This window comes from Psychrobacter sp. P11G5 (assembly GCF_001593305.1).
In the GTDB taxonomy this organism is placed as follows: domain Bacteria; phylum Pseudomonadota; class Gammaproteobacteria; order Pseudomonadales; family Moraxellaceae; genus Psychrobacter.
The window spans coordinates 576714-634384 of record NZ_CP012533.1; the positions used below are offsets into that span (position 1 = coordinate 576714).

At 42.4% G+C, this 57671-nt stretch carries 46 protein-coding genes and 4 tRNA genes (2 of these 50 cut by a window edge); 28 read left to right on the forward strand and 22 right to left on the reverse strand.

Annotation, left to right across the window (positions count from 1 at the left end; translation table 11 throughout):
• Positions 1–133, reverse strand: partial view of a hypothetical protein gene (locus AK825_RS02415; protein ID WP_068034445.1) — the start only. 218 nt of this gene lie to the left of the window's left edge; only the first 133 of its 351 coding nucleotides appear in the window; it begins with the start codon at positions 131–133; its stop codon lies off the left edge, out of view.
• A 135-nt stretch (positions 134–268) separates the two neighbouring features.
• Here AK825_RS02415 and AK825_RS02420 point away from each other — a divergent pair, with 135 nt between their 5' ends.
• Positions 269–1570: a right-handed parallel beta-helix repeat-containing protein gene (locus AK825_RS02420; RefSeq protein ID WP_068034447.1), complete on the forward strand. Its 1302-nt coding sequence runs from the start codon at positions 269–271 to the stop codon at positions 1568–1570.
• Positions 1571–1652: 82 nt separating this feature from the next.
• Here the strand turns inward: AK825_RS02420 and AK825_RS02425 are convergent, their stop codons facing one another.
• The 4 genes from AK825_RS02425 to AK825_RS02440 all read right to left on the reverse strand — a co-directional run bounded on the left by AK825_RS02425 (position 1653) and on the right by AK825_RS02440 (position 6968).
• The gene (locus AK825_RS02425) at positions 1653–2441 is read right to left on the reverse strand and encodes an SDR family NAD(P)-dependent oxidoreductase (protein WP_068034449.1); all 789 of its coding nucleotides are present in this window, start codon (positions 2439–2441) and stop codon (positions 1653–1655) included.
• 190 nt (positions 2442–2631) lie between these two features.
• Complete coding sequence (locus AK825_RS02430) at positions 2632–3228, reverse strand: hypothetical protein (protein WP_227514104.1); 597 nt, start codon at positions 3226–3228, stop codon at positions 2632–2634.
• Positions 3229–3342: 114 nt separating this feature from the next.
• Positions 3343–6297 carry a DNA polymerase I gene (gene polA, locus AK825_RS02435; RefSeq protein WP_068034451.1) on the reverse strand — a complete coding sequence of 985 codons (2955 nt, stop codon included), beginning with the start codon at positions 6295–6297 and terminating at the stop codon, positions 3343–3345.
• A 257-nt stretch (positions 6298–6554) separates the two neighbouring features.
• Complete coding sequence (locus tag AK825_RS02440; protein WP_068034453.1) at positions 6555–6968, reverse strand: Ohr family peroxiredoxin; 414 nt, start codon at positions 6966–6968, stop codon at positions 6555–6557.
• 298 nt (positions 6969–7266) lie between these two features.
• On the opposite strand from AK825_RS02440, the gene AK825_RS02450 reads away from it, so the two are divergent.
• A complete protein-coding gene (locus tag AK825_RS02450; RefSeq protein ID WP_068034456.1) occupies positions 7267–8184 on the forward strand; it encodes a hypothetical protein in 918 nt (305 codons plus the stop codon).
• Positions 8185–8427: 243 nt separating this feature from the next.
• Here the strand turns inward: AK825_RS02450 and AK825_RS02455 are convergent, their stop codons facing one another.
• A complete protein-coding gene (locus AK825_RS02455; protein ID WP_068034458.1) occupies positions 8428–9777 on the reverse strand; it encodes a rhodanese-like domain-containing protein in 1350 nt (449 codons plus the stop codon).
• Between the two features lie 262 nt (positions 9778–10039).
• Between AK825_RS02455 and AK825_RS02460 the strand changes: the two genes are divergently transcribed.
• The 10 genes from AK825_RS02460 (at position 10040) to rimI (ending at position 19003) form a co-directional block, all read left to right on the forward strand.
• Positions 10040–11662 carry a peptide chain release factor 3 gene (locus AK825_RS02460; RefSeq protein ID WP_068034460.1) on the forward strand — a complete coding sequence of 541 codons (1623 nt, stop codon included), beginning with the start codon at positions 10040–10042 and terminating at the stop codon, positions 11660–11662.
• A 188-nt stretch (positions 11663–11850) separates the two neighbouring features.
• Positions 11851–12705 (forward strand): RsiV family protein, encoded by an 855-nt coding sequence (locus tag AK825_RS02465; RefSeq protein ID WP_068034462.1) that lies wholly within the window; start codon positions 11851–11853, stop codon positions 12703–12705.
• Positions 12706–12794: 89 nt separating this feature from the next.
• Complete coding sequence (locus AK825_RS02470; protein WP_068034464.1) at positions 12795–14060, forward strand: FHA domain-containing protein; 1266 nt, start codon at positions 12795–12797, stop codon at positions 14058–14060.
• Positions 14061–14370: 310 nt separating this feature from the next.
• Positions 14371–15867 (forward strand): anthranilate synthase component I, encoded by a 1497-nt coding sequence (trpE, locus tag AK825_RS02475; RefSeq protein ID WP_068034466.1) that lies wholly within the window; start codon positions 14371–14373, stop codon positions 15865–15867.
• Between the two features lie 239 nt (positions 15868–16106).
• Positions 16107–16182 (forward strand) — tRNA-Thr (locus tag AK825_RS02480).
• 66 nt (positions 16183–16248) lie between these two features.
• A tRNA-Tyr gene (locus AK825_RS02485) sits at positions 16249–16332 on the forward strand.
• 114 nt (positions 16333–16446) lie between these two features.
• Positions 16447–16520, forward strand: a tRNA-Gly gene (locus tag AK825_RS02490).
• 116 nt (positions 16521–16636) lie between these two features.
• Positions 16637–16711: transfer RNA gene (locus AK825_RS02495), tRNA-Thr, on the forward strand.
• Between the two features lie 430 nt (positions 16712–17141).
• Positions 17142–18332, forward strand: a complete 1191-nt coding sequence (tuf, locus tag AK825_RS02500; RefSeq protein WP_068034471.1) for an elongation factor Tu — start codon at positions 17142–17144, stop codon at positions 18330–18332.
• 173 nt (positions 18333–18505) lie between these two features.
• The gene (gene rimI, locus AK825_RS02505; protein ID WP_068034472.1) at positions 18506–19003 is read left to right on the forward strand and encodes a ribosomal protein S18-alanine N-acetyltransferase; all 498 of its coding nucleotides are present in this window, start codon (positions 18506–18508) and stop codon (positions 19001–19003) included.
• A 51-nt stretch (positions 19004–19054) separates the two neighbouring features.
• On the opposite strand, the gene AK825_RS02510 is transcribed toward rimI, so the two are convergent.
• The 3 genes from AK825_RS02510 to trxB all read right to left on the reverse strand — a co-directional run bounded on the left by AK825_RS02510 (position 19055) and on the right by trxB (position 21441).
• Complete coding sequence (locus AK825_RS02510; RefSeq protein ID WP_068034475.1) at positions 19055–19492, reverse strand: MerR family transcriptional regulator; 438 nt, start codon at positions 19490–19492, stop codon at positions 19055–19057.
• A gap of 107 nt (positions 19493–19599) precedes the next feature.
• Positions 19600–20406, reverse strand: a complete 807-nt coding sequence (gene aat / locus AK825_RS02515; RefSeq protein ID WP_068034476.1) for a leucyl/phenylalanyl-tRNA--protein transferase — start codon at positions 20404–20406, stop codon at positions 19600–19602.
• Complete coding sequence (trxB, locus tag AK825_RS02520) at positions 20407–21441, reverse strand: thioredoxin-disulfide reductase (RefSeq protein WP_068034478.1); 1035 nt, start codon at positions 21439–21441, stop codon at positions 20407–20409.
• 605 nt (positions 21442–22046) lie between these two features.
• Here trxB and AK825_RS02525 point away from each other — a divergent pair.
• Together AK825_RS02525 and AK825_RS02530 are read left to right on the forward strand one after the other, a co-directional pair.
• The gene (locus AK825_RS02525) at positions 22047–25310 is read left to right on the forward strand and encodes a DNA translocase FtsK (protein ID WP_068034480.1); all 3264 of its coding nucleotides are present in this window, start codon (positions 22047–22049) and stop codon (positions 25308–25310) included.
• A gap of 187 nt (positions 25311–25497) precedes the next feature.
• Positions 25498–26991 carry an amidase gene (locus tag AK825_RS02530; RefSeq protein WP_068034482.1) on the forward strand — a complete coding sequence of 498 codons (1494 nt, stop codon included), beginning with the start codon at positions 25498–25500 and terminating at the stop codon, positions 26989–26991.
• A 42-nt stretch (positions 26992–27033) separates the two neighbouring features.
• On the opposite strand, the gene AK825_RS02535 is transcribed toward AK825_RS02530, so the two are convergent.
• The 8 genes from AK825_RS02535 to dapC form a co-directional block, all read right to left on the reverse strand.
• The gene (locus tag AK825_RS02535) at positions 27034–27915 is read right to left on the reverse strand and encodes a class III extradiol ring-cleavage dioxygenase (RefSeq protein WP_082785614.1); all 882 of its coding nucleotides are present in this window, start codon (positions 27913–27915) and stop codon (positions 27034–27036) included.
• Between the two features lie 108 nt (positions 27916–28023).
• Positions 28024–28512 (reverse strand): 23S rRNA (pseudouridine(1915)-N(3))-methyltransferase RlmH, encoded by a 489-nt coding sequence (gene rlmH / locus AK825_RS02540; protein ID WP_068034484.1) that lies wholly within the window; start codon positions 28510–28512, stop codon positions 28024–28026.
• Between the two features lie 61 nt (positions 28513–28573).
• The gene (locus AK825_RS02545) at positions 28574–29104 is read right to left on the reverse strand and encodes a YetF domain-containing protein (protein ID WP_068034485.1); all 531 of its coding nucleotides are present in this window, start codon (positions 29102–29104) and stop codon (positions 28574–28576) included.
• A gap of 152 nt (positions 29105–29256) precedes the next feature.
• A complete protein-coding gene (locus AK825_RS02550) occupies positions 29257–29772 on the reverse strand; it encodes an ABZJ_00895 family protein (protein ID WP_068034487.1) in 516 nt (171 codons plus the stop codon).
• Positions 29773–29900: 128 nt separating this feature from the next.
• A complete protein-coding gene (locus AK825_RS02555; protein WP_082787148.1) occupies positions 29901–31985 on the reverse strand; it encodes a D-alanyl-D-alanine carboxypeptidase in 2085 nt (694 codons plus the stop codon).
• A gap of 59 nt (positions 31986–32044) precedes the next feature.
• Positions 32045–32650: a 3'-5' exonuclease gene (locus tag AK825_RS02560; protein ID WP_068034491.1), complete on the reverse strand. Its 606-nt coding sequence runs from the start codon at positions 32648–32650 to the stop codon at positions 32045–32047.
• A gap of 17 nt (positions 32651–32667) precedes the next feature.
• Positions 32668–34677, reverse strand: a complete 2010-nt coding sequence (locus tag AK825_RS02565) for a DUF294 nucleotidyltransferase-like domain-containing protein (protein WP_068034494.1) — start codon at positions 34675–34677, stop codon at positions 32668–32670.
• Positions 34678–34905: 228 nt separating this feature from the next.
• Positions 34906–36162: a succinyldiaminopimelate transaminase gene (gene dapC, locus AK825_RS02570; RefSeq protein WP_068034496.1), complete on the reverse strand. Its 1257-nt coding sequence runs from the start codon at positions 36160–36162 to the stop codon at positions 34906–34908.
• 246 nt (positions 36163–36408) lie between these two features.
• Between dapC and AK825_RS02575 the strand changes: the two genes are divergently transcribed.
• Positions 36409–37107 (forward strand): hypothetical protein, encoded by a 699-nt coding sequence (locus AK825_RS02575; RefSeq protein WP_068034498.1) that lies wholly within the window; start codon positions 36409–36411, stop codon positions 37105–37107.
• 100 nt (positions 37108–37207) lie between these two features.
• Here AK825_RS02575 and glnD read toward each other — a convergent pair whose 3' ends face one another.
• Together glnD and map are read right to left on the reverse strand one after the other, a co-directional pair.
• Positions 37208–39943, reverse strand: a complete 2736-nt coding sequence (gene glnD / locus AK825_RS02580) for a [protein-PII] uridylyltransferase (RefSeq protein ID WP_068034500.1) — start codon at positions 39941–39943, stop codon at positions 37208–37210.
• 186 nt (positions 39944–40129) lie between these two features.
• The gene (gene map, locus AK825_RS02585) at positions 40130–40924 is read right to left on the reverse strand and encodes a type I methionyl aminopeptidase (RefSeq protein WP_068034502.1); all 795 of its coding nucleotides are present in this window, start codon (positions 40922–40924) and stop codon (positions 40130–40132) included.
• A gap of 366 nt (positions 40925–41290) precedes the next feature.
• Here map and AK825_RS02590 point away from each other — a divergent pair, with 366 nt between their 5' ends.
• From AK825_RS02590 to AK825_RS02615, 8 genes are all read left to right on the forward strand, one after another.
• Positions 41291–42343, forward strand: coding sequence for a triacylglycerol lipase (locus AK825_RS02590; protein WP_068034504.1), 1053 nt, complete (start codon positions 41291–41293; stop codon positions 42341–42343).
• A gap of 36 nt (positions 42344–42379) precedes the next feature.
• Entirely contained in the window at positions 42380–43468 is a 1089-nt protein-coding gene (locus tag AK825_RS02595; RefSeq protein ID WP_068034506.1) for a lipase secretion chaperone, read from the forward strand.
• A 175-nt stretch (positions 43469–43643) separates the two neighbouring features.
• Complete coding sequence (locus AK825_RS14950; protein ID WP_264753636.1) at positions 43644–43766, forward strand: hypothetical protein; 123 nt, start codon at positions 43644–43646, stop codon at positions 43764–43766.
• 341 nt (positions 43767–44107) lie between these two features.
• Entirely contained in the window at positions 44108–44599 is a 492-nt protein-coding gene (locus AK825_RS02600; RefSeq protein WP_068034508.1) for an META domain-containing protein, read from the forward strand.
• Positions 44600–44881: 282 nt separating this feature from the next.
• Complete coding sequence (locus AK825_RS02605; RefSeq protein WP_068034510.1) at positions 44882–45916, forward strand: DPP IV N-terminal domain-containing protein; 1035 nt, start codon at positions 44882–44884, stop codon at positions 45914–45916.
• Between the two features lie 60 nt (positions 45917–45976).
• The gene (locus tag AK825_RS02610; RefSeq protein WP_082787268.1) at positions 45977–46147 is read left to right on the forward strand and encodes a DUF2256 domain-containing protein; all 171 of its coding nucleotides are present in this window, start codon (positions 45977–45979) and stop codon (positions 46145–46147) included.
• A 50-nt stretch (positions 46148–46197) separates the two neighbouring features.
• A complete protein-coding gene (locus tag AK825_RS14525; RefSeq protein WP_082787149.1) occupies positions 46198–46341 on the forward strand; it encodes a DUF2256 domain-containing protein in 144 nt (47 codons plus the stop codon).
• A 103-nt stretch (positions 46342–46444) separates the two neighbouring features.
• Positions 46445–47119: a class I SAM-dependent methyltransferase gene (locus AK825_RS02615; RefSeq protein WP_068034514.1), complete on the forward strand. Its 675-nt coding sequence runs from the start codon at positions 46445–46447 to the stop codon at positions 47117–47119.
• 567 nt (positions 47120–47686) lie between these two features.
• Here AK825_RS02615 and AK825_RS02620 read toward each other — a convergent pair.
• Entirely contained in the window at positions 47687–48571 is an 885-nt protein-coding gene (locus AK825_RS02620; protein WP_068034516.1) for a LysR family transcriptional regulator, read from the reverse strand.
• Between the two features lie 150 nt (positions 48572–48721).
• Here AK825_RS02620 and AK825_RS02625 point away from each other — a divergent pair, with 150 nt between their 5' ends.
• Positions 48722–49864: an alkene reductase gene (locus AK825_RS02625; protein WP_068034517.1), complete on the forward strand. Its 1143-nt coding sequence runs from the start codon at positions 48722–48724 to the stop codon at positions 49862–49864.
• Between the two features lie 576 nt (positions 49865–50440).
• Here the strand turns inward: AK825_RS02625 and AK825_RS02630 are convergent.
• Positions 50441–51232 carry a hypothetical protein gene (locus AK825_RS02630; protein ID WP_068034519.1) on the reverse strand — a complete coding sequence of 264 codons (792 nt, stop codon included), beginning with the start codon at positions 51230–51232 and terminating at the stop codon, positions 50441–50443.
• A gap of 375 nt (positions 51233–51607) precedes the next feature.
• Here AK825_RS02630 and AK825_RS02635 point away from each other — a divergent pair, with 375 nt between their 5' ends.
• From AK825_RS02635 to AK825_RS02655, 4 genes are all read left to right on the forward strand, one after another.
• Complete coding sequence (locus AK825_RS02635) at positions 51608–52102, forward strand: hypothetical protein (RefSeq protein ID WP_068034521.1); 495 nt, start codon at positions 51608–51610, stop codon at positions 52100–52102.
• Positions 52103–52206: 104 nt separating this feature from the next.
• A complete protein-coding gene (locus AK825_RS02640; RefSeq protein ID WP_068034523.1) occupies positions 52207–53148 on the forward strand; it encodes an HNH endonuclease in 942 nt (313 codons plus the stop codon).
• 21 nt (positions 53149–53169) lie between these two features.
• Positions 53170–54335 (forward strand): IS3 family transposase gene (locus AK825_RS02650; RefSeq protein WP_149038736.1). Its coding sequence is split into 2 segments (ribosomal slippage): positions 53170–53428 and positions 53428–54335, totalling 1167 coding nucleotides; the frame shifts between segments, so codons are not numbered across the junction.
• A gap of 48 nt (positions 54336–54383) precedes the next feature.
• A complete protein-coding gene (locus tag AK825_RS02655) occupies positions 54384–55100 on the forward strand; it encodes a hypothetical protein (RefSeq protein WP_068034525.1) in 717 nt (238 codons plus the stop codon).
• 47 nt (positions 55101–55147) lie between these two features.
• On the opposite strand, the gene metH is transcribed toward AK825_RS02655, so the two are convergent.
• On the reverse strand, positions 55148–57671 hold the 3' portion of the coding sequence (gene metH / locus AK825_RS02660; protein ID WP_203226506.1) for a methionine synthase. 1151 nt of this gene lie beyond the right edge of the window; the window shows 2524 of its 3675 coding nt (coding positions 1152–3675); the start codon falls outside the window, past its right edge; it ends in the stop codon at positions 55148–55150.

Here is a 57671-nt window from a genome sequence, read left to right on the forward strand (position 1 = left end):
CAATAGTGTGTAACATGGGATTGTCTAAATCGACCAGTTGATTGTCCTGATTATCTAAACTGTCATCATCATTACGGATGTTGCCGTCAATATGATCCATCTCTTCTGGTAGTGGGGTTTTTGAATTATTCATCATCAAATCCTTATTATTATTGGTAATGATTGTTTATCATGATCAGTTTGACGTGTTATAAAGAATACGACTAGTAGTAAGGTGTCACAGGATGTTCAAAAAATGTAAGACGATTAGTAAAACAGGAAACACGTGATGGTACTAAACAGTAGGTTGTTTGTTAAATTATCATTGATAGGTGCCATGGTAGGATTAATGTCAGGTTTGACGGCTTGTGAACGTTTGCCCTTTGCTAGTACCAATACCAGTTCTGATAAGGCTCATTCAAAACAGTCGCTAATGATTGACGCTAAGCTACCGACAGCCACGACCATTATTGATTGCGAACAATTAACACCTAAGCAGATAGTAAAAGTACAAGGACACAGCGCCCTTAGTCCAAGTTGTGATTTGACAGAACAGTCGATACGCTTTGAATTAAATGACTCACACAGCTCACTCGACTGTCAGGGAGCAAGGCTTAGTACGATGGCTGATAACCAATCAACGGCAAGTGCAATTACGATTAAACCTAAGAAGGATAGTGCTATCGAAGATATTGCCGTTGCTAATTGTCATGTAGATGGCTATGGTCATGCGCTACATATTCGTCAATATAGCCAACCAAATCAGCGCTACGTACGAGGCTTTATCGATCCTGCTGCCAATCGGGCACTCGCTCCAAGAAATATTCGCGTGGTTAACGTTACTAGTCGCAACAGTATTAACAGTGGTATGTTCGTCGGCGATCATGTACATGGCATTACTTTTGATAAAGTACGCATTCAAAACGCAGGAACCGTTGGGTTATATCTCGAATTTGGTAGTCGCGATAATGTGATTAAAAACTCTGTCTTTATCGGTAATGGCTTTCGCACTTTTAAGCCTAATCGAGAGGCGATAGCGGTGGATTCTTCAAGCAATAATCTTATTGAGAATAATCAATTCATACATAATGGCGCAGGTAGTATATTGCTGTATCGCAATTGTTTTGAGCATGCTGCCGATCCGACGCGGGGCAATCATTTTAAGCGTACCGAGTCCAGTCGTGACAATATTATTCGCCATAATATCTTTCAAGATGAACCAGTCGGTGTTTGGGTCGCATCAAGGCAGTCGCGCAATTTAAAAGGTTTTGCATGTGGTGCTTATTTGGTTAAGCAAACGCCCTTTGCCAGCTATCACTTAGACAGCGCTAAAGACAATCAGATTATTAATAATCGTTTTGAGCAAGTCGAGCAGGGCGTTATCGTCGAGGACGATGGCACACTGATAAGTGGCAATCAATTTGCTAATGACGTTAATGTGTCTATTAATATTGGTTCTGAAATTCGCGAAGAAAGTGCAGCAGGGGCGATAAAAGGTACGCTTATTAAAGACAATACCTTCACCGATAAAACCATCGAGCAAGCCATTAAAATTCGAGACGCAAGCAAAACGGCCACCGAAATTCGGTAGCCGTCAAAATTTTTTATAATCTATAATCTTTTTATATCTCGAAGTAATTATAAGGTTCGTTTAAGGCGATTAGTTTAAAAATCTACTTCGCACCAACTTTAGTATTTACCCAGCGAATCACAGGATCAGGGGTTACTTGTGCCAGTTTTTGAAAGACTTTCGCTGGCAAGCCAACGGCATAGTGCGTACCTCTTATCTTACGATTGGGGCAGGTAGTCAATTTGCACAACGTTTTCGCTACGTCATTGACCGTCAAATGAATACCTAAACGATCAATACTCGTGACCTCGATGTCTTTTGTCATATCGGACTTTACCCATAGCGGCATGACATCGATGACTTTGATACCGAGCTTTCGGTATTCGATATTAAGACCTTCAGTGAGACCACGGACAAAAAACTTACTAGCCGAATACGTAGCCACTTCAGGCTGACCATAGATAGCAGACGCTGAAGATACATTGACGATTTTACCATTTTTGCTATCAGCCAAATAAGGGGCAAGCTTATGACAGCCAATGAGCACGCCTTTACAGTTGACATCAATCAAAGCCAGTTGCTCATCCAAATCCGTCGTTGGCAATGCGCCGCTGACCAGCACGCCAGCATTATTAATCAACGCATCGATACTACCAAAGTTATCAATCATTTGAGTGATAGCATCTTCCCACATATCTGGCTGGGCGACATCAAGCTGACCAGTTACGATGCGCTTTTGTTTGATAGCCTTTTTGAAGGCTTTATCTTTGATAGCTTGTTCAAGCGTCGTAGTGTTGGTTGCAAATAGCCCAACGCTATGACCTTTTGCTGCTAGCTTTTTGGCAGTGGCTAGACCGATACCACGCGATGCACCAGTAATAAGTATATTCATAATGAGTGACTTAATAGTTATCAATAATGAGTAAATCGAGGTAACAACGTTAGGTGGTAGTATTCAGCTATACTTACTGCGCGAATATTAACAAATTAAAACTGCTATCGTCCCTCGTGCTTATATTTAGTATAGCAAATTAATAAGCGAAGTTAATCGCTAAGGTAGATACCATAATCAACTCTACTTGCTATCGTCTTGCGGTTTCTAAATCTAGGTTTTCTGTTGTCTGAGTTTCAAAATCAGCTAACTTAAATTTCCATAAATAAATCAACGCAATGCCATAAATAGCGGTCTCTGCTGATTCTTCAATTATCCCACCAAAGGCATAAGGGAATACAATCGCGTTCTCCCCCATGTACTGTATTATCGCCAATACGGCGACGATGACATATATTGATACGTCAACATCTTTTAATACTGCCCAGAGATAACGCCATGAATAGGTGAGCAATCCAACAATAAGGATATAAACGATTGTCAGTACGCTATCTTCCCACCAATCATAAGAATGACTGAGAAGAGAAAAATCGCTTGGAATGAATAATTCTGGTAAGTAGTTCAACTCGCGACGAATCACTGCAAAAAACACGAGCACTGATGCTAGCCAAAAATAACGACTTTGTTTGCTATGACTCTGCATTACATACTGTGCGCAACGTACTAAACACACTATTATAAGGATAATACCGGGGACTTCGATGATGCCATCTGTAGCCAAAATAAAGGGCTCCTGATTTTTTAAGAAATAAAAAAGTGAACCCAAAGGCTCACTTTTAAACTGCAAATTATCTCATTAGGACTGGATAATTTAATATGCGTTTATTATAACGCTAATTTGAATAGTATAATATTATTAATAATAACTAATTAGTCAAATCCCATTATTAATATTGCCAATCTAATGCGCCTCATCCCAATTCACACCACTATCAGTCTCAACCAATAACGGCACAGCAAAGTCTACCTTCCAACCTTTTTCAACAGCGGTGGTCGTCAAGACATCTTGCATCGCATCAGTAATGAGTTGGCTAATTTCATCCACTTTATCAGTATCTACTTCAAATACTAATTCATCATGGACTTGTAGCAGCATTTTCGCCTGCTCTTTAGGTAGTACTTTATCGACGGCAATCATGGCCAGTTTGATTAGGTCAGCAGCTGATCCTTGTAGTGGCGCGTTAATTGCCGCACGTTCAGCCCCTTGTTTGACCATACGATTGCTATGGGTGATATCAGGTGTATAGAGCTTGCGGCCTAATATAGTCTCGACATAGCCTCTATCATGGGCGCTGGCACGAGTGTTGATCATATAATCTTTGACGCCTGGGTAACGCTCGAAGTACATATCGATGTAATCTTGCGCCTCATTGCGGCTCATCTGTAGTTGCTTGGCAAGTCCAAAGGCACTCATGCCATAGAGCAGACCAAAGTTAATGGCTTTAGCATTACGACGCTCGGTCGGGGTGACATCAGCGACATCTTTTCCTAACACTTCAGCAGCAGTAGCCGCGTGAATATCTAGCCCTTCGTTAAAGGCGTGAGTCAGGTTTTTATCGCCTGAAAAATGCGCCATAAGACGCAATTCAATCTGTGAGTAATCCGCTGCTAAAATAACGCGACCTTGTGGCGCAATAAAGGCTTGGCGAATCAGGCGACCAGTGGCGGTACGAATTGGAATATTCTGTAAGTTAGGATCAGTAGATGATAAACGTCCGGTACTGGTCAGCGCTTGGTGATAGCTGGTATGCACGCGATCAGTCTCAGCATCTGCGACATTATCAAGCGCATCGGTATAAGTGCTTTTAAGCTTAGATAGACCGCGATATTCAAGTACAATTTCCACTAGTGGGTGATCGATTTTTGACAATACCGCTTCACCAGTAGAGTATTGCCCTGACTTGGTTTTTTTACCACCAATGACGCCAAGCTTATCAAACAGCATCTCACCAAGCTGCTTTGGTGAGCCTAAATTGAACTCTTCTCCAGCCACTTCATAAGCGCGTTTTTCTAGAGCGATAATTTCTTCATCAAAACGTTTTGATAGCTCATTTAAGAATGAACGCTTAATCAAAATACCATGCGCTTCCATCTGGCAGAGTATTTCAGCAGTTGGAATTTCTAACTCGTGCAGTAGTTTGGCGTTGTTTTCATCTTCATTAAGTTTTTTGCTAAAGACATCAAATAGCTGATAAGTAATATCGGCATCTTCACAAGCATAGTCACTAGCAATATCGATAGCTACTTGATCAAAGGTGACTTGTTTAGCACCTTTACCAGCGACATCTTCATAGCTGATAGTCTGTGTTTGTAGATAGTGGCGCGCCAGATCATCCATACCATGACGGGTGATGGCGGCGTTAATTACATAGCTGGCAAGCATGGTGTCCATTTTCCAGTTATTAGGGCTGGCATGAATAGCGCCTACTAAGTCGATATCATAATGACTGAGAATATGGGCGTCATATTTTAGATGTTGACCGATTTTACCTATTTTGGAATTTTCCAAAATAGGTTTAAGTTTTGCTAATACTGTGTCGCGATCAAGTTGCTTTGCAGTCAGCTCATCACCTTCTAAGCTATGCGTGAGCGGAACATAATAGGCTTCGTGCGCTTTTACCGCAAAAGACAAGCTAACCAATTCCGCCTGACGCCAATAGACACTGGTGGTTTCGGTATCGATAACGAAATGCGGCGCAGACTCTAATAATTTAACTAAGCTGTTAAAAGCGGGCTCGTCTAAAATCGTATGCCATGCTCTATCATGGCTTTTACTGTCGGTGACATTATCAATGGTGTTTGATTGAAGAGATTTAGCGATTTGCGCTTGTGACTCAGCATCCGCCTGACTATTGGCGACACTTTGCGAGCCGTTGGCTGGATGATTGGGATGATCAAGTGAGGCCAGCTCATTTCTAAACTCAAGCTCATTGTACAATGCCCTTAGCTCATCAATGTGAGCACAAGGATCAGTATTGATTTTTAAATCTTGCCAGTCTTGGCCAATTTCTAAATCGGTAACGATAGTTGCCAGCTGCGCATTCATCGGAATATCATCGGCATATTCGACCAGATTTTTGCCAGCGCGTCCTTTGATATCGGCGACGTTTGTTAGCATATTGTCGATAGTGCCATATTCATTAAGCAAGTCTTTGGCAGTCTTTTTACCGATACCCGGTACGCCTTTGATGCCGTCAGACGAATCGCCCATGAGGGTCAGAAAGTCAATCATCTGCTTAGGATTAATACCGAATTTTTCGACCACGCCTGCGCTATCAGTAATCTTCCCTGTAAAGCTGTCTTCTAATATCACACAGTCATTAATCAGCTGCATCATGTCTTTATCACCAGTCGAGATGACCACATGATGGCCTTCAGCAACGGCACGATAGGCAAGCGTACCGATGATATCATCAGCTTCTGCGCCTTCGATACGGAGTAGAGGAAGCCCTAGTGCCGTCACCAAACGATGAATGTAAGGAATCTGCTCAGCCAGCTCAATATCCATTTTTGGACGGTTGGCTTTGTATTCTTCTGACATCGCGTGACGAAAGGTCGGCGATTTGGTATCAAAGCAGACGGCCATATGGGTTGGGTGATAGCGACGCATTAATTTCAATAGCGCATTTAACGTCCCACGTATGGCGTTGGTGATTAAGCCTTGAGAGTTTTGCATGGTTTTTGGTAAGGCATGGTAAGTGCGAAATAGATAGTAAGAGCCATCGACTAAAATAAAAGGTGGCTGGTCTTTGTCTACATGGTTGGTATCCATCGTCGCCACATTTGGCATGGACGCAAAATTTGGTAGCGTATTGGGATTAATAGGCGAGTGGGAATTGTGGTCGTTATCGGTCATAAAAAGTCACTTATCAAATATTGGTCAGCAAGTATTGGGTAAAAAGATGCACTCATTATAACGATAAAAAACCTTCTTGCCGAATTGATGGCAAACTAATAAATGGATAGTGGAAATAATAAACAATTACGATGTTGACGAGCCAAATTCGTCGCCAATAAAAAAAGAACCCAGACCAGCTGAGTTCTTTTTTATTTTTAATAGCTGTATATATTTAATAGCTTTTTATATTTCACGACATTATCATTATTAAGCGCTTATTTTACTTCTGAAGTCACTTCGCTATCGACATTACCATGGGTAGCTTTAGAATACGGGCAGACTTTATTGGCTTTCTCAACCAACTGTTGGAATTCATCCGCTGATAGTTCTGTATTTTCACCAATCACATGGATTTTAACGGCCAATTGAAAATCTAGGCCTTCACCTTTCATCAAATCTACCGATACTTCAGTGGTAGAATCAAACTTTGCTTTCTCTACCCCTTTGACGGCAGCAAGTGCACCATCAAAGCAAGCAGCATAGCCCATGGCGAATAGTTGCTCTGGATTGTTGCCTTCTTTACCAGAACCCGGTGCAACCATATTAATCGTCAAGTCGCTGTCTTGAAGGCTAGCACTACCTGTACGACCGCCAGTAACCGTGCCTTTAGTAGAATATAGAGTTTTCATAACACATCCTTTGTTGTCAGTTTTTATAGAAAATTCATTTTGTTAGCCATATAACTTGACCAGCATAACAAATTTTTAACGCAACTCTATATAGCGGTAGTAAACCTATGCTATCAATTTGTAAGCAAGTCTTATAGGTTAGTAAATTTAAGTACATGCTTGATATACACGCTCCAGCAGTATTAATGTAAGCTAGGAGTATAATATAAATATTTAAAGGTATGCTACGAGCGTCAGGAACAACCATAGCTCAATACCTTTACTATTAAACCATCTTCACTAATAAGGACACTCTGCGATGAAAAAAGTAAATAAACGACTACTTGCTCCGCTTACCATCTCCTTATTGGCTATCACTCTCGCTGGCTGCAACGATGAAGACAATGGTATTTTTGGTTCAGGTAATAGCAACGAGTTTACGATAACGAGCTTCGATAGTAGTTATGATAATCAAGCGAACGCTAATGCTGTTGCGCGCATCGATGAGACCTATCGCACTGGTGAGCGTGAGATTAAAGTTAGGAATATTGTTAATAACTACCGTAACCTAGGCATCAATGATTTAGACAAAACAGTATTGGCAGATAACTTTGAAGGTAGGCTTGAAAATAAAAATATTGAAGTAAATAGGCGTACGATTAAGCGTCCTGTTTATGAAAACAATAGTAATAATAAATTTGATTATGAAACCACTTACCAGGCTCTTGATTTATCGGGGGTTATTGCCAATAGCTACAACGATGGCAATACGCTAACTAATAGTAATGGTATTCGTACTGATTTGAATAATTATCCTAGGATTGCAACCGATGCCAGCTTCCCAGTTGGGTCAGTTTGCTATATCCCTGTAACGACTAGCGAGCGGTTATTCTTAGCCTTTAATGCAAAAAATGAAACCATCTATCAAACGCTTGACGATTGGATTGAGGTGACGGAAGAGCGTTTTAATGATAATCGCAAATTCAGTACTACTAAATTTAGAGTAGGATCAGGCAATGATGAAAGAGCGGCTAAAGTAGAGTTTTTTGAAGCCAAAAATCAGCCTGCGTATTTATATAGCGGTGTTGATTATAAAGGAGATATTTACGAAGTGGACTATGTGACTAAAGGTGCGACTAATCCTAATACAGACAGTCGTCGCGGGGTTGTTGATTGCACATTGGTCAATGACGTAGCTGGCGATTTCTTAGCAGAGCAAATCGAACGATATTATTAAAAAATCTAAAAAGTAGTTCTAACATAAGTTTTTCTAGGACGTGTTATCAATAAATTATATGAGCCAGATTACGGATTATTCGTCTGAGATAAATAATCCGTCAGTGCTATTTAAGAAATTATTGCCATCGCCCAAGTATCAGCTAAGCCTAAGGCAATAATTAATTTAAACGCGACTATTCAAAAATTTGCTAACTAAAAGAAGGCATTCGCTTCGAGAAGAAAAATAATCGCGTTTAAGATATCAGTCATGCGCGGCTTTCCATGCCCCCATTGAACCTAGATAAATATCAAGCTTGTCGAAACCTCGACTCGTTAGCCATCCTGCCGCTACCGTCGCTCGCGCGCCACTGGCACACATCAATGTATAACGATGGTTTTTATCGAGTTCGTGCCAACGTTCATTAAGCTCACCGACATAGATATGCTGTGACCCTTCAATCGCGGTGGTCGCTCGTTCGTCAGCGTCACGGACGTCGAGCAGTGTCCAGTTTTCAGCGTTATGAAGGCGATCTTCAACCTCAGTTGTGCCGATCATAGGCGTTTGTTGCATCTTCTGACCTTGCGCGGCAGCAGGGACTACACCGACATAACCTCCTATAACATTATCAAAAGCTATTCTCACCAGATGTTCCATAGCAGTAGCAAGCTGATCTTCATTAGATGCAATCAGCGCTAAGCTTTCTCCCTCTCCGATGAACCATCCGGCAAAGGCGGAAATCATGCCCACAGGTAGACTCATAGCGCCGGGCAGGTGACCGGAAGCATATGCCATTGGCTCACGAATATCGATTAAATGATCAGCGTTACAGCTATTGAGTTGTTGGAGCGAAATATTGCGTGGTCGAATAACCAACGGAGGCGCATCGCCACCCTCCATATTGAGTCGTTCCATTAGTCTGAAATACGGCGGCTGGTAGTGATTTTCGTTAATCTTGAATTGTATAAAGGCGTCGCGGTCTGTGATTTGTAAACGTGGGTTATTTAATCTTTCGTGACCGATAGTAGAAAATTCGCGCTCTGCCATGCCTGATCCGCAGACTGATCCAGCACCGTGGGCAGGGTAAATAATAGCCTGATCGCCTAACGCTAAGATCTTTTGTAGCGAATCATAAAGCAGGCCTGCGACTTCTTCGCGTCGATCAGGGTAGAAATCAGTACGCCCAACATCACCAACGAATAGCGCGTCACCGGTAAAAACTCCAACGGCCTTTTTTGGGTAAGCGGTATCGAATAGCGCATAAGCAAGATGGTCATCAGTGTGGCCAGGCGTTTCTAGTACTCGAATTTTAAGCTGGCCAACGGTGAAGCAATCACCGTCACGTACTGTTTGAGCATAGACGATAGGCTGTTCGGGGTTCGGTCCGTGCAGTACGGTAGCACCCGTCATGTCTGCTAAAATTGGCGCGCCAGAAACTAAATCTTCGTTGCGATGGGTTTCAAAAATATGGGTAATCTCAAGCCCTGCTGCGCGCGCTTTTTCTACGTAAATTGCGCAGTCGCGACGCGGGTCAATCACTATAGCTTTTCCGCCTGACCCGACTAGATAAGATAAATGCGCAAGTCCGGGTGTCTTAATCTTTTCGAGCAGCATAGCCATCTCCTTACTATATAGTTATCAAGAGTACATACTTTTAATATCAAAGCTTAATATTAGAAAAGGGTATCAAGTAAGTATTATGATTGCTGTACTATCTTATATATTATGAGTATGCATATTGTTTCAAGACACCAGTAAACGCCAGTAAAAATAGCATTTTAGGCGTAAATCCGCTACAATACGCCCACTAAAATCCTTCATACCTACTGTTATATCCTGCTATTTCCTTCCAAAATTTAACGATAAGTTATCCATTATGAGCGCAGATTCTAAACTCCCAGCAACCAAGCTATCTCCAGCTAAGCTTGCCCGCGAAGTTGCTAAACGCCGCACCTTTGCTATTATTTCGCATCCGGATGCTGGTAAGACCACCATGACCGAAAAGCTCTTGCTATGGGGTCAAGCGATTCAGGTTGTAGGCGAAGTTAAAGGCCGCAAAACTGATCGCCATGCTACCTCAGATTGGATGAGTATGGAGCAAGAGCGTGGTATCTCAATTACCACATCAGTCATGCAGTTCCCGTATCAAGACCATGTGGTCAACCTGCTCGATACCCCAGGTCACGCCGACTTTAGTGAAGATACCTATCGTACCTTGACCGCAGTGGATAGTGCGCTGATGATGGTTGATGGTGCTAAAGGTGTTGAAGAACGTACCATCAAGTTGATGGAAGTGTGCCGGATGCGTGATACGCCGATTATCTCATTTGTCAATAAGCTGGATCGTCAGATTCGTGAACCGCTTGAGCTGCTTAGCGAGATTGAGACTGTCCTTAAGATTAAATGTATTCCGTTAACTTGGCCCATTGGTATGGGACAGGATTTTATTGGTGTCTACCATTTAACTGAAAACAAAACTTATTTTTATCAAAAGGGTCACGGCGGTGATATGACCGTCGCTGAAACTCGCGAAGGCTATGATTATCCTGATATCCGTGAGCGTTTGGGTAAGCTAATGTTTGACTCTTTTGAAGAGTCGCTTGAACTGGTACAAATGGCGCTGGAAGATTTTAGTGTAGATGCGTTTTTAGCTGGCGAGATGACACCAGTATTGTTTGGTACCGCATTGGGTAACTTTGGTGTCAATATGGTGCTGGATACGCTTGTGAAGTATTCCCCGCCCCCTAAAGCTCATCCTACCAATGAGCGCGAAGTCTCCGCTACTGAGCCTGATTTTACTGGTTTTGTCTTTAAGATTCAGGCAAATATGGATCCGCGTCACCGTGACCGTATTGCATTCTTACGTGTCTGTTCAGGTAAGTACGAGAAAGGTATGAAGATGAAGCACGTGCGTCTGGGTAAAGAGGTACGCATTGCCGATGCTCTGACTTTCCTCGCGGGTGACCGTGAAGCGTTAGAAGAAGCCTACCCAGGTGACATTATCGGTTTGCATAACCATGGTACTATCTCAATTGGCGATAGCTTTACCGAAGGTGAAGTGCTGAACTTTACCGGCATTCCACATTTTGCCCCTGAGCTTTTCCGCCGTGTGGTGCTCAAAGATCCACTCAAATCTAAAGCCTTACAAAAGGGTTTGCAGCAGTTAAGCGAAGAGGGCGCAACACAGGTCTTTATGCCGCAGATTAATAACGATTTAATCTTGGGCGCGGTGGGTGTGCTCCAGTTTGAAGTAGTCGCACATCGTCTAAAAGAAGAGTACAAAGTACAATGTGTTTTTGAGCCGGTATCTATCGCAACGGTACGCTGGATTCATTGTGATGATGAGGTAGCATTGGCTAAATTTAAACGCAAAGCTCATGACCAATTATCATTAGATGGTGGTGGTTATTTAACTTATCTTGCACCATCACGTGTCAACTTGCAGCTGATGCAGGATCGCTATCCAGAAGTGACATTCAGTAGTACACGCGAGCATTAAGATTAATTATTTAATCATACATATTTTTAGTAAGAGACACGCCAGCCGTGTCTTTTTTCGTTTAGGTGTTTTATTTAAAATAAAGAAATACTGCTAAAAATCTAACGGCTAAAACAGTGTTCCTACAATAACCAATGATGATTACGGTAGAATATCTGTAAATGTCGTCTATTAATTAAAGAGGATATATGTCAAAAGCTACTCGGACTCATACCATAAAGCGTCTAAAAACTAAGCGCAGAGCCATTATAAATGGTGGTCTACAGTCGCTTACGGTTTTTGGTAGTGCTATCCTGTTGAGTGCAATTATCCTACCTGCCAATGCCTCTACCCTCATCAGTACGACAGACTATCTCGATTATAATTTGCCTAAAAGCTTACAAGAGCGCTGTGTTGAGCGCGAAAACTGTCCAAAGATTGAGGTCAAATATCTTAAAACCAATCACGCTTGGATAAACGATATTGTCAATGCACGTATCAATAATTTAGTCGTCAACAGTAAACCGTCTGAGTCGGCACCTATCAAATCCAAAAGCAATCAAGCAGATGTTAAAGCGGCCATTGATGACTTTACTGCTTCACAATTTGCTGATTTACCTGAGGGCAGTGCGTTTGTTTATAACTTGATGATCACGCCTGAATATTTGGGTCATGTAAATAATTTTGAGTTGTTTGAGATAAGTTCTTATGTCTTTACGGGTGGCGCTCATGGTATGCCGTTTAGTGAATATCTCATATTTGATCAAAGTAGCAAAAAGCAAATACAGCTAGCAGACATGTTGCAGAAGGGCAAAGAATCGCGTTTTGAAGCGTTAGCGTATGATGCTTATAAAAAATGGATTAGCACGGTCGCTGATGACGTTGGTAGCTATGAGAAAAGCTGGCCATTTACCTTAAGTGATAATGTAACATTGACTGATAAAGGTATCGATATTCGTTACCAGCATTACTCTATCGGGCCATATGCTTACGGTATGCCAGTGCTTAGTATTCCATATAGTAAACTTGATAATATTATCAAACCTCATTTCATTCCAAAATAAGATAGCAATAATTAATCAGTTGCAGCATGACTAAATAAGCGGTATTACCTAACAGTTTCAACAAAATTTTTATAATAAGGAGTAGCAAAATGACAAGCAACTTAGATGAGAATAATGTGTCAAAGACAGAAGCAGAAACGGTTACTTGGCAGCTTAATGCGCTAACAGAGGCGCTTGGCGATTTAACGTTAACCGTTAATGATAGCTTATCTATCGGACGTGGGAATGATAATGATGTAGTGCTAGGAAGCAAGTCAGTATCACGCAACCATGCGTTACTTAGTGTCTTAAACGGTGATTTATATATTAAGGATTTGGACTCATCGAACGGTACCTTTATCAATGATAAACGTATTGAAGGGAATAAATCCACGCATCTTAATTCTAATGATACTGTTGGTTTTGCTAGCTTTGTTTTTAAAGTTGCCGCTCCAATGGAAGCCGAAACGGATTCAGCCCCAGTGGCTAAACCAGTAATTGGTACGCAAGCTGACGTTACGTCATCTGATGCTGAAGTAGCTAATACGGACGAACAAGAAAAAGAAGCCCCTTCTGTGGTCGCTACACCTGTCGTTACACCTACAGAACAGCCAGCAGTGCTGGAGTCAGCTCAGGTTGACGCTCAGGATACAACTAAGACGCTTGATGAGTCAGTAATAGATGCGGATTCGGTTGTTTCTTCACCAGTAGTCTCTCCCGTAGCGCCCGCTACCGAAGAAAATACGATTGTAGACAGCGTGGATAGCACAAAGATTGATAGTACAGAGATGGATAGGGTAAAGACCGAAAGTCCATTGAATGAGAAGGCAGACGAGCCAGTAGTCAAAGAGACGATAGTTGCAGAAGTGCTGTTATCTGCGGACAATGAGACAGCAGAGACGCCAGTTGCTACCGTAGCAGAACCTGCTTCTCAACCAACTTCAGCGCCAAGTACGGCAGCAGAAAAGGAGACAGTGATGTCTAATGATAAGTCTCAAGAGACGCTAAACAATGAGACGCTAAACAATGAACTTACAGCCAAGGAGCCGGTAGCGAAGCAGCCAGTAGCTCATCAAGAGCCAGAAGTCGCTCCAGAGCATGACAAGACGACCAAAACAACACTCCAAGAAGAAGCTGATCCAGATGTACTACGTGCCAAACAAGCGGCAACTGCACAGTTCTCTGGGACTGCTAACCTAGGGCAGGCTCGTGATCTGGGTACTGAAGGCAACAATGCGATGGATCAAGCTATCGATAATCCTGCCAATGCAGGATATGTAGAGAAAAAACCTAGTGGTAGCTGGTTTATTTGGGTATTTATCGTCATTCTTATTATCGGAATCGCTTTGTGGTTATTTAATATGGGCGGTGTTTGATAATTCGTTCAACACGTCCTAGTATTAGCAATTTATTTAAGCAATAATCGTTTAGCTTATTTGTCTTACTATTCGCCTTTTTGAGAGGTTCTACGATAGAGGTACGAACTGTTCAGTAATCCTAAACCATACTAACGTTAGCCAGTTTTGTTATACTGGCTAGCCAAGTTTTGATTAAGTTTGGTCTGTCTCCAATTTCTTACTAGTTCAGGCTTTATTCATCGTAATATTAAGCTTGTACTGTGATTCTATTACTCCTGTTTTTACTACTTTTATCTTTTGCCAAATTTGTGCTAAGAGACTGTTTACTATGATGACCTTTGAAGAATATGATGCCTTTAAGACACAGGGGTATAGCCATGCGCCCCTCGTCAAAAAACGTTTAATGGATGCACAAACCCCTGTCTCTGTGTTTTCTAAAGTACGTGATTTAAGCGGTTCAGCTTATCTATTTGAGTCTGTGGTAGGCGGTGAGCGTTGGGCACGATATTCGATGATTGGTTTGGGTAGTGACTTAATTTTGCAGTATACGGATGGTTATATGACCATCAAAAAAGATGACAAAATCGATATCGATGCGGTTGATGATCCATTTGATTATATTCGCAAGCTTATGGCGCAATATAAAATGCCAACGGTAGATGAGGTAAAAGCGTTACCGAGTTTCAGCGGTGGGTTAGTGGGCTATTTCGGTTATGACATGGTACGAGTTATTGAGCCGAGCGTTGGATTATCGGATGCGCCGAACCCAATGTCGCTACCTGATATGTGGCTGATGCTATCGATGAGTGTGATTGTCTTTGATAATCTCGAAAATACCTTGTCAATTATCGTCTATGCCGATTGTAATAATGAGGATGGTTATGGCGCTGCCATTCGTGAGCTTGAAAAGATCGAAGACAAGCTCGCTGAAATGCCCAATTTAAGCGCGCCAATTATGCCTACACCAAGGTTCAAATCACAAACCGGTCAAGAAAAATACTGCGCTGACGTCAATAAAATAAAAGACTATATATTGGAAGGGGACGTGATGCAGGTTGTTCCTGCGCAGCGTTTAACTGCAGATTACACTGGTGATTCACTAGCTGTATATCGGGCATTGCGCTTCTTAAACCCATCACCTTATTTATTCTTAGTGCACGGTTATACGCTTGATGATCATAAGCGCTTTGATATCATCGGCGCATCTCCTGAAATCTTATCACGTATCGAAAATGGCACAGTAACTGTCCGTCCGCTGGCAGGCACACGCAAACGTGGTCAAGATGAAGCAGAAGACTTGGCACTTGAAAAAGAGCTACTTTCTGATAAAAAAGAAATCGCTGAGCACTTGATGTTGATTGATCTTGGACGTAATGATATTGGCCGTGTTTGTGAATATGGTAGTGTTAAAGTCACCGAAAAAATGTTTATCGAGCGCTATTCACAAGTGATGCATATTGCCTCTAACGTCGAAGGCAAGATATTGCCTGATAAAGATGCGCTTGATGTTTTTTGTGCCACTTTCCCAGCAGGCACGCTATCAGGTGCGCCCAAAATTCGTGCTATGCAAATCATTGACGAGGTTGAGCCAGTCCGCCGTACTGTATTTGGTGGTTCGGTCGGTTATCTAGGCTGGCACGGAAATATGGATACTGCTATTGCTATTCGTACCGCAGTAATGCGCCGCGGTAAAATACATATCCAAGCAGGGGCTGGAGTAGTTGCTGACTCAATACCAGAGGCAGAGTGGGACGAAACTAACAAAAAGGCCTTGGCACTGGTCAAAGCAGTAAAAATGGCCTGTGATGGATTGCGTATTCGCTAGAGACTGTTGTTATTAAATAGTGTTTGTTCAGTACTATTTGCTAGGTGCTATTTACTCAATACCTAGCAAAGTAGAGTAGGGAGATATAGTAAGTGCAATAAACAGCATTTTTTTGTATAAAAAAACTCTAGTACAATCAAGTGCTTGAAGTTTTTTATCAAAATAAGCGTAAAAAAAACGAAAAAGAGCTTGCGTCTGTCAAAATATTTGATAGAATAGCCACCACTTTGAGAGAACAAGCCGACTTAGCTCAGTTGGTAGAGCAACTGACTTGTAATCAGTAGGTCGCCAGTTCGATCCCGGCAGTCGGCACCATCTCTTTCAAAGTAGCTTTTTATGAATTTGCTTTAAATTAAAGTGATTTTGTTCAAAGCAACCTAAGGTGGGATTGGGGAGCGGTCAAACCCAACAGACTGTAAATCTGTCGCGAAAGCTTCGAAGGTTCGAATCCTTCTCCCACCACCATATTTTCTTAAGTTTGTCATAACGCCAAGCATACTCGCTATACATAATTACTCTTTATATTTATACTATTATTCTGTATTTATACTATGAGAGTTACTTTGCATAAGAGTTATTGCGGGTGTGGTATAATGGTAACACCTTAGCCTTCCAAGCTAATGACGCGGGTTCGATTCCCGCCACCCGCTCCATATATGTGGCATCAATTGCAAATCATTATTGAACAATTAATCACGACAATCAGTTATCATTATTGACTGTTTCGTGATATTTTTTTTAGTAAACCCATAAGGGTTACCTAAAATACGCTCATATAGCTCAGCGGTAGAGCACTCCCTTGGTAAGGGAGAGGTCTTGAGTTCAATTCTCAATATGAGCTCCATTTATTATTCATATGATTTTTGCAACGTTAACGTTGTGGGCAGTTATGGGTTACCAAGATATTCACGTTATACAAAAATATAAAGTTCTGCGCTGATATTGAAAAATGTAAAGTCAACTCGGTAAATGATAATTTAAAGGTAACACCGAGGTGTTGCCTTTTAGTGCTGTCAGTATATTAGTTATTATGTAAGCTACTAAGATATGATAAGTTACTGACATAAGTTACTACCTATTATAATGACCGCATATACTGAAAAGATTGAAAATGTTAGCATAGTGCCCATATAGTATGTTTATGCTAATAACTAAAGTTTAATAGTTCTACCCTAGCGTCAACGGTTTGATGGTTTTAATTCTGTCATAAGCCGTCAAACAGCTATTTACCGATCTTTGATTAATGAAGATTCACCAATAAAGAGGAAATACCCATGGCAAAGGCCAAGTTTGAACGTCTAAAACCACATGTCAACGTTGGTACCATCGGACACGTTGACCACGGTAAAACCACCCTTACCGCTGCTATCGCAACCGTAGCTGCTAAAACTTCAGGCGGCGAAGCCAAAGACTACGCGTCTATTGACTCAGCTCCAGAAGAAAAAGCACGTGGCATCACCATCAACACCTCACACGTAGAATATGACACCGAAGCACGTCACTACGCACACGTTGATTGCCCAGGTCACGCCGATTATGTTAAAAACATGATCACTGGTGCCGCTCAAATGGACGGCGCAATCCTAGTCGTATCAGCGACCGATGGCCCAATGCCACAAACGCGTGAGCACATCTTGCTATCACGTCAGGTTGGCGTACCATACATCATCGTATTCATGAACAAATGCGACATGGTCGATGACGAAGAATTGCTTGAGCTAGTAGAAATGGAAGTTCGTGAACTTCTTAACGACTACGACTTCCCAGGCGACGACACCCCAATCATCAAAGGTTCTGCTACCGAAGCCCTAAAAGGCAACGAAGGCCCATACGGCGAACCAGCAGTTGTTGAACTACTAAACGTACTAGACACCTACATCCCAGAGCCAGAGCGTGACATCGACAAAGCATTCCTAATGCCAATCGAAGACGTCTTCTCAATCTCAGGTCGTGGTACCGTCGTAACTGGTCGTGTTGAATCAGGTATCGTACGTGTTGGTGACGAAATTGAAATCGTTGGTATCCGTGACACCCAAAAAACCACCTGTACGGGTGTAGAGATGTTCCGTAAACTGCTTGACGAAGGTCGTGCAGGCGAAAACTGTGGCGTACTACTACGTGGTACTAAGCGTGAAGACGTACAACGTGGCCAAGTACTAGCTAAGCCAGGTTCAATCACTCCTCACACCAAATTTGACGCAGAAGTATATGTACTGTCAAAAGAAGAGGGTGGTCGTCACACACCATTCCTAAACGGCTATCGTCCACAGTTCTACTTCCGTACCACTGACGTAACTGGCGCAATCCAATTACAAGACGGTACTGAAATGGTTATGCCTGGTGATAACGTTGAGATGGGCGTAGAGCTTATCCACCCAATCGCTATGGACAAAGGTCTTCGCTTCGCTATTCGTGAAGGCGGCCGTACTGTAGGCGCTGGTGTTGTTGCTAACGTATTGAACTAAGATTTAACCCACTCAGAGTTATCTGAGAAAGTTAAACCGTTAGTCGAAAAGCCATTCTCATTGAGGGTGGCTTTTTTGTGGGTGAAATAAGGGGATTAAATAATATAAGTGAACAACGATTAACGTTTACGATAAAATAAGCGCATTAAATAATAAGAATAAAAGGACAGGCCGTGTTCATTGTAGAAAGTATAGAAGAGCTGCCAATTAACGCAATAGAGTTTGAACAAGTGATTCAAGCAGTAGCAAATATTGAAGCTATGGTACAGCCGCAAGACATGTGGACTTATGAGACGTTAATCGAATTGCTCAAGCAAGATAGTATTAAGATGCTTAGTATTTGTGAGCAACAAGAGAAGGCTATCAATAATAAGGTAGTTGGTTATTGTTTATATCAAGTGGTTTTTGAACAAGCAGAAATTTTACGTATTGGCACCCATCCTGACTATCAGCGCCAAGGTATCGCATCGCAAATTTTTACTAGCTTAAATAAAGAGCTACAGAATCAGAAGGTGGAGAGCTTACTATTAGAGGTACGCGCAGATAATTTTGCAGCTATTGCCTTATATGAGCAGCAAGGATTTACTGTGATTCACAGACGTAAAGGCTATTATCAAGCACCGCATCAGCCAACAGTTGACGCTTTAATTATGCAGCGTGTTTATGTTTAATCACCATTTTTAGCCCATTAGAGGTTCACTCGTTCAGATTGAGGACACGCCCTAAGGTTGTAAAGGTATTTTCTTTTTACAGACTTCAACATCGATTTTATAGTCACTGTCTGTTCTCATACGCTCTAAAATATCAATTCTTTCGCTTAACATCTCTACCATAACACTGATATTGGCTTGTTGTTTTCTAACTTGTGCCAGTTTTTGCTGCGTAAGCATCAGCTGCAAATCAATATCTAGCTGACCGTCATAATAATCATTGAGACTATCCTTGATTTCAATAAGGGTGAAGCCAATAGCCTGTGCGCTTTTAATGAGCTCAATACGTTCTACGCATTCTGGATGAAACTCAGTATACAGCCGTGATCCAGCTTGGCGTTTACGCGATTTTAGCAGCCCTAGTTGATCGTAATGGCGTACTGTATCTTTGGTCGTATTGGCCTGTGCTGCCAACGTTCCAATCAGTAAAAATGATGTATCAGCTGCCATAGGGTAATCTCATAAATGTAATGATTAACAAAAAGGGGAGGGATAAGAAAGCTCTGAATTCATGCAATGATATAGACAGAAGACTACGTGTGCTTTAGTTTTATTTTTTAAACATTTATTTGCCATGCTTCTGACATATCCAGTCTAGCAACTGCCATCGGTTTATGAGAATTATTTTGCCATTGTACCGAATGGCCTCCAATAAGCGTGTCCAACTGTGTCAAAAAATCAGCACGTGGCAAGGTCTTAGCCCCTAAGCTCATCAAATGCTCATTGGGCAATTGACAGTCCACAAGTGCGACATTGCTTTGTTCGCATAAACGCATCAAGCCCCAAAATGCCAGTTTAGAAGCATTAGAGCTACGGTGAAACATTGACTCACCAAAATAGATGTTGCCTATTTTTAGACCATACAAGCCGCCAATCAGCTGTCCGCTATCATCCCAAACCTCAACGCTATGAGCAAAGCCGTGCGCATGTAGCTCGGTGTAAGCCTCAATCATCTCATCGTGAATCCATGTATGCTCACCCTCAGTCTGTTCATTATTGAGGGCATTACTACGCGGTAAGCTACAAGCGCGTATGACGTCATCAAATGCTTGATCAAGCGTAAGCTGCCAGCGTTCCTTTTTGGCCTGACGGCGTAGTGATTTACTTGGCACATAATCAGTTGGCACCATTACACAGCGCGGCTCAGGGCACCACCACGCAATAGGTTCATCTTCATTGAACCAAGGAAACAATCCCTGTGCGTAAGCTGAAATAAGTGTTTCAGGTGCTAGATCACCACCTATAGCGACAATCCCAACGCCATCAGGATCAATGATGGCAGGGTTAGGGAAGTCATAACGCCCAAGACTTTTTAGGGTCTCAGGCGTGATATGAGGGGTAAACTTTTCAGAGAAATGACTCATTTAAGCTTCATTATCAGCAGTTAAGGTTGATGCATAAGTATGATCAGTAGCAACGGCTTCACCAATGGCATCCAGATATTTTTCTGCATCAAGTGCTGCCATACAGCCAGTACCCGCTGAAGTAATCGCCTGACGATAGACATGATCGGCTACGTCGCCTGCTGCAAATACACCTTCGATGCTGGTTTGAGTCGCATTGCCATTAAGACCACTATTAACGATGAGGTAGCCGTCTTTCATGTCTAGCTGATTTTTGAATAAGTCAGTATTTGGCTTATGACCAATCGCTACAAACATACCATGGCTATCTAACTGCTTGGTGCTGCCATCAATCATCGATTCGATGATAACACCATTGACACCCATGTCATCGCCGACTACTTCTTTGACTTTGTGGTTCCATTCGATTTTGATGTTGCCATTCTTGGCTTTTTCAAATAATTTGTCTTGTAAAATTTTTTCAGAACGCAAGCTATCACGGCGATGCACTAAAGTAACTTCAGAGGCAATGTTTGATAAATACAAAGCTTCTTCAACTGCCGTATTACCACCACCAATGACAGCGACTTTTTGATCTTTGTAAAAGAATCCGTCACAAGTAGCACAGGCAGAAACGCCTAAACCTCTAAATTTGGTTTCTGATTCTAGACCTAAATACTGAGCAGAAGCACCTGTTGAGATAATAAGCGCATCACAAGTATAGCTGCCATTGTCGCCGGTCAGCTTAAAAGGACGCTCGCTTAAATCGACAGCATTAATGTGGTCATAAACCAATTCGGTACCGAAGCGTTCGGCATGGGCTTTCATACGATCCATCAGTGCAGGGCCTGTTAGATCATGAGCATCGCCTGGCCAGTTGTCGACTTCGGTAGTGGTGGTTAATTGTCCACCCACTTCCATACCAGTAACCATAACAGGCTTTAGGTTGGCACGTGCTGCATAAACAGCGGCAGAATAACCTGCTGGGCCTGAGCCTAGAATAATAAGTTTTTCGTGACGGGCTTCTTGAATAGCAGTAGTGTTTTCAGTTGACATGTTTTTTCCTTGCTAAATAATAATGATTAACTATTAGAAATTATTGAGTGCTGTTAATTATATGTGATACTAACATAAGGGTCGTTGCTATAAAGTGCAAGTTTGCTAAAACAAATATGGATATTATTAGAATTAAATCAGACTTGATAGCTGCTAATTCCGAGTGATTGTGGCACTATTTTTAAATGATTCGCTTTTACTCTTTTATCGATGTATCTGCTTACTCATAAATCCGTTATGAATGTGTTTTCTTGGCCTGTTTCTTAATAACAGGGTCGCCACTTGACCTATGTATTTGTTATTATAAGAAGTTATGCTAAATGCGTTAGATCCTAAATGATATCTTGTATCGATAGGCCTGCATTTGGCAAATGTAAAGCATTGAAGGCATATTTTACGTTATAAGTGGTTAGTTTTTATCTTATAAATGGCTACTTTTACGTCATGAATGACTATGAGATACCTTATAATAGCTATTTTATGACAGACACTTTTTGGTTATAAAAATTTAGCTACGTAAATTTATGTCAGCACTTTATGTCAGCATGGTTAGGCTTAATCATGAGTTGACGACTATTTAGTATGGATAACAAGGCAGATTCTACGTGATATCAGCACCGCTTATTGAGTATTTAAAAAAAGGGATATTTACCTTCCTTGGGATAATTTTGGCAGTTTATCTGTTCGTTATTTTGCTGACTTATACTGGCAATGATCCCAGCTGGTCGCATATCAGCAGTGATATGACAACGATTAATAATATGGGCGGCTCAACGGGCGCATGGTTGTCTGACCTGTTCTATAGCTTCTTTGGCTTTGGTGCATGGTGGCTACTGGCTTTTTTGATCTATGAATCTATCTTGATTTGGTGGGAAAATAAGCCGACGTTTTGGTTGCTGCGATTGGTTGCTTATGTCTTTTTGTTATTGAGTAGTAGCGCTTTATTCGCTCAGCTCGTTGCGTTAGTGCAGCATGTTGCAGATCCTATAGCATCAGGCCTTGAAGGTGTCGCTGGCGGTATTATTGGACTGGAACTACAAGCGCGCTTAACGCAGCTGTTATCGCAGTGGGGGAGTGTGTTGTTTTTGGCGGTATTTGTCGTCATTACGGCGACTTTTGCTTTTAATATTCATTGGCATGCACTGTATCGTAGACTTACCGATTTATCATGGCTTGGCTCAGGTGTAAAAGACAATAGTGATCAGTATAACTACAGTCAACAAGGCTCTGATAATCAAGCATCCAATGATGAAAAAAGCAATGCAGCTCAGAACTCAGCTGCCAATGCTAGCAATACTAAAAGCGCTGAACGTAAAGCCAAACAAAGTGCAAATGACTATGAGCAACTACCACTTGAGCTACAAACCGCCGGCGTAAGCCATGCGCCAGATAATAGTAGCCGCTTTAGTCATGCACTAACGGATTTCTTAGCCAAGTCAGGACTTGGTGCTAGCGTTAAGGCGACTGTCGCGGCCGATGCTTCTGCGGAATCTATTGCAAGTCAGGCTAGTATGTATGACAGCTCGCAGGCGTCAGCTCCTGTATCGAACAACTATACTGAAAAATCTAATAATAATGTGCAAGCAGTAGCAGCTACTACTATGCCTACCCGTAAAGTTGAGCCTAGCTTTGCATGGAATGACGCTGGTACGGTCAATGATTTACTGGCGACGGAAGCTGAAAAAGATCAATACATGCCGACGCCTACTACTGATCCAGTCATATCCGCGCCTGTAGAAACGCATGCAAATTTTGAGCAAGCAGTAGAATTTGATGAAACAAGATTCTATGAAAACAAATTTGAAGAAATAGATAGTAATGTTGCTAACGAACAGACGCCGAGCTTAGATGAGTTAGCGAATAATTGGTTAGCTGAAAATGAGCCTGCGAATACAGCATCTTCGTTTGATAACACTATCTCTTCTGACAACGTGACCAATGACTATCAAAATCCGACAAACGACGCTGAGGTAGTAAGTGAACAAAGCTCTCCAGTAATCGAAGACCAGCCTGTAGTTGTAGAGCCTGCGATAGAACAGAGAGAAACCGTAACAGCTAAAGCTGAAGTTAAAGAAAGTCTGCAAGTGCAAGAGCCAGTTGCACCAGCAGATATGACACCAACCAATACACCGCCTGCTAATCCAAAAGCTGCGCCAACGGTACAAATAGCCGACCCAGTTACAAATGCTGAGCTGATAGCAGCACCTAAGCCAACAGTGAGCTTTTCGGTACCGGATGGTGATAGTAGTAACCATATCACCGATATGATGCCAGAAGACGATAGTCGTTCTGATGATTCTAATACACTAGTTATGCCAGATATTAGTGATGATGCAGCCTTTGCTAAACGTTCACGTGCGATGCAAACGGCTGAATATCGTGGTAGTTTGACGCCTATTCCAGAAGTATCTATTTTAGATAAGCCAGACCCTGATCGTAAACCAAGCTATACCATTGCCGAGCTTGAGCAATTGTCAGAGCTATTAGAGATTAAACTTCAAGAGTTCAATGTTAAGGCATCTGTGGTTAATGCTATTCCAGGCCCCGTCGTCACCCGCTTTGAAGTGGATCTTGCGGCTGGGATAAAAGCCAGTAAGGTCACAGGCATTTCACGTGATTTGGCACGTTCGTTATCGATGGCATCATTACGCGTAGTCGAGGTTATTCCGGGCAAACCTTATATTGGCATCGAAGTGCCCAATAAACAGCGCGAGATGGTGCGCCTAATTGAGTTACTTAACACCGAAAAATTCAAAGATCCCAAAGCTCAAATCAGTATGGCAATGGGTAAAGACATCGGTGGCAATCCTATTATCACCGACCTTGCACGCGCGCCGCATATGTTGGTTGCTGGTACGACAGGCTCTGGTAAATCGGTATTGGTAAATTCAATGCTACTGTCCATGCTACTCAAATATACACCGAATGAGCTGCGCCTTATTCTCATTGATCCAAAGCAGCTTGAGCTTGCCAATTATAATGACATCCCCCATCTATTGACGCCTGTCGTCACTGATATGACGGAAGCCGCTAGTGCTTTGTCATGGTGTGTGGCAGAGATGGAACGTCGTTATCAATTAATGAGCCTACTTAAAGTACGTAAGCTTAACGAGTTTAATAAAAAGGTTCTAGCCGCTGAAAAATCGGGCAATCCGATGCTCGATCCATTGTGGCGACCTAACGATAATGTAAGCATTGACCAAGCACCTAAGCTCAAAACCTTGCCGATGATTGTCATTGTTGCGGATGAGTTTGCTGATATGATTATGCAGGTCGGTAAGCAAGCAGAAGAGCTTATCACGCGCTTAGCACAAAAATCGCGGGCGGCAGGTATTCACTTGATGCTTGCCACTCAGCGTCCATCGGTAGATGTCATTACTGGTTTGATTAAGGCCAATATTCCAGTACGGGCGGCATTACGTGTTAACTCAAAAGTAGATTCGCGGACAATTTTGGATAGTGGCGGTGCAGAAGACATGCTCGGCAACGGTGATATGTTGTTCTTGGGGCCAGGACAGATTGAACCCGATCGTGTCCATGGTGCCTATGTCAGTGACGAAGAAGTCAACCGTGTGTGTGATGCATGGCGCGAGCGCGGCGCACCGGATTATATCGATAATATGGCCGGTAATTTTGAGCTATCGAGTCCTGGTGGTGGTGGTAGCGGGGCTAGTGCCTCTGGCGAAGACGACGATCTTTATAACGATGCAGTCGCCTTTATCATGGAAACCCGCAAAGTATCTGCTTCTAGTATTCAGCGCAAATTTAGCATCGGTTATAACCGTGCCGCGCGCATCGTCGACTCCATGGAGGAAGCTGGACTGGTTAGTTCCATGGGTAAAAGCGGTAAGCGTGAGTTATTGATGTAGAGCTCGGGTTTGATTGCATCAAGAAAAAGCGAGTCGCAATAGTGGCTCGTTTTTTTGTTTCAATAAATAGATTAATGAACATAGCAGTACTGATAAGGTATCTACTTGTTTATTATTTAAACCGATATACTTAGGACGTGTTTGACAGCTCACAAGTAAAATTACTTTTTAAGCAAGGATGCAAAATATGTTTAAAGAATATACTCAGTACGACGCGCTAGGATTAGCAGGATTAGTGAATTCAGGACAAGTCAGCGCCAAAGAATTATTAGATGCTGCGGTAAATCAAGCCAATCGACTTAATCCAAAGCTTAATGCCATTATTCACCGTTTCGATGAGCGTGCTTATAATGCCGCGCAAACAGGATTACCGAAAGGCGCATTTACTGGCGTCCCTTATCTTCTCAAAGATTTGTCTTTTTATTTTGCCGATGAGCCATTAACGATGGGCAGTCGTAGTGTCAATATCGTGACCGATTACGACAGTGAAATTGTCAAACGCATGAAAGCCAGTGGCGTTAACACTTTTGGCAAGACCAATACCCCCGAGTTTGGTTTAATCATCACTACTGAGCCCAAAGCGCATGGCGCCACCCACAACCCATTCAAAAAGGGCTATAGCTCTGGTGGCTCATCTGGCGGTAGTGCAGCGGCAGTTGCGAGTGGCATTGTGCCGATGGCAGGTGCAGGAGATGGTGGTGGCTCGATACGCTTTCCTGCAGCATGGTGCGGTGCATTTGGCCTTAAACCTAGCCGTGGCCGCAATCCAATCGGCCCAGCATTTGGTGAAGGCTGGGATGGCGCAATCGCCGATCACGTAATCACGCGCACGGTGCGCGATAGTGCAGCGATGCTGGATGCGACTAGTGGCGCTGAGGTTGGTGCACCTTACGTCATCGCACCACCTGAGGGGACATTTTTACAAGCAGCGATGCGTGCACCTCGTCCGCTAACAATTGCTTTACATCAGCAGCCGTTAATTGCCAATACAGTAGTGGATAAAGAGGTATTAGCGGTCCTTGAACGAACCGCTAAGCAATTGGAGGCCATGGGGCATCGCGTTGTGCCAGCTGAGCCAGACATCGATATCGAAAAATTCTGGCATGATTTCATAGTGGTGGTTTGCGCCCATACAGCCTTTACTATTGATAATGTTGAGCGCTGCCATGGCAAACAGCATGTGCAAAATCTTGAGCCACAAACGTATAATATGGCGATGCTTGGGCGCTCATTATCTGCAGTGGATTTAGTACATGCCAAACATGGCTGGCATAACAGCCAATATCAGACTGGTAAGCTACTTGAGCAATACGATATGATTCTATGTCCAACCGTACCGACAGCGGCGGTGAAGCATGGAGTATTGCCACCAAGCCGAGTAGAAGAGATGCTAATGAACACCTCTGGTCTATTAAGTAAAGGCGTGAATATGGGTAAGTATACTTTTAGCTCAGGTATGATTGAGAAGCTCAGCCACCCTGTGTTGAGTAAAATGGCGTTTACTTTGTTAGGCAATATTACTGGTTTACCTGCCATGTCTTTACCACTCGGCATGAGTAAAAAAGGCTTGCCAATTGGAATGCAATTGATCGGAAGGATGAATGACGAGACGACGCTATTAAGCTTAGCAGGAGAGATAGAGCGTGCGGGTTTATTTACAAAGCCCGCATTTGCTAAATAACGTTAACAACTGACATTTAAAATCAGTTATAACAAACGCACTTTAGTCAAAGCGATAGATATCCATCCCAAGACTATGGTGCGCCATGCTTTCATGGACGACAGACACACGTTGACCCGCCCCTAAAGCAAAGAATAACGGTAATAAATGCTCGTCACTTGGATGGATGTTTTTATAGTTAGGATACTGTTGCCAATCTAACGCAGACGGAATATCTGTTTTAAGTTGTTGTAATAACCACAATTTAAAGTCTTTGGCGGCAGGGTCAATACTATCAGCTTGCCAGCGTAGTGCCTGCAAATTATGAGTAATGTTACCTGAGCCAATGACAAGCATTTGTTGCTCGCGCAGATGGGCAAGCTGCGCACCCAGCTGATAGAGAGACACACTATCATAATGCCGGGGTAGCGATATCTGTACGATAGGGACATCTGCTTCTGGATACAGATGTTTGAGCGGCGACCATACACCATGATCGCAGACCCGCATCGGATTAACCCTGCAAGTAATACCGCGTGCAGTCAGCTGCTGCGCTAGTGATTCAGCAAGCTCAGCATGGCCTAAGGCCGGATACTGCAACTCATGCAATTCGGGATCAAATCCTGAAAAGTCATGCCAAGTCTTAGGTTTGGGGTTGCTGCTAATTTCAAGTTTTTCGGATAACCAATGCGCAGACATGATGACAATAGCCCGAGGCTTAGGTAGGTTGTGTCCTATCCGCGCAAGGGCATTAGTAGTTGCCGACTGCTCAATAGCAAGAGTCGGTGCACCGTGGGATATAAATAACGCTGGCAGCCTTGCCGCATTTTTTAATCCTGCAGGCGCGTCTGCCCAAGCTACGGCAGCACTTATTGGCTTGATAGCTTTAGCATCATCATAGTAATTATTAGACGGGGTATATTTAGAAAATTTCGGATAGCTCATGTACCGTTTATTAGGGCGCGCAAGGGTTTTTCAATCTATTGAGCCAGTCATATTTTATTGCGCTTAGTTTTCTGATAGATTAGTTTTACGACATTTATATAAGTGTCTTTAGTTGCCACGGTGATAAGGATGGTTATGATTGATACTCATCGCCCGATACAACTGCTCCATTAATACCACTCGTACTAAAGGATGCGGCAACGTCAATGCTGACAATGACCATTTTACATCTGCCTGTGCCAATACTTCTTGTGAGACGCCATCTGCACCGCCAATGACCAACGCAATATCATCGCCTTGCTGCATAGCATCCGCGAGCTTTTCTGCCAGATCTTCTGTCGATAGCATTTTACCTTTGACATCCAGTACCCACAGTTGCTCACGTGCAGCAGTTGCGTGAGCTGCCAAGATGGTCTGACCTTCTTGCTCGCGATACTGCGCCAAATTGGCATCAGAAGGATTTTTGGCACGTTTGGCTGCGGCAAGCTCAACGATTTCAGTGCTGAGCATGGGCTGAATACGTTTATAGTATTCATTAAAGCCGCTTTGCACCCAACTAGGCATCTTATTACCAACGGTTAAGAGTCGTGCTTTCATTGCCGTTTATTCCTTAGCTTTTTGTATTTGGTTTATCTTATAACAAGTAAACAGAATCTGTTTAATCGGTTAATGGCGATAGCGTTTCAGAAATAGTATCTGTATTCTGATCATTACTATCTTTAGTAATAACGGTCAACTTAGCATCAGATTCAAAGACAATCGCTTCAATCTCATTTAAGCTGCTGATACCTTCAGAACGCATCGCACATTCAAGCTCCTGACGAGTCAAGCGTTCTGCACGCATGGCATCCGGTAAATACTGTCCTTGATAAAAAACAATGCGTGGCTCAGATAAAATGACGCTGCTAAATTGCGGTGAAATCGAGGCGTATTTAGTCACTAAAAACTGTAATAAATAGAGCACTAAGATAGAGCTAAACCCTTCAATAAGGGGAACGTCTTTGAGCAAAATAGTACTCGCACCTAACGAGCCGATCATCACGGTGACGATCCAATCGAAGTTATTCAGCTGTGATGTAGAGCGCTTACCAGAGACCTTTGTAATTAGCACAATTAACACGTATACCATAACTGTAGTTAGGACAATACGCCCAAGCTTGTCTATGTTGTCAAAAAAGAGCATTTCCATCGTATTTACTCCTATCAATAATACAAAGCGATTCAAATTTTAAAGTTAGCGGCTCAAATATGAACAATTTAAACTAACTAAAACCAGCGTAACGGAATTTACGCTGTAATAGTGCAAAAACTTTGTAGTACGTTGTAGGTAGCTGCCAGACCTTAAGAGGTTTTGCGTTTTGGATTAAGGAGACGATTCAGCAGCAAAATACTTATCCGCGCGCTGATAAAAGTGAGTACCAATATCATTACTAATGCAGAGAGTAGAGGGAGAGGTTGCTGCATAGTCATCTCAAGTAACACCTCACGGCTTACCGCATCAAACAGCAAGAACCATATCCCTAAGAAGTAAATGGCAGTAAGCAGCCAAACAACACTAACCCCGCCGAACATTAAGCGATTGATCTCATCTCTATCCAGTGCCCGCTGTTGGTGCTTGATAAATTTATTCACAGCAATATAAGCGCCAACCATGATGGACAGTACCGTGACCAGTTGCGAGTTGAGGGCAACTTGGGTTTGAATCATCATAAATATCGTACTGGTAATAATATAGCCAATTGCAAAAAAACCGATATATTGAGCCATTTTGGGTTGAGTTGATTTAGAGTTTTGCGATAATCCATTACGTCCTGACTGAGTATTAGACTTGCTAAGTTTGGTTGTCTTGCGTGCCATAAGCTGACCTTTATAAAGGTAAAAACGTGCAGTTGATATAAATGTAATAAGTATTCGATAAAATCGCAACAAAAGCCACAATAAATACTGCGCCTAATTATTTGGTGTTGCTTCTTTTAATAAAAAAATTAGTGCTGCGCGGTCCAGTCGAGCATGGTGTCTAACACCGTTCTAGCCGTATAAGCGTTTAGCGCCTGTTCGGTATTAATAAGGCCAACGACGACATAATCCTGTCCAGATGTCCCTTTGACATAACCTGCCATCGAAGTCACGTTATTTAAGGTGCCTGTTTTTATCCATGCACGGCCAATGGCTGCCGACTCAGGTAGGCGCTCGCTATGAGCCGCAATAGTACCACTGACACCCGCGATGCCTAAAGAGCTGACGTACGCGTCAAAGCTTGGATGATTATAAGCGTATGTTAACAGCTCGCTTAAGTTGGCGGCAGTTATTGTACAGTCGCGGCAAAGTCCTGAACCATTGGTTAAGTACGGCGGCGGTGTGCTTAGATTGGCTTGCCACCACTGGTTCATGGTTTGTAAGGCAGCAGGATAGCCCGTAGTATTAGGCTTACCAAATTGGTATAAGCTGCTTGTTTTACTGTTTATTATTTTATTATTAATTGTTTCATCATGGTTCGCTTTATCACTGTTTGTGCTAAACGTCTCAACAGTAGCGATGTGTGCTTCAGTGGTTTTGGCTTTGTCGTAAGCCCCAATCGATAGCGCCACTTGCTCGGTCATGACATTATTAGAGAAGTGATTAATATCATAAATTTGCTGAGTTAAGTTTAAGGATGGATAGCTGACAAGAGGTAGCGGTGACATAGGGAGCGCTGCCAGACCACGTGTTGGTTTTGTGTTTTTCAACGCCTCGTAAGGAGTTTCTTGAGTGATGACCTTTCCGCTCAGCGTATTGCCCAGCTCTTGCCATTTGGCGGCGATGACACGCGCAGCAAAATCTTTGGCATTAGGATACGCGACATAAAAGGCATGCTCCCCGCAGCTATCTGGTAGATTGGCATTCAAAGCTAGCTGTTGTGGCTGCCACTGCGGGGCTAAGCTATAACTAGCTTGACCACAGGAAGCTGAGCGTGTGTTGATCGTGTTAGGCATCTGATAATTTGCTAATTGCGGTTTATAAGTCAGCTGCGCCTGTCCATTAGCTAATGGATAGCTTTGGATACCGATAGTGCTAAAGTTCACCAAAAAGCCATCAGGGCTGGCGTTATAAGGTCGCAATGGTGCGTTATCAAACGCCGCAGGATCTTTGCCAACATTTTCAAAAACCCCGCTATCGATAATAATATCCCCGTTAATATGACGAATACCTGATGCTTGCACTTTATAAAGTAGCTGCTGCAAACGCTCATGAGTCATTTTGGGATCGCCACTTCCTTGAATAATCAAGTCACCGAGTAGACGATCACCAATGATAATTCCCGTATGATAGACGCGTGTATGCCAGACAAAGTTAGCGCCTAGCGTATCTAAAGCAATAAAGCTGGGCACAAGTTTCATGGTGCTGGCTGGCGTACGTGCGATATCTGGTTGATGACTCAATAAGGATGAGAAAGAAATTTTGATAGTTGGCGTAGCAACATTTGCATTATCTATGTCGTTGGCGTTGGCATCTTCATTACTATTAGCATTGTTAATAGACTTTGAGCTTGCAGTATCTGAGAGTACTGTTGGAATGCTTTCTAAGCTTTGATAAGTATAAGGGTCGTCAGTATAAGCGTGTAATTTTTGCTCATGCTTTTTAATCGTGCGCTTCTCAATAGTAGTCAATGTAATCTGCTGGCTAGTATCGTTTTTGACATTGTTATTCTTCTTCTGTGTCGTTTTTTGACTAATGCTATTAGTTTCAGAAGGGGTGCTCGCAAGCTTAGTCTGATTGACAAGCTTTGGTTCACTGTCGTCATTAACACTGCTGTCAATAACTTTAATCGGAGAGGGCAGTCGACTGGCGTTTTTATCACCCACTGGGGTAATGACAATACTGATATCGGTCGCTGTCAAATCTGCTCGCGATAGTGCTTCTTGGATAGCTTCTGGTAGTGCTGCCTGTGCGTAAAGTGGCGATACAATAGCCGTTGCCAATAGTGCAAGCATTGATAAGCGTTTGCTAGACTGATTCGACGGTCGCAAATAAGTGCAAGGAAGCTTCGGTTTGGTAGTAGGAGACATATAAAATTTGGAAGTGGGTTGCATGAGCAGTCTACCATCAGGTGGCAAAAACCGCATATGTTAACATGAATTGGCGACGAGCTTTAGCGTACATGCAAAAATGCCATTGCCGTCATGATGGCATCGTTATAGGCATCATGAATGCCGAGCTCAGGAATATCATAATGCGCCAAGATACTGGTCAGATGCTGTGATTGACCGGAAAGGCCTTGGGTTTGACCGCTCATGCGCCGACTATATAAATGTCGCACATCAATGACTTCGTTGGGTAAAGTAGTGCCCATATAGTGCTTCACCAAAGGATTTAGAAACCCAGTATCAATCTTTGGACAGAATCCCACTATCGGACGATTATCAATAAACGGTAGCAATAACGCCAGCATCTCATCGTAGCTCATACCATTTTCAACATCAGCGGTACGCAGACCATGAATTACAATGGTATCGCGGTCAGGCATCACAGGCGGCCTACAGACCAGATGCATACCATTACCTGTATCGATAGTATTGCCGTTGATATGAATGGCTGCTACAGATAATAAGTGATGCCTTTTCGGATTGAGCCCTGTCATCTCACAGTCAATTGCCACCCATTGCTCGGCCAGAGGTTTGCTAAACATCGATGCCAGCTCTGGACGCTGCAATTGCGACTTTTGCCATGTACACGACAACTGCTTTAGCCAATTCATATCAGTCTACTATCCCTCTATGATGCCTCTAGTTGATAGTGCTGCCGGAGCTGCGTTTTGAAGCTTTTGACCACTGCAAGACACTCTTTTAATAAGTCACGCTCAAGCGCTGATAAGGTAGTCGGGTCGATGTGCCGTGCATACTTATCATCTGTAGAGAGTGCGACTGACAAACGCTGCGCCATAAAAAACTCTAAGGCTTCCGATAAGGTGTCAGCCCGCTCTTGGTTTAAAGCGCCAGCTTGTACCAAACCTTTAAGGCGACCTTTAGTGCTAGGTACTTCTAAAATATCATTTTCTAATGCCAAAGTACGGATACCGTGTACCAATGGAAAGATACCGGCTTTTTTAAGGTCAATATCATGCGAGCTAGGTTTACCACTTAATAACGGCACAAACTTTTGCCACCATTGATTGACATCACCGAACTGGAGCGCCGCCCGTACAAACTGCCGTACGAACATCCGATCTGATTGCCGATGAGCCGTTTTTAAATGTTCACGTATATCCTTTAGCAGGGATTCATCGCCGCAAACGTACTCACCATCAAGTATGGCGGATAAGTAAATACTGTGCATCGGATCAGTATTTTTAAACCATAAGCTAATTTGCGCTTTAAACGGTTTCAGCGGTTGCCGCCACATTGGGTTATTCATCATGATGTTGCCATCACATAGTGGATAACCAAGATCTGCTAAGTGGTTGTTAAATATATCAGCAAACTGCGCCAACTCAGGATGAGTAAATCCATCACGAATGATTAGCGCATTATCTTGGTCGGTACGCATGATTTGCTCACCGCGCCCTTCTGAGCCCATAACAATAACGCAGGTATTAGCCACGACCTCATCAGGAACAATAAGTTTCCAAAGCTTAGTAAAGACTTGCGCGTTTAGCGTTTGCACCATGCGGCTGACGATGCCAATCTTGACACCGTTTTGATGCTGCGCACGAATGTAACGGCCAATGAGTTCGACCGCTGTATCTAAGCTATTTAAGTCCTTTGCTTGCTCAATTTGAATACTAATGAGCTGTGAGTGATGACCAAGATAAGCTAATACATCGCTTTGCCCCAGTACACCGACGACCTGACCTTTATTATCAATAACAGGTAAGCGATGGATACGGTAGCGAGTCATGGTCATTAGAGCATCACCAATCTCATTATCAGCATCAATAGTCCGTAGGTTGAAACTTGCAAAATGCTGGCAGGTAGTGGTAGCAGGGTCTTGTTGTTCGCTGACCGCACGGCAGATGTCAGTATCAGTCAAGATGCCTAGCTCACGATCTGAACGGCGGGTAATGCTATGTTCAGGTTCAGGCTTAGAGTTTTTTTCAATATCGCTAAGCGTACCTCTTACTTGCTCTAACAAATGACTGGTTGGACGTACCAGCACATGCTTCAGTCCAGCTTCGGTCATGATACGTGCGGCTTGGTGTAGGCTACTATCGGCATCAATAATATGTACGGGCAATAAAATTACATCAGTGACTGGTTGTAGCATGATTTGCTGCACTTCTTGCTGCGCAGTATAACTATCCGCATGCAATCCTAATGCTTGACCTTGCGTACTACGTCTTTGTTGTAGTGCTTTTAAGCGCTCAGGTAATTTGTCTGATAGCAGTTGGCGGACTAGATGATTTTGCGCGCTTATTTTATCGATAGCAGCACCATCAATTTGCAGCAACAAAGTATCTTCGTGAGCCGTGTATTGATAGGGCTCAGTATTGCCATCATTTTGTGATTTGGTAATACGACCTTGCGATTCAGGCGTGCGGCGACTATCGAACCAGTCGTTGCTGTTAAGTTGGTCGGAGTGATTACTACCAAAATAAGAAGCGACAAATTCGCCAGCTAGCGTTTGATCAACTTGTCCTTTTAATACCACAAAAAAGTTATGTAGGTCATCACTGGATAAGGATTCGTTTGCACCAAGATAGCGGACTTGGGTGTTTTTTTTGAGGCTTTGACGTTCAGTTAGACGCAGTACATCAAACGGTGGCTGAGTAAAATCAAGATGGGGCATGGCATCATCCTTGATGGCATAATCAATAAGAGCAGCTTACTATCAATAGGCTTAACAATAGGGCAGAAGCAGTATAGGAAGCAGCATCAAAAGCAAAAAAATTACTATTATAAAACGTTATCGTCTTACTATAGCACTATCTTGCTGTTCATAACATTATTGTTAATAAGGATATATTTAACCTAAAATTTCCAGCCTCTCATCTTTTAAGGTTTAGTACATCAACCCTTAACTCACCAGTTTGGCTTGTGCTGATAATAACTTGCGAATACGGTCAATCGCCTCGCGACTCTCTTCAACACTAGCAACGAGAGCGATACGAACATAACCTTGACCGGGATTTTTACCATTAACTTCACGTGATAAATAACGCCCAGCAAGCGCATGGATATTGGCTTGTTCGTACAAGGTTTTGACAAATATTTCATCATCACCGTCGAACTGCTCAGGAACTTTTACCCAAAAATAAAATCCTGCATCAGGCATGCGTAAGTCTAATAGCTCGCCTAATTCTGCCATCCATAACGCAAATTTTTCTTGGTATAGCGCTCTATTATGTGCGACATGCTTCTCATCTTGCCAAGCGGCAATCGATGCCAACTGATGCGGTATAGGCATCGCACAACCTTGGTAGGTGCGATATTGCACATAAGACTTTAGGATGGACTCGTCGCCTGCGATAAACCCTGAGCGCAGACCGGGTAGATTCGAGCGTTTGGATAGCGAATGAAATACAACACAGTTCTTGAAGTTATTACGACCAAGTTCTGTGCATGCTTGCAGCAAGCCAATAGGTGCTTTATCAAAGTATAGTTCGCTATAACATTCATCGCTGGCGATGATAAAGTTGTATTGATCTGATAGGCGAATGAGAAACTCCCAATCATCCATGGTCATCACTGAGCCGGTCGGATTATTTGGGCTACAGATAAATAACAGCTGTGTTTGCTCCCAGACATCTTTCGGTACAGCGCGATAATTGCCTTTAAAGTCATCATCTGCGGTGCAAGGCACGAAGTAGGGTGTTGCTTGTGCCAGTATCGCCGCCCCTTCATAAATTTGATAAAAGGGATTAGGCATCACGACTATAGGGTTACAAGGCTTGTTATCTATATTTGTTTGATCCACCTTGTCTGTACTTTCGTCATGATTAACCACCGCTTGTACAAAACTAAAAATAGCTTCGCGCGTCCCCATGACGGGTAGTACTTCGGTATTGGCATCAAGATGATGCAGAAAAAATCGCTTCTCAAGCCAATGCGCAATGGTTTGCCGCAGCTCAAAACTACCGTCAGTGGTCGGATAACGACATAGTTTGTCTAAGTTTTCTCGTAATACGTCCAGCACAAAAGTTGGCGGTTCGTGTTTTGGCTCACCAATTCCAAGCTTAATCTCAGAATAATCGTTAGCTGGTATGCTGTCAGCTAACAGAGTCGCCATTTTGGCAAACGGGTATGGATGCAAATGCGTTAAGTTGTTATTCATAAGTTTGGTAACTATAATAGGCAGATGATAATAAATGTATAAAGAAAAATTACATTCAAGCAGTGTAGCACTTCTCTTATTTTTTGTCTTTTCCTTCTTACTCGTGTTTTTTACTATTAACTGATGATTTATTTGATAGCAGTTCAATGACTTAGCTGTTTGTCTTATCACTCACAGCTTATAAATAATAACAATATATACAATGGTTGCCTTAGCTTCTGGTAAGTTGTTGTTAGGATAATTGAAATGCTTAAAGCTTCCAACTCTGACCACCTTAATATCGAAGTTCTCAATGCTAGTACTAACAATGTTAATAAGGCTAGTGATAATAATGTACAGCATTCTGGTTTTTGCGAACAACTAAAACAGCGTGAACAGCAATGGTGGCAAGCACGTCAGCGCCTTATCGCTCTTGAAGAGCGGTGGATGTTTTGGTTCGGGGAGAACAGTTTAATTATGTGGCTCATGTGGCAATTGGTCAGCTATGTATTGGTCGCTATCGTCCTGATGCTGTCCAGTAAGCTATTCGATTTGCAGCTTTATTTATGGCAGTATATGACTATATTTGGCGCACAAACGCTATTATTTGCAGTGACGCTGGGGTCTAAAGGACGTCTGGCTAATCGTCTGCAGAACAATATTGATAGTGCAGATTTTGTACGCGAGCAAGCATTGAATGAGATGTATATATTAGCATCAGATATTATTCTGCCTGCTATCCATGCCAGTGCACCCATCTCTTTACAAACCATTCATGAGCGCTATAGGTCACATTTAAAGCTGGCTAGCCTGCGACGATTACTACAAAAAGAGGTCGATGCCGGACGGTTAGTTTTGGGACAATATCAAATAGAAGCAGAAGTGTTGCCACCAGAGCTTGCCGACGAAGCGTTGTCACCATACGCTGACAAGATGGTATATAAAAGCTTAGTCAACATCTCTTAAAATAAGCAGCTCTTAAGATAAACACCTCTGAAGATAAGAGGTGCCATCCAAAAGACTTATCAGAGCTTGTTAATTTAATTTTTAGGATAGCCAAACTACGTTAAGCATGATTGCTATCTGGCTGAACGCTAATACTAGTAGTCAGGGCAGTTTGCAAGGTTTCAAGCTTGTCCTCAGATAATGGCGCATCGTCTTGATCACTGATATAAAACATATCTTCTGCGCGCTCACCCAAAGTAGTAATACGTGCAGCATGGACTTCGATACCTTGCTGCAAAAATACTTGTCCTACTCGTGCTAGCAATCCTGGCTGATCCAGTGTTTGTAGACTCAGAATGTGCTGACCTGAAGCTTCATTAAACTCAAAATCAATAATAGTTGGCACATCAAAGTGTCTAAGCTGGCGCGGAATACGTTTTTGCGCCAGCTTAGGTGTCATCGGGTTTTTAAAAGCATCAATTAAGCGTTGTTTTAACTCTTGCTGGCTGTCTTCGTCTCTTAATAACGTACCGCTACGGTCAAGTAATACATAAGAGTCCAAAGCAAAGTCACGAGTAGCAGTGATAATTCGTGCATCTAATACATCTAAATTCATCTGATCAAATACGGCCATCGTCACTGCAAATAAATTGGCCTGATCTTGGGTATAAACGAAAACTTGCACTGCATCAAGTGCCAGCTCCCGATGCTCACGTAATACGACTAGAGGTGCGCTATCAGCGTTAGAAGCATAGCCGATAGGGGGATGGTTTAAGATAGCTTCGGTATGCCATAAGATATCTTCTGCAATCTCACGCAAAAAATATTCATCGCCCAAGTCGTCCCATAATCTGAGCACTTCATCACGATTCATATGTTGATTGTCAACATTATCAAGCATCGTCAGCGCCTGCTTACGCGTCGCACGAATCATGTCTTGGCGGTTGGTTGGTGCATCGATATCGGCGCGCAAGATGCGCCGCGTTTGTGAGTATAGTTGTTTCATCAAAGTCGCCCGCCAGCTGTTCCAAAGCTGCGGATTGGTAGCATTCATATCCGCTACCGTCAACACATATAAGTGATTAAGATGAGTGACATTACCAACTAAGTCAGCAAAGATAGTCACCACTTCAGGGTCTGAAATATCTTTTTTCTGCGCGGTCATAGACATTAATAAATGATAACGCGTTAGCCAACCTACTAGATGGGCATCGGCCTTACTCATGCCATGTGCCAAACAAAACTCAATCGACTCGGTCTCCCCAAGCTGACTATGATTGCCACCGCGACCTTTAGCGATATCATGAAACATTGCCGCTAGTACTAAAATCTCTTTACGCTCAATGCGTTGAAAGATAGAACTGACCAATGGAAAATCTTCGTAAAAGCGTGCGTCGGTAAAACGGTGTAAAATTCGAATCAAAAATAGCGTGTGTGCATCAACCGTATAACGGTGAAATAAATCGTACTGCATAAGACCAGTGACTTGGGCAAAGGCGGGAATATAATTACCCAATACCCCGTAGCGATTCATCGCGCGCAAACGATGGAACAAATAGTTTTGCTCTTTTATGTTTTCTAAGAACAATGCCTGATGTTCAGGATTGTCACGGTAAGTCTGATCGATACCGCGCGCGGCAATTTTTAACGCGCGTAGGGTTCGGGTTCGGACACTTTTTATTCCGTATTGTCCCATGAGTAAAAACATCTCTAAAATCGCTTCAGGATGCTGAGAAAATACGCGATGATGGGAGATGGCAATCTGCTCGCCAACCTGATTAAAAAGCGCATTTAAAGGCCGCTTAGTAGGCTGCTCATTATCCGGCAGATGTGGCTCTATGATGGTCTCAAAGTAGTGATTGATGAGCATCTCAGACAGGGTTGATATTTGCATTGCGCAGCGATAGTAGTCGCGCATAAAACGTTCGACAGCTGCGTTGGGCTGATCATCTGGCTGCGACTCATAACCCATTCGCTGGGCAATATCGCGCTGATAATCAAACAGTAATTTATTTTCGTTGCGACCTGTCATCTCATGTAAATAGTGACGTATTTGCCATAAATAACCTTCAGCAAAACTAAGCTCGTCGAACTCTTTTTCAGTCACAAAACCTTGTTGCACTAGGTCATATAGCTTACTGACTCGGAAGTAGCGTTTGGTCACCCAGCCGACGATATGAATATCACGTAACCCGCCCGGCGCCGTTTTGATATTAGGCTCAAGATTGTACTCAGTGGCATTATGCTGAATATAACGCACTTTAGCCTCGTTGATTTTTACCTCATAAAAATCTCGCTGCGACCATAGCTTGTTGACGACGTCTACAGGAATACTTTGTAGCGCTTCATTACCAATTAACAATCTTGCTTCTAACAATGCACTGGCAATAGTATGGTCCGTGGCGGCTTCCAAGCAGTCATTGACACTGCGTACGGACAGCGCAGGCTCCAGTCCAATATCCCACAGCATCGCCACCAAGCTATCAATCTTACTACTGACATCTGGTTTTATCTCATCAGGTGCTAGCAACAAGATATCAATATCTGAGTATAGCGACAGCTCACTGCGCCCATAGCCGCCCGTAGCAAATAATGCCAAATCTGTCTTATCTAGCTCAAACCATTTAAACAAAGCCATGAGTAAGCCATCGATTGCCCAAGCACGCGCGACTACTAACTGGCGAATATTTGCCCCACGCTCGAGTGCACGGCTAATATCAGCATTAATCTGCGTCAGCCATTCAGGTATACCGAGTAGAGATTTCTCTGCATCGGACGGTTCTGACGACACAGTATTTGGCGCAGGGAAGGACGGCAGCGGAGTAAGGTTAATAGAGGCGGCATCGAATGTGAACATGAGCGTTATCCAATCAAGAATTTAAAAATAGAGACCATCAAAAGTAAAAGCTTATCAGAAGTATAAAGGTAAAAAATCAGCAAGCATAATGCTCAACGTGTATCCACCGACTAACAATGATAATAGTAGCCTAAAGCCGATAATAATAGTCCAAAAAAAAGACCGCCTAAGCGATCTTTGTTTATATTACTGGGTCAAGAAACTTAAATCTTCTTCTGGGCGCGTGGTAAATACCTCACAGCCGTTATCAGTCACGACCATTGTATGCTCCCATTGCGCAGACAGCTTACGGTCTTTAGTAATAGCCGTCCATTCATCTGGTAGAATTTTGGTCTGCCACGTGCCTTGGTTAATCATCGGTTCGATGGTAAAGGTCATACCAGTCTTAAGCTCAAAACCAGTGCCTTTTTTGCCATAATGCATGACTTGTGGCTCGTGGTGAAACTCATTACTGATACCGTGACCACAGAACTCACGCACGATGCTAAAGCGTTCAGGCTCGACCACTTCTTGGATAGCGGCACCAACATCACCCAAGCGCGCGCCGTCTTTGACGACACTCATGCCTGCATAAAGAGCCTCTTGCGCAACTTTACAGATACGCTGCGCCATGATAGAGCCATTACCGACGATCCACATTTTTGAGGTATCGCCATAATAGCCATCTTTAATCACGGTCACATCGATATTGATAATGTCGCCGTCTTTAAGCAGTTTATTTTCGGTTGGGATACCGTGGCATACCACATGATTCACTGAGGTACAGATTGATTTTGGGAAACCATTATAGTTAAGCGGTGCTGGAATGGCTTGTTGCTCATTAACGATATAATCATGGGCAATTTGGTTGAGCGCTTCGGTACTGATACCGACTCTAACATGCTCATCAAGCATCACGAGTACGTCGCTGGCAAGCTTACCAGCAACGCGCATTTTTTCTATGGCTTCAGGGGACTGAATAAGGGATTTTTTAGTCATCATTGTCGTACTTATAGTTATAGAATTAAGGTAGGTGAATTATATCATAAATGCATGGTTGGCGTTTTGCCATAAGCGATAGCAGTCATAGCATTTTACTGATAAGCAGCATGCTATAAAAGAAACATACCTGCGAGTGGTTGAGCTCATGATCCAGTCAGTAACAAAATTAAAATTTCAAATATTGACTAAGTAGTCATGCAAATAAAGAAGTTCACGGGTTAAATTAGTTGAATGTTACAGATTATAAAAGTAATGTAAATTTCACTGCTAAAGGGATTAGCAGGTGTCTTCGATAGCTTTTGCAAGATATGCGATACATAAGCTGGTCAAAGATTAATACATATTAATGATAACAAGGATGTTGTTATGAAGCTTAACGCTTACCTCTCTAAGGCCTTGAAGCCAAGCAGGTTTTTACCGACACTAGGTGCTGTTAGTACTGGTTTTCTGCTAATGTCGATGCAAACAACTTCGGCTCAGGCATCTACCTACTATAGCTGTTCTGCCCCTAGCGGATGCCAACTGGTAGGCGCTAGATTGTTAACCTCAAATTATACCAATACCCAAAACCCAGTGATACTCGCACATGGGCTTGGTGGTTTTAATAAACTCTTTGGCGTCCTAGATTACTTTTACGGTATTCCTCAAACTTTAATGCGCGGAGGTACAGACGTATTCGCCACCAAAACCTCAGCAGTTAATAATAGTGAAGTTCGCGGTGAGCAGTTACTCGCGCAAGTCAAACTCATCTCAGCCATTTCTGGTAAACCTAAAGTTAATTTGATTGGACACAGTCAAGGCGGTATCGACGTTCGTTACGTCGCTGGTGTTGCACCTGAATATATAGCATCAGCAACTGCAGTTTCAAGTCCAGAACAAGGCTCAAAAACGGCAGATGCAGTGTTAGATCAACTGTCAGAAGGTAGTATTACCACTGAAGCTACGCTGGGTTTATTTAAACTCATTGGCATCGCTACAGATGTCGGCTCTGGTGTCAGTGTCACAGAGCTACAACAGCAAGATGGTTGGAAATCGCTAGTGGCCTTGTCTACTGATGGTGCCGCACAATTCAATGCCAAATTTCCTGCTGCAATACCAACCCGTTATTGTGGTCAGCCAGCCAACACTGAAGTCAATGGTATTAAGTACTATTCATTTAGTGGTGTAGGGCAAATAACCAACTTACTTGATGCCACTGATCCTATATTATTGGCAACTAGTACGCCATACAAGGGCGAAGCAAATGATGGCTTAGTATCTGTTTGTTCAAGTCGTCTCGGCTATGTCATCCGAGATAACTATGTCATGAACCATCTAGATTCAGTCAATCAACTATTGGGCTTAGTGGCATTTGGAAGCGTTAATCCAACAACCGTGTATCGTAGTCAGGTCAACCGTCTCAAAAACGCTAATCTATAGCGTATAAAATGACTCTTAAAACAAGATGCCTCTTTTATGTCGAACAAACGTCGTCCCTATTTAACAATACTTGTCATTACCGTGATTATCATTGTAACTGCGGTGATTATCTTATGGTTTAAGCCTAATCAAAGCAATATGATGCCTTCTCAAACATTGTCTACGGTAGACAGTGACATTAGTAGCACTATGGTAAAGCTGTCTGATAACAATAACGAGACGGCATTGTCTACTAACAACAACGATAGATTTATTACTGGATTAGAAAATCTACCGCGCTCACTACAGGGTACAGATGTGGACGGTGAAATAATTATTGATGAAAACAAACAACTGGTCGTCACCGAAGGTCTGCGGCGCTTGTTTGATTACTTCTTATCGGCGCTTGGTGAAGAAGATGAAGCCACTATCTTTGCCCGTGTTGAGAGCTATATTCGCAGTTTTGTTCCTGAGCCAGCCGCCAGCCAAGCCATTGTTATATTCAATAAATATGTAGCCTATCTCAAAGCGATTCCTAAAATAGAAAAGCGTTTTGGTAACTTACAACTGCAAGCCACACAAAATGGTGAGCTAGATCTAAATATGGTAGCGCAGCAAAAGCAAGACGTTGCCAAGCTACGTCAGCAGTATTTCGATACGCAAACCATTACCGCGTTCTTTGGCGCTGAAGATGAATATGATGACTATAGTATTGCGATGATAAATATTAATCAAAACAAGCTAATGTCGGATGAGCAAAAAGCAGCGGCTCAGCAGGATTATGTTAGCCGAATGCCGGACAACATGACCAAGGTCAATATAGAGCAACAGGCCAACCTAAACGCGCTGATGAGCCGTACTGAGCAAATGAAAGCCCAAGGCGCGACGCCTGAAGCTCTCTACAATATGCGCCGTGAATTGGTAGGCGCGGCAGCAGCGGGCAGGCTTGCACAACTAGATAAAGAGGGTGCTAATTTTGATCAGCGCTTTACTCGATACCAAGTACAAAAACAACAACTCCTAAGCCAAAATACTAACAGTACGCAGACTCGTGTCCAGATTGAGCAACTAGGGCAGCAGTTGTTTAGTGATACTGAGCGTAAACGTTTAGCGGGTTATGCGGCTATGCAACAGCAACAGCAATAATTTCAATAAGTATTTTTGGTTAACATTAAATAACCTACGCTAATGTAAAATATAGTTGTGATTGGAATTTAAACAAGCTACGGTTAATAGTGGAAATACGAACCAATAGCGTAGTTCTAATACAGTGACAAACTCCAGCCAGTATTCAATTTAAACAAAATTATTAGGAGCTCAAATGAAAAACCTCACTAAAGCAGTAATGACCGGAATTGTAATGTTAAGCGTATTAGTAGGCTGCCAGTCTCTTACAGCAGAGCCAACCAGTCAACCAGATATCACTGGTACAGATGTTATATAATAGCAATCTGTTCGAACAACCTCGCTAATAAGTGGGGTTTTTTTATGCCAAAATTAATTTTAGTTTAAGTTATCTTCATTATCATTAAATTGTAGGTTGACCGTTAGCAGGTAATGTACTCACTGGCAAGAAGCGTTAGCAAAACGCCTATAGAGTTGAACAAATTTGGCTTTAAGTGTGTACGCAATCTTTCATGATAATAATCTGCTAGTCATGCATAATAGGGCTATTGTTTAGTACATCGAATAAAACAATAAATTAATCATTATAAAAACTATGATCTTCAGTGAAAAATGTGTTTTTTACTGAAGATCTTAAATTTATCTATTATAGGAGTTTCTATGAAAAATATAACTAAAGTAATAATGGCTGCAACCCTTACGGTAGGTACACTTGCTGCAGGCTGTCAAACCACAACGCCTAGCGTTATAGCACCAGTGACTCAGCCAATTACATCTGAAGCTTTAAAAGCCCATAACTGGCAGCTTGTCGATGCCAAACGTACTAATGGCGAAAAAGTAACGCAGCTATTTTATAACCCATCTAAGCCGCTAACCCTAAGTTTTTCTGAAGCCAACGGTAGCGATCGCGTTAGCTTTATGAACACTTGTAATAACATGGGTTCTGATTACAGTGTTGTAAATGGCAACGTAGTATTGGGTAATGTTATATCTACTATGATGGCATGCCCTGAGCCACAAGCAAGTTTCGATACAGCAACGCTGGCGACGGTGCAAGGTAAATACAGCATTAATAATAATGTAAACAATTTACCTATCTTGACTATTCGCAATGCTAACCAAGTTGCTTATTTTAAAGCGGTATCTAAGTAATCGCTCATTGAGCACTTAACAGTAACTTGAAATTATGGTGATAAATTATTGTTATCGTTATAAAAGTAAAGCCAAATAATTTATGACTATAGAGCGCCTCACTATATAATGTAGTGGGGCGTTTTTTATGGCATGATTATCGAGCTTATTGTTTTGATTATTCATGCATGAGTATCTTTTATATAAAAATATGCCATACATTCAGCTACCTTATAGTGTCTTTTTTTGACACTTAACCTATCAATAACTGCTCCTAGCCAGAATCTAACTGAGTGCCTCTTTATGCTTACCTCCAATATCTCCCAGCGTTTACATAAAAAATGCCTTTCTATAGCTCATTCGACTATTACTCATACGAAAATCACTTTTAATATTACTATTAGTGTCGCACTCAGTATTTTTTTGACGGCTTGCAGTACCTTGCCAATGGATAAGGTTGCTCGCACGCCTACTAGCAGTACGGTTGTCAACCCACTAACGGCTAAGATGCCTCCAATAGATCGCGCGGGCCGTATTGCCTACGTGGAAGAGCAAGGCGCAGGATCTGCAAAAATCTCTAGTTTGTATACTATCAGTCCTGATGGTAGTGATAGACAGCTCATTGATGAGCTAAGCGGTTATATATATGCACCAGCATGGTCAGCTGATGGGCAGCTATTGGCTTATAGTAAGCAAACCCCACGTCAAAATCCAAAAATTTATATCTACGACGTCAGTAGCCAAACCCGTAATCTGGTGGTGAACACTGAGGGCAGTAATCTATCTCCGTCCTTCTCATCAGATAAACAAAGGTTGCTCTATAGCTCAACGGTCGGTGGTAACGCAGATATCTACGAGATGCGCTTGGATAGCGGCGAAACTAGCCAGCTGACCACACTTCCTAGTACTGAGGTACAACCAAGCTACGCAAGCGATGGGCAAAGCTTCGTTTATACGAGTGACAAGAAAAATGCTGGACGACCACGCATATATCGCTATAACTTTGCGACTCGTAGCGCTACCCAAATCACCACAAAAGATTATGCTGCCAGCCCTCAGCTCAGCAATGACGGCCAGCGTCTAGCGTATCTAAACGGTCGCCAAGCGGCGGTTATGACACTAGCAACTGGGCAAATTGTCAAACTCGCCGAAACTGGTCTTGATGAGCCAGCACGTTTTTCGCCATCTGGACTGTATACCGTTTATCCCACACGCAACTCACAAATCGATGGTCAAAGTGGTGGTAGTATAGTCATACATTCGCTATCTGGCAGCACAAGCTATGCGATTAGTAGTAAAGCGGGCGGGGTGGTACGCTCACCCGTATGGAGTCGTTAGGCTTTAAAGAATAAAGTTAATTTTAAATAACTAATGCATGAAACAATTAGCGAGAAAAGTATGGCGCACAAAAAGAAGAACGTCCGCAAAAAACTCTGCCCTGTCTGCGAGCGTGAATTTAGTTGGACTAAAAAGTTGGATAAAAACTGGGAGAGCATGGTCTATTGCTCGGACCAGTGTCGTCGAATTAAAAAGTATGAAGGGCTAGATCATCAAAAAGAAGATAAGTAGCAGTAATAATTAACCATAGATATTAGATATACGGCACAAGGGAGCAGATGATGGCACATAAAAAGGTCAACCTACCGCAAAAAATCTGCCCCGTCTGCCAGCGTCCATTTAATTGGCGTAAGAAGTGGGAGAAGGATTGGGAGCAGGTGATTTATTGTTCAGAGCGTTGTCGGCGTAGGAAGAGAAGCGACTAAAATACAAAGACGCTAATTTCTTTCAGGTTTATAAATACAGCTACCTTTCAAACGACATCATTAACAAACAGCCAATATCACAACCAACCCGACCGAGACCTTCATGAAATCAAAGCCGCCATCAAAGCCAACTTTTAAACTGTTAAGTCTCAAAAGCATCTACGACAATAAAGTCCTGCCTTTATTAATTGATAAGGCCTGTGCATTAGACGTTGTGAGCGAGCAAAGAGCGCTTGTCGTCCCAAAAGCCCACGGCATAGTACTAGAGGTCGGTGTTGGCAGTGGGCTTAATGCCAGATTTTATAACCCACAAACCGTCAAACGAGTGATAGGCGTCGACCCGCACTTGCATCCATTGGCAGCAGAGCGCTTTGCTAGTGCAGGCATCGACTTTATCTCGCAGCTGTTGTCCGCTGAGACGCTACCTCTTGAGGACAATAGCGTTGATAGTATCGTCATGACGTTTACCCTATGCTCTATCCCTAATCCTATCCAAGCGCTAACTGAGATGAGACGCGTGCTAAAACCGACTGGCACCCTATATTATGCCGAGCATGGCTTAGCGCCGCAGCCCAAATGGGTCGGTAAAATGCAACAGCTCATCACTCCGGTATGGAAGCCGGTAGCAGGCGGCTGTCATCTGGATAGAGATATCGAACACCTGATAGCGCAGGCGGGGTTTGAGGTATCGGGTCATCAAGGATTTACTCAGGGCGTAAATATCGTGGGTTATCACTATTGGGGCGAGGCAACGGCTGCTACCCCCAAGTTGTTATAAATTTGGCTTTGTTTGTAGATCAAAGCTATCTAAAAGCTAATCGAATAGTGGCAACGGATTATCCAAACTCTTAAGCCCAAAGGCATCCAAAACCTAAAGGATAATAGGCAGCCATTTCCTGCTTTTCGCTCATATCTTGGTCGGAGATTGCGACACCCAACGATTTTATATTATGCTAAGTTTAAATGGAGAGTTATGCTACGCTAACCCACCCTACGCGACTATTTAAAGGAGTTTCCTTGAGAGGCGTAGGGTGCATCCAGCGCGCCAACTTTATAAAACATCTGTCTTATCAATGCGATGAAAATCACCCTAAAATACCTGATCTGTGCAGTAGGTAGGCTGTAGCTTTAGTCCAGCTCTATATCCGATGTAAGGAAAACCATGTTACACAAAAAGCAAAACCTACCCTGTCTATCATCGTTCATTCACTTGGTACAAAAAGTGGGAGAAGGATTAAGAGCAATGTTGAGGTGGCTAAGATTTAATAGGCCTCTAGGTAATACTAATTCTAAATAGTATCGCTTATCAACATCCCTATTATTCAAAAAGATTAGCGTTTTTATTTTATAAATTCTGTAATTGTTCAATTATCCAGCGGTGAATGGGGCTGTCATTGGTACGAGGATGCCAAGCAGCAATTACCTGAAATGTTGGTGGTAACGCTTCTACTTCTAATTGTTTAACCTTACTGCTCGGCAATAATCTGGCAGGATAAAATGCAATCATGTCAGTGGTATGAAGAATATCTGGCACTGCTGAAAAGCTTGGAACCGACATAACAATATTTCGCTTAAGACCTCTTGCTGCAAACCATTGATCATGGGAGCCGCGCAAATTAGCACGCGAAGGCGACACTACCAGCTGAGGATAAGCGGCAATTTGTGCCAGTGTTAGTGGCGCTTTTGTAAGCTCGTTATTACAACCAGTAATGCATAAATGCTGCTCTTCAAGCAAAGTCACGTAAGTCAGATTATCAGGAATAAATTCTGGGAAAGTAATCAGCAAATCAAGTTCACCTGCCGTAATCAGCTGATTGATATTATCAGACGCAAAGTCGCGTACTATCAATTTTAGCTCAGGGGCGTCTCGCCTCGTTATCTTAAAAAGCTGTGGTAACAGCGCCTGTGTCGCGTAGTCGGTAGCGCTAATCGTAAAGATGCCTTTATAGGTTTCTGGGGTAAATAAGTCAGGCTCTAACAGCGATTCTAACTGTTCTAATATATCGCTAATAGGTTGCTGAAGTGAGAGCGCTTTTGGTGTTGCCACCATGCTATTGCCTTGACGAATAAACAAGCGATCATCAAATAAATCACGCAACTTGCGTAGCTGCTCACTAATGGCTTGCTGGGTTAAGCCCATTTTTCGGGCGACTTGCGAGAGGTTTTTTAAATCTAGCAAAGCATGCAACACTCTAAGCTGTTTAATATCCAGCCGATTGATACCATTCATAATTGTATCTCAAACAAAAAATCGTTGTTTCTAATTGTATCTTTAAATCCCTAAGCTTATCAATATTGCTTCAGTAAACCCTTAGTTATCAAAATCTATTCAGGGGTTAAAACCATAAGCTTATTCATATCCTTTAAAAAAGAGAACTTTATGGAACAATCTAATCCAAATACCAGCACCTTATTTTCATCTGTAGCGCTTGGACCTTATACGGCTAAAAACCGTATTGTGTTGCCAGCATTGACACGCTCTCGTAGCACTCAACCAGGCAATATTCCTAACGAATTAATGGCAAGCTATTATGCACAGCGTGCCTCAGCGGGCTTTATGGTGACGGAAGGCACGCAAATTGAACCAAGAGGTCAAGGCTATGCGTGGACGCCCGGTATACACTCGCAAGACCAAATTGACGGCTGGAAAAAAGTCACACAAGCCGTGCACGCCAAAGGGGGTATTATTTTTGCTCAATTATGGCATGTTGGTCGAGTGTCTCACACCAGCTTACAGCCAAATGGCGCACAACCTATAGCGCCTTCTGCTATTACTGCTGATAACGTCAAGGTGTTTGTTGAAACTGGCCCCGGTGCAGGCGCTTTAGATGATCCAAGTGAGCCGCGTGCGCTGAGCACTTCTGAGGTTGGCGAGCTGGTCGATATATACGCGCAAGCAGCACGCAATGCGTTAGAGGCAGGATTTGATGGGGTTGAGCTTCATTGTGCTAACGGTTACTTAGTCAATCAGTTTATCTCTGAGCATAGCAATAACCGTGATGACCAATATGGCGGTTCGCTGCCTAACCGCTTACGCTTTTTAAAAGAAATAGTCGAAGCCGTCAGTGCCGTCGTGGGTACCGAGCGTTTAGGGGTCAGATTTGCTCCCTTATTTGCTAGTACCAATGAGACTCGCGTTTACTTAGGTTTGGTAGAGTCAGACCCGCATACTACTTATGTTGAAGCGGTCAAAGTGCTCGAACAAGCGGGCATTGCTTACTTGTCAATTGCCGAAGCGGATTGGGATAATGCCCCTGATTTACCGGAAGCCTTTTATAAAGCGGTCAGAGCTGAGTTTTCAGGCCGTATCATCTATGCTGGTAAATATACCGTTGAAAAAGCAGTCAACATCTTAACCAAAGGCTATGGCGACTTATTTGCTTTTGGCCGCCCTTTTATTGCCAACCCAGATTTACCTGAGCGCATGGCCAATGATTGGCCACTTAATGAAGTTGATCTCACCACTATGTATGGCGGCACTGACATCGGCTACAACGACTATCCGTTTTACCAAAACACTTAAAACAGTGAAAACAATCGAGGCCAAGGAAGGCCTCATTTTTTTGTTTTTAAATAGCGGGTGTTCTAGCCGTAAGCTGATGTGAGAGTTGAGAGAGTGAGACTGTTTCTATAGAAGATATAGAACGTACTCATTGGGAAGGCTAGGATTTATAATTTTTCGGCTTTCTTTGTAGATTAAAACTATCTAAATGCCAAGCACATAGTGGCAACAGATTGTCCAAACGCTCAAGTCCAAAAGTATTCAAAACCTAAAAAATAATAGGCAGCCAATCCTGCTTTTCGCTCATATCTGCTGGTCTATGCGAGGCATTGGCTAAGCAGGATAGCCGCTATCAGAAAATCCCCTTTAATAGGTTTTCTCTTGCGTCCCTAAAATTGCAGTGCAATTTTTTAACGGGTCTCAAGGCTAACGGCAACATCCTATTCTTACAAGTATTGGTCGTTTTTCAATACTGATTAATTTTCTAAATCTAAATTTATTGGTAAGCTAATGTTTGAGATAGGGCGGTATTAGACCTGTCAAAAAGAAGCACTGCTTCTTTTCGACGGCTTTCAGGTTACGCTCTTTTAAACCTTCCTAAGATGGTCTTGAAAATTTAAAGAACTCATCGCTGTCTATTGAGCCGCTCTGATCGTTATCAGCTTCAATAGTAAGGGCGGTGTCACCAGTCACTCGCGCGTAACGTGTACGCGGCTCTGATAATCCATTGTCATCATTATCGTCATAGATCAAAGAAGTTGCTAACTGCCCAGTCGTAGGGTCGACGGTGTAGTAACCCCATTCCATACCGTTTTTGGGATTGTTCACTAAGCCAATTTTATCAACTTGGACATGGACATAAGTACCATTATCGAAGAAAGCTAGTCCGATTAGCTCATCGTCATCAGCATCATCGTAACTCCAAGACCCTAAGATCCCTTCAGGTTTGGTCTTTGAAAACTCATAGCTTTCATCACTATCGATAACGCCATCATTGTTTTCATCTACTTCGAGGATCAGCTTGCCGTTAGATACCTTAGCATGACGATTGATGGAGTCTGACAATCCAGAGCTACCATTTTTATCAAAAATAGGCGTAGCGGTTAGTTCTCCTGTCTTATCGTTAATGTTGTAATTACCCCATTCCATACCATTGTTAGGGTCACTTGTAGACTGACTACTATTGACTTGGACCTGTACATAAGTCTCGTCATCCATAAAGACAATCGTTGATAACCCACTACTACCATCATCACTACTCCACGTTCCAATGATTTCAGTGTCTATATCAGGTTGTGACGTTGATGATCCATCATTATCATCATCATTACATCCTTGTAAAAAAAATATAGCTGTTATGGCTAGTAGTGTTAATTTGAACGATTTCATTTTCATCTCTCCTTGATTTAAAAATGTAAAATCTCACTTTCTATAACTATTATGCCGATATACCTCCTTGTTTCTAACAGTTTTTAATGCTCATGCTATATAGTAATATTACTAATCAATTCAAATATATTCTTAATTATAAATATACCAAATATTTTTAAGTTAATCTAATCAGATAGCTGTTTTTATTGAATATTTATTAAAGTATAAGTATTGAAATATAGGCATCAAAAAACCGCCACGTTTTCTAACCCAATGTTGCCAGAGGAGTAAGATAGAGGTGGCGGTGCTGTTACGGTTCATCACAGCTAAAGACGATAGTGCAAACAAGATTAATTAACGAGTTGAAGCCGTTATAAAGTATCAAGGTGAACTATGAGTAAACATTTTGAACACTCAAGCTTCCGAGAAAAGCTTATTGAGCATTTATTTATTAGTGAAATGCTCAAACTATCGTGGCTAAAAGGTGATTGTCAGCTTGAAGTTATGAAACCTGAAGTCGACAATGCTGGCTGTGATGTTGTTCTAGAACTTAATAATGTGATTCGTCATATTCAGCTTAAAGCTTCGAAACTAGGTGGTAAAACTTCAAGACAGAACATTCATACCCGTTTAGCAACCAAGCCCTCAGGATGTATTATTTGGATAATATTTGATGAAGACACTTTGGAGTTATGTTCGTTTTATTTTTACGGCTTTGAAGCAGGAAAGCCATTAAATGATTTAGGCAATGTTAGAGTTGCCAAACATACTAAAGGTAATGCGGAAGGCATAAAAGCTGAGCGACCTAATATCCGTTCAATTAATAAAGGACAGTTTACTCGACATGATAGTATTGAGGATTTATATGACGTTTTGTTTTTCACATAAAAAGAGGATTGGAAGTAGGCACTTTATAGTTCTAAGTGATGCCAGCGAGTAAGAATTCTAAGAATAAAATTTAAGAATTTTCAATAAAAATTTGAGGGTATAAAATGGCTAGAGCTAAAGATAACGACTTTACAGATTCGACTAGACGAAAACTAAGAGATAGAGTAGCTAATCTGTGTTCAAACCCTGAATGCCGAAGAAATACCGTTGCTGCAAATTTAGAAACTATTGATAATAGAACCATAATAGGAGAAGCAGCACATATATGCGCAGCAAGTTCTGGAGGACCTAGATTTGATAATAGAATGTCGACAACGGATACAAAGTCTTTTAATAATGGCATCTGGTTATGTTCAATTTGTCATAAGATAATTGATAGAGAGCCTGAGACTTACCCTGTAGAGATGCTTAAAGACTGGAAAGTAAAGGCTGAGGAATACGCTAGTCAAAGTCTTGGTATGAAATATAGAACAGATGAGGATATTAGAGAGTCTCAGCAGTCTCTATTGTGTAAAATGCCATTAAGCCTAATAAACGATGCTATAAGTAATGTGCATGGGAGCGTGGTTCAAACCTTAGAGGTTTTAGACAATAGGTTAAAGCTATCGACCAAGTTTGATAATGAAACAACAATATATAAAGTAGAGCCTAGAAATGATTCGTATGTACCAACTATCAACGTTAAAGACTTTTCAAATGAGAGTAATATAAGAAAATATAAAGACTTGATTTTCCATGGTTTAGACTGCGAAATTGAAGGAGACCTAGGTTTCTTAAGTGATTCTAGTCTTATAAATAAGTTGCTAAATGATAGTAGTATTAATTTCAAAAAAGCATCCATTAAAAGAACAAATAAAGTGAGTGCATATTTGAAAATTCCGTATCAGGACTCAAATATAAATAAAACTGTTATAAAAATTAATGGTTATCTCACTCACGGGTTAAAAACGGTAAGTTTCATAGGAGGTTTAAAACGTTATTTTAAATTTGAAGTAATCGGTATGAGCTATGCTGAAGAAACCGTACAACTAAACTTGGTAAACTAAGCGTATTGACAGGAGTTTACCATGACCAAGAAAGTAAGAACCTACAGTGACGAATTTAAAGCAGAAGCTGTTAAAAAGATAGCAGACAATAACGGTAATGTTTCAGCCACAGCCAAGCAACTTGGCATAGCGATGCAAACGTTATCTAACTGGCAGAACAAAGCCAATCAAGGCAAGCTTATCGGCACAGAACAATATGATCCCGATCTTATGAGTGCTCTTCAAGAAATAAAGCAGCTCAAGCGGCAGCTTAAAGTAGCCGAAGAGGAGCGCGAAATTCTAAAAAAGGCGACGGCGTACTTTGCAAGGCACAGCTAGTCAGGTACGCCTTCATCAAAGATAACCAGCACCTCTTTCGCATCACCACTATGTGCCGCGTGCTAAGTGTTAAGTTATCAAGCTATTACGACTGGCTGGGTCGTGATCTCAGCGACCAACAGATACATCGCAATCAGTGTGAACTACTGGTTAAAGTCGCTCATACTCAGACCAAGCAGTGCTATGGCGTAGATCGACTGCATGCCCACCTAAGAGCGCAAGGGTACGATATCAGCCAATATATGGTTAGAAGCATCAAAGAAGAATACGGCATTAAATGCCGTCGTCACAAGCGCTTTAAAGTCACCACTGACTCCGATCATAACAAGCTGGTTTATCCAAACGTGCTGGATCAGAAGTTTGATGCAAACCGTCCTAATGATGCATGGGTAAGCGATATTACTTATATCTGGACTGCTGAGGGCTGGTTGTATTTGGCAGGCGTTAAAGATTTATATACCAAAGAGCTTGTCGGCTATGCTATCAACAAACGCATGACTGCTGACTTGGTTTGCCGTGCACTCAATATGGCAATCAAAAACAAACGACCTAATAAAGGATTAATTGTGCATTCAGACAGAGGCAGTCAGTACTGTAGCCATGCCTACCACAAAATCATTAAGCAGCATCACTTTATAGGCTCTATGAGTGGTCGTGGCAATTGTTATGACAATGCGCCAATAGAAAGCTTCTGGGGCATATTAAAGAATGAGCTAATATATCATAAGGACTATAAAACACGATTCACAGCCATTACTGACATCATCAAATATATCGAGCTGTATTACAATCAGACTAGGATTCAAAAGGGTTTGGGCTATAAATCGCCAAGACAGGTGTGGTTTGACTTTTATCGTCAGGCTGCGTAACTAAAATCTCCCAAGTTTAGTTCTACGGGATTGACAGCAGGGGTCAGTATGCCTATGTTTGATAAGTCTATCACTGATATTGTTCAAAATTTTAATATGAGTTTTTGTTTTGATGACTGGAATGGTAAAGATATAAGGTCACTAGACAAATTAGAGGATCTATACACCCTAATTAATGAGATTTGCGATAACGAGAATGCTAATATAGGCTTATTCACTTCTGAGAACCATACCTTTCTCGCTAAAGCTAAAATAAATAACTCATCAAATAACGATGATGTTAAACAAATTAGATGGTTGTTAACGTATATTTATAAAGCATTTAGAATTTGTGAAAATTTTGGTGTTAGAGCAATATTTGATTTGAATAATAGTATATCAAATATTGATTATCAAAAAGTTATGAATTTATACAACGAAATATTTGAATGTGACACTTATTATGGTGAGGGTATTAAAATTTTTTCGGATTTAAAATTCTATATTACTAATAAAGAAGACATAAAGAAGTTAAAGAGTACTGAGAAATTTTCATGTAGAATTATAAAAAATGACGAGAAATATTTAAGAATATTTGATAGTGAAATAGAAATTCCTGAGAAGGTATACGTGGTTGAAAATTTCAATGTTGAGGTGTACGAAACTCAAGAACAGGACGTTTATAACGCTAATCTTATAGCAAATGAAGAGAGTAAATTAAGAATTGAATACCTGACAGAAAAAAATGTACTATATGAAGTACATGATTTAGAGGTTAATAAGTAAAAGAGGGGTTCATAATTTTAAAACCCCTCGAGTATTAGATAACAAACCTACAAATTCGGATTCAACCACTTCTCAGCAGTCTTCATATCCCAGCCTTTACGCTCAGCATAGCTCTCTAACTGATCGCTGCTGATTTTACCCACATTAAAGTATTCACTCTCAGGATGCGAGTAATAGAAGCCACTGACCGAAGACGCAGGCCACATTGCAAAGCTCTCAGTTAGCGTCGTACCGATAGCCTCAACCGTACCGAGCCAGTCAAACAGTTTGCCTTTTTCGGTATGCTCAGGACAGGCAGGATAGCCAGGCGCAGGGCGGATACCAACATATTTCTCTTTAATCATCTCATCATTGGTTAAATTCTCATCAGCCTGATAGCCCCAATAATCTTTGCGAATCAGCTCATGCAGATGCTCAGCGAAGGCTTCGGCTAAACGGTCAGACAACGCTTGTACCATGATAGCGTTATAGTCATCACCAGCCGCTTTATACTTCTCAGCCAGTGCTTCTGTTCCGACTATAGACACCGTAAAGCCACCAAGATAATCGGTTTGCGTGTCCGATGGTGAGATAAAGTCTGCCAAGCTAAAGTTCGGCTTGCCACTGGCTTTATCGCTTTGCTGACGTAAGTGCTCAAACTGATAGGTCGGCTTGCCGCCATTGTCATAGACGGTTACCGTATCTGCGCCAGTGCGCTTAGCTGGCATCAGTTTAAACACACCTTTGGCAACGATTAACTTCTCATCAATCATCTTTTGCATCAAGTCATTCGCATTGTCGAACAAATCACGGGCCGCTTCTCCAACCACATCGTCTTGCAAGATTTTCGGGTATTTGCCCGCTAGACCCCAAGAGATAAAGAAAGGTGTCCAGTCGATATAAGGCAGTAGGTTAGTGATAGGATAATCGTCAAATATTACTTGTCCTAGTTTGTTAGGTACAGGTGGCACATAGTTTTCCCAGTCATCTTTAAAGCCAATCTTGATAGCGTTGGCATAAGATATTTTGGCCGCTTTTGGTTGGCGCTTAGCGAGACGCTCACGTACCTTTATATATTCTTCACGGGTCTCATCAATCAAACCTTGACGGTGCTCTTTAGAGAGCAGCTTAGTCACCACACCCACTGAACGTGAAGCATCAGCCACATAGATGACGCCATCGTTTTGATACTGAGGTTCGACTTTGACTGCCGTATGCGCTTTAGAGGTCGTTGCTCCGCCAATCATCAAGGGTAGGGTCATGCCGCGCTCTTGCATTTGCTTGGCGACATAAACCATTTCATCAAGGCTTGGCGTAATCAGGCCAGATAAGCCAATGATATCGACTTCCTCAGCGATAGCCGTATCGAGGATTTTTTCACAAGGTACCATCACGCCCATATCTACGATGTCATAGCCGTTACAGCCGAGTACCACACCGACGATGTTTTTGCCGATATCATGGACGTCACCTTTGACGGTAGCCATGAGGATTTTACCTTTCTTTTCACCTTCGACTTTTTCCGCTTCGATATATGGATTCAACCAAGCGACTGATTGTTTCATTACACGTGCAGATTTCACTACTTGCGGTAAGAACATTTTACCTGCACCGAATAAATCACCGACGATATTCATACCGTCCATGAGTGGCCCTTCGATGACTTCTAGCGGTTTGGGGTATTTCTCCCAAGCTTCTTTGGTATCGGCTTCGATAAAGGTGGTGATACCTTTGACTAATGCATGAGCAATACGTTCTTCTACCGTGCCTTCGCGCCATGACATATCAACGGTTCTGTCTTTTTTCTTGCCGCCATCTTGGTAGTTTTCAGCGACGGTCATCAGACGCTCAGTAGCATCTTGACCAGTCTCACCTTGGTTTCGATTCAGCATTACATCTTCGATAGCATCGCGTGCTTCCTTCGGGATGTCGTCATATAGCTCTAGCATGGCAGGGTTGACGATACCCATCGTCAGACCGTTTTGAATCGCATGAAATAAAAATACGGAGTTGATGGCTTCTCGAATCGGATTACCACGGAAACTGAATGAAACGTTAGATACGCCGCCCGATACCATCGCATTGGGCAAGTTATCCGTAATCCACTTAGTGGCATTGATAAAGTCGGCGCCGTAATTATTATGTTCAGTGATACCGGTGGCGACCGCAAAGATATTGGGGTCAAAGATAATGTCCTCGCTAGGGAAGCCGACTTCATTGACTAAGACATCATAGCTACGCTGACAAATCTCAGTTTTACGCTCAAAAGTATCGGCTTGACCGTCTTCATCAAAGGCCATAACGATAATAGCAGCGCCGTAGCGCATACATAGTTTGGCGCGCTCGACGAACTCAGCATGACCTTCTTTTAAGGAGATAGAGTTGACGACGGACTTACCTTGGATACGCTTAAGACCTTCTTCGATGATGTCCCATTTCGAGGAGTCAATCATCAAAGGTACACGACTGATATCAGGCTCACCAGAGACCAAATTAACGAAGTGAATCATCGCATGCTTGGAGTCAAGCATGCCTTCATCCATGTTGATATCGACGATTTGCGCGCCGCCCTCGACCTGATCGCGCGCGACA

Excerpts from the sequence above, each read along its gene's own strand:
- AK825_RS02420 (WP_068034447.1), top strand. The coding sequence starts at position 269 with ATGGTACTAAACAGTAGGTTGTTTGTTAAATTATCATTGATAGGTGCC.
- AK825_RS02425 (WP_068034449.1), bottom strand. The coding sequence starts at position 2,441 with ATGAATATACTTATTACTGGTGCATCGCGTGGTATCGGTCTAGCCACT.
- polA (WP_068034451.1), bottom strand. The coding sequence starts at position 6,297 with ATGACCGATAACGACCACAATTCCCACTCGCCTATTAATCCCAATACG.
- AK825_RS02440 (WP_068034453.1), bottom strand. The coding sequence starts at position 6,968 with ATGAAAACTCTATATTCTACTAAAGGCACGGTTACTGGCGGTCGTACA.
- AK825_RS02450 (WP_068034456.1), top strand. The coding sequence starts at position 7,267 with ATGAAAAAAGTAAATAAACGACTACTTGCTCCGCTTACCATCTCCTTA.
- AK825_RS02455 (WP_068034458.1), bottom strand. The coding sequence starts at position 9,777 with ATGCTGCTCGAAAAGATTAAGACACCCGGACTTGCGCATTTATCTTAT.
- AK825_RS02460 (WP_068034460.1), top strand. The coding sequence starts at position 10,040 with ATGAGCGCAGATTCTAAACTCCCAGCAACCAAGCTATCTCCAGCTAAG.
- AK825_RS02465 (WP_068034462.1), top strand. The coding sequence starts at position 11,851 with ATGTCAAAAGCTACTCGGACTCATACCATAAAGCGTCTAAAAACTAAG.
- AK825_RS02470 (WP_068034464.1), top strand. The coding sequence starts at position 12,795 with ATGACAAGCAACTTAGATGAGAATAATGTGTCAAAGACAGAAGCAGAA.
- trpE (WP_068034466.1), top strand. The coding sequence starts at position 14,371 with ATGATGACCTTTGAAGAATATGATGCCTTTAAGACACAGGGGTATAGC.
- tuf (WP_068034471.1), top strand. The coding sequence starts at position 17,142 with ATGGCAAAGGCCAAGTTTGAACGTCTAAAACCACATGTCAACGTTGGT.
- AK825_RS02510 (WP_068034475.1), bottom strand. The coding sequence starts at position 19,492 with ATGGCAGCTGATACATCATTTTTACTGATTGGAACGTTGGCAGCACAG.
- aat (WP_068034476.1), bottom strand. The coding sequence starts at position 20,406 with ATGAGTCATTTCTCTGAAAAGTTTACCCCTCATATCACGCCTGAGACC.
- trxB (WP_068034478.1), bottom strand. The coding sequence starts at position 21,441 with ATGTCAACTGAAAACACTACTGCTATTCAAGAAGCCCGTCACGAAAAA.
- AK825_RS02530 (WP_068034482.1), top strand. The coding sequence starts at position 25,498 with ATGTTTAAAGAATATACTCAGTACGACGCGCTAGGATTAGCAGGATTA.
- AK825_RS02535 (WP_082785614.1), bottom strand. The coding sequence starts at position 27,915 with ATGAGCTATCCGAAATTTTCTAAATATACCCCGTCTAATAATTACTAT.
- rlmH (WP_068034484.1), bottom strand. The coding sequence starts at position 28,512 with ATGAAAGCACGACTCTTAACCGTTGGTAATAAGATGCCTAGTTGGGTG.
- AK825_RS02545 (WP_068034485.1), bottom strand. The coding sequence starts at position 29,104 with ATGGAAATGCTCTTTTTTGACAACATAGACAAGCTTGGGCGTATTGTC.
- AK825_RS02550 (WP_068034487.1), bottom strand. The coding sequence starts at position 29,772 with ATGGCACGCAAGACAACCAAACTTAGCAAGTCTAATACTCAGTCAGGA.
- AK825_RS02555 (WP_082787148.1), bottom strand. The coding sequence starts at position 31,985 with ATGCAACCCACTTCCAAATTTTATATGTCTCCTACTACCAAACCGAAG.
- AK825_RS02560 (WP_068034491.1), bottom strand. The coding sequence starts at position 32,650 with ATGAATTGGCTAAAGCAGTTGTCGTGTACATGGCAAAAGTCGCAATTG.
- AK825_RS02565 (WP_068034494.1), bottom strand. The coding sequence starts at position 34,677 with ATGCCCCATCTTGATTTTACTCAGCCACCGTTTGATGTACTGCGTCTA.
- dapC (WP_068034496.1), bottom strand. The coding sequence starts at position 36,162 with ATGAATAACAACTTAACGCATTTGCATCCATACCCGTTTGCCAAAATG.
- AK825_RS02575 (WP_068034498.1), top strand. The coding sequence starts at position 36,409 with ATGCTTAAAGCTTCCAACTCTGACCACCTTAATATCGAAGTTCTCAAT.
- glnD (WP_068034500.1), bottom strand. The coding sequence starts at position 39,943 with ATGTTCACATTCGATGCCGCCTCTATTAACCTTACTCCGCTGCCGTCC.
- map (WP_068034502.1), bottom strand. The coding sequence starts at position 40,924 with ATGATGACTAAAAAATCCCTTATTCAGTCCCCTGAAGCCATAGAAAAA.
- AK825_RS02590 (WP_068034504.1), top strand. The coding sequence starts at position 41,291 with ATGAAGCTTAACGCTTACCTCTCTAAGGCCTTGAAGCCAAGCAGGTTT.
- AK825_RS02595 (WP_068034506.1), top strand. The coding sequence starts at position 42,380 with ATGTCGAACAAACGTCGTCCCTATTTAACAATACTTGTCATTACCGTG.
- AK825_RS14950 (WP_264753636.1), top strand. The coding sequence starts at position 43,644 with ATGAAAAACCTCACTAAAGCAGTAATGACCGGAATTGTAATGTTAAGC.
- AK825_RS02600 (WP_068034508.1), top strand. The coding sequence starts at position 44,108 with ATGAAAAATATAACTAAAGTAATAATGGCTGCAACCCTTACGGTAGGT.
- AK825_RS02605 (WP_068034510.1), top strand. The coding sequence starts at position 44,882 with ATGCTTACCTCCAATATCTCCCAGCGTTTACATAAAAAATGCCTTTCT.
- AK825_RS02610 (WP_082787268.1), top strand. The coding sequence starts at position 45,977 with ATGGCGCACAAAAAGAAGAACGTCCGCAAAAAACTCTGCCCTGTCTGC.
- AK825_RS14525 (WP_082787149.1), top strand. The coding sequence starts at position 46,198 with ATGGCACATAAAAAGGTCAACCTACCGCAAAAAATCTGCCCCGTCTGC.
- AK825_RS02615 (WP_068034514.1), top strand. The coding sequence starts at position 46,445 with ATGAAATCAAAGCCGCCATCAAAGCCAACTTTTAAACTGTTAAGTCTC.
- AK825_RS02620 (WP_068034516.1), bottom strand. The coding sequence starts at position 48,571 with ATGAATGGTATCAATCGGCTGGATATTAAACAGCTTAGAGTGTTGCAT.
- AK825_RS02625 (WP_068034517.1), top strand. The coding sequence starts at position 48,722 with ATGGAACAATCTAATCCAAATACCAGCACCTTATTTTCATCTGTAGCG.
- AK825_RS02630 (WP_068034519.1), bottom strand. The coding sequence starts at position 51,232 with ATGAAATCGTTCAAATTAACACTACTAGCCATAACAGCTATATTTTTT.
- AK825_RS02635 (WP_068034521.1), top strand. The coding sequence starts at position 51,608 with ATGAGTAAACATTTTGAACACTCAAGCTTCCGAGAAAAGCTTATTGAG.
- AK825_RS02640 (WP_068034523.1), top strand. The coding sequence starts at position 52,207 with ATGGCTAGAGCTAAAGATAACGACTTTACAGATTCGACTAGACGAAAA.
- AK825_RS02655 (WP_068034525.1), top strand. The coding sequence starts at position 54,384 with ATGCCTATGTTTGATAAGTCTATCACTGATATTGTTCAAAATTTTAAT.